52 protein-coding genes (1 of these 52 running past the window's edge) are annotated in these 57,671 nt (G+C 63.6%); 24 read left to right on the forward strand and 28 right to left on the reverse strand.

What is annotated here, in order from left to right; translation table 11 throughout:
* The 9 genes from SX1_RS22640 to SX1_RS12290 form a co-directional block, all read left to right on the forward strand.
* Positions 1-289 (forward strand): asparagine synthase-related protein (locus SX1_RS22640; RefSeq protein WP_043145645.1); only part of this gene is annotated, 289 nt, incomplete at its 5' end.
* Positions 286-585, forward strand: a complete 300-nt coding sequence (locus SX1_RS24235; protein ID WP_157410195.1) for a hypothetical protein — start codon at positions 286-288, stop codon at positions 583-585. The genes SX1_RS22640 and SX1_RS24235, both read left to right, overlap by 4 nt.
* 81 nt (positions 586-666) lie before the next feature.
* Positions 667-1,998 carry a sugar transferase gene (locus SX1_RS12260; protein WP_174302235.1) on the forward strand — a complete coding sequence of 444 codons (1,332 nt, stop codon included), beginning with the start codon at positions 667-669 and terminating at the stop codon, positions 1,996-1,998.
* Positions 1,999-2,000: 2 nt separating this feature from the next.
* On the forward strand, positions 2,001-3,128 hold the full coding sequence (locus SX1_RS12265) for a glycosyltransferase family 2 protein (RefSeq protein WP_019053218.1): 1,128 nt from the start codon (positions 2,001-2,003) through the stop codon (positions 3,126-3,128).
* 62 nt (positions 3,129-3,190) lie between these two features.
* Positions 3,191-3,943, forward strand: a complete 753-nt coding sequence (locus SX1_RS12270; RefSeq protein ID WP_026149720.1) for a class I SAM-dependent methyltransferase — start codon at positions 3,191-3,193, stop codon at positions 3,941-3,943.
* A gap of 14 nt (positions 3,944-3,957) precedes the next feature.
* On the forward strand, positions 3,958-5,238 hold the full coding sequence (locus tag SX1_RS12275; protein WP_043145653.1) for a hypothetical protein: 1,281 nt from the start codon (positions 3,958-3,960) through the stop codon (positions 5,236-5,238).
* Complete coding sequence (locus tag SX1_RS12280) at positions 5,235-6,380, forward strand: glycosyltransferase family 4 protein (protein ID WP_019053221.1); 1,146 nt, start codon at positions 5,235-5,237, stop codon at positions 6,378-6,380. Before SX1_RS12275 ends, SX1_RS12280 begins: the two co-directional genes overlap by 4 nt.
* Positions 6,377-7,123, forward strand: coding sequence for an FkbM family methyltransferase (locus SX1_RS12285; RefSeq protein ID WP_019053222.1), 747 nt, complete (start codon positions 6,377-6,379; stop codon positions 7,121-7,123). The genes SX1_RS12280 and SX1_RS12285 overlap by 4 nt, the downstream gene beginning before the upstream one ends.
* 2 nt (positions 7,124-7,125) lie before the next feature.
* A complete protein-coding gene (locus SX1_RS12290; RefSeq protein ID WP_019053223.1) occupies positions 7,126-8,868 on the forward strand; it encodes a hypothetical protein in 1,743 nt (580 codons plus the stop codon).
* Positions 8,869-8,873: 5 nt separating this feature from the next.
* Here SX1_RS12290 and SX1_RS12295 read toward each other — a convergent pair whose 3' ends face one another.
* On the reverse strand, positions 8,874-10,595 hold the full coding sequence (locus SX1_RS12295; protein ID WP_052310911.1) for an amidohydrolase: 1,722 nt from the start codon (positions 10,593-10,595) through the stop codon (positions 8,874-8,876).
* Between the two features lie 14 nt (positions 10,596-10,609).
* Positions 10,610-11,479, reverse strand: coding sequence for an NAD(P)-dependent oxidoreductase (locus SX1_RS12300; RefSeq protein ID WP_026149721.1), 870 nt, complete (start codon positions 11,477-11,479; stop codon positions 10,610-10,612).
* Between the two features lie 96 nt (positions 11,480-11,575).
* On the opposite strand from SX1_RS12300, the gene SX1_RS12305 reads away from it, so the two are divergent.
* The 3 genes from SX1_RS12305 (at position 11,576) to SX1_RS12315 (ending at position 16,402) form a co-directional block, all read left to right on the forward strand.
* Positions 11,576-12,823 carry a threonine ammonia-lyase gene (locus tag SX1_RS12305; RefSeq protein ID WP_017182542.1) on the forward strand — a complete coding sequence of 416 codons (1,248 nt, stop codon included), beginning with the start codon at positions 11,576-11,578 and terminating at the stop codon, positions 12,821-12,823.
* Positions 12,824-12,937: 114 nt separating this feature from the next.
* Complete coding sequence (locus tag SX1_RS12310; protein WP_026149722.1) at positions 12,938-13,756, forward strand: arginyltransferase; 819 nt, start codon at positions 12,938-12,940, stop codon at positions 13,754-13,756.
* A gap of 147 nt (positions 13,757-13,903) precedes the next feature.
* Positions 13,904-16,402, forward strand: coding sequence for a sensor domain-containing protein (locus SX1_RS12315; protein ID WP_019053227.1), 2,499 nt, complete (start codon positions 13,904-13,906; stop codon positions 16,400-16,402).
* Positions 16,403-16,453: 51 nt separating this feature from the next.
* On the opposite strand, the gene SX1_RS12320 is transcribed toward SX1_RS12315, so the two are convergent.
* Both SX1_RS12320 and msrC read right to left on the reverse strand, forming a co-directional pair.
* Positions 16,454-17,545, reverse strand: a complete 1,092-nt coding sequence (locus SX1_RS12320; protein ID WP_019053228.1) for an RcnB family protein — start codon at positions 17,543-17,545, stop codon at positions 16,454-16,456.
* Between the two features lie 165 nt (positions 17,546-17,710).
* Entirely contained in the window at positions 17,711-18,196 is a 486-nt protein-coding gene (msrC, locus tag SX1_RS12325) for a free L-methionine (R)-S-oxide reductase MsrC (RefSeq protein WP_017182538.1), read from the reverse strand.
* A 100-nt stretch (positions 18,197-18,296) separates the two neighbouring features.
* Between msrC and SX1_RS24835 the strand changes: the two genes are divergently transcribed.
* Positions 18,297-19,262 (forward strand): phosphatase PAP2 family protein, encoded by a 966-nt coding sequence (locus tag SX1_RS24835; protein WP_255209749.1) that lies wholly within the window; start codon positions 18,297-18,299, stop codon positions 19,260-19,262.
* Here the strand turns inward: SX1_RS24835 and arfB are convergent.
* Together arfB and SX1_RS12340 are read right to left on the reverse strand one after the other, a co-directional pair.
* On the reverse strand, positions 19,259-19,684 hold the full coding sequence (gene arfB, locus SX1_RS12335; RefSeq protein ID WP_019053230.1) for an alternative ribosome rescue aminoacyl-tRNA hydrolase ArfB: 426 nt from the start codon (positions 19,682-19,684) through the stop codon (positions 19,259-19,261). The genes SX1_RS24835 and arfB overlap by 4 nt on opposite strands.
* A gap of 30 nt (positions 19,685-19,714) precedes the next feature.
* Complete coding sequence (locus SX1_RS12340) at positions 19,715-20,392, reverse strand: RluA family pseudouridine synthase (RefSeq protein ID WP_019053231.1); 678 nt, start codon at positions 20,390-20,392, stop codon at positions 19,715-19,717.
* A 73-nt stretch (positions 20,393-20,465) separates the two neighbouring features.
* On the opposite strand from SX1_RS12340, the gene SX1_RS12345 reads away from it, so the two are divergent.
* Positions 20,466-21,434 carry an acyltransferase family protein gene (locus tag SX1_RS12345; protein WP_019053232.1) on the forward strand — a complete coding sequence of 323 codons (969 nt, stop codon included), beginning with the start codon at positions 20,466-20,468 and terminating at the stop codon, positions 21,432-21,434.
* Positions 21,435-21,437: 3 nt separating this feature from the next.
* Here SX1_RS12345 and aguB read toward each other — a convergent pair whose 3' ends face one another.
* Both aguB and SX1_RS12355 read right to left on the reverse strand, forming a co-directional pair.
* The gene (gene aguB, locus SX1_RS12350) at positions 21,438-22,286 is read right to left on the reverse strand and encodes an N-carbamoylputrescine amidase (protein WP_019053233.1); all 849 of its coding nucleotides are present in this window, start codon (positions 22,284-22,286) and stop codon (positions 21,438-21,440) included.
* 117 nt (positions 22,287-22,403) lie between these two features.
* Positions 22,404-23,387 carry an agmatine deiminase family protein gene (locus tag SX1_RS12355; RefSeq protein WP_026149723.1) on the reverse strand — a complete coding sequence of 328 codons (984 nt, stop codon included), beginning with the start codon at positions 23,385-23,387 and terminating at the stop codon, positions 22,404-22,406.
* 116 nt (positions 23,388-23,503) lie between these two features.
* On the opposite strand from SX1_RS12355, the gene SX1_RS12360 reads away from it, so the two are divergent.
* The gene (locus SX1_RS12360; protein ID WP_017182531.1) at positions 23,504-23,938 is read left to right on the forward strand and encodes a DUF6265 family protein; all 435 of its coding nucleotides are present in this window, start codon (positions 23,504-23,506) and stop codon (positions 23,936-23,938) included.
* A gap of 97 nt (positions 23,939-24,035) precedes the next feature.
* On the opposite strand, the gene SX1_RS12365 is transcribed toward SX1_RS12360, so the two are convergent.
* Positions 24,036-25,724: a M28 family peptidase gene (locus tag SX1_RS12365; protein ID WP_019053235.1), complete on the reverse strand. Its 1,689-nt coding sequence runs from the start codon at positions 25,722-25,724 to the stop codon at positions 24,036-24,038.
* A 172-nt stretch (positions 25,725-25,896) separates the two neighbouring features.
* Between SX1_RS12365 and SX1_RS12370 the strand changes: the two genes are divergently transcribed.
* A complete protein-coding gene (locus SX1_RS12370) occupies positions 25,897-27,855 on the forward strand; it encodes a S9 family peptidase (protein ID WP_019053236.1) in 1,959 nt (652 codons plus the stop codon).
* Positions 27,856-27,978: 123 nt separating this feature from the next.
* Here SX1_RS12370 and wrbA read toward each other — a convergent pair whose 3' ends face one another.
* Together wrbA and SX1_RS12380 are read right to left on the reverse strand one after the other, a co-directional pair.
* Complete coding sequence (gene wrbA, locus SX1_RS12375) at positions 27,979-28,578, reverse strand: NAD(P)H:quinone oxidoreductase (protein WP_019053237.1); 600 nt, start codon at positions 28,576-28,578, stop codon at positions 27,979-27,981.
* Between the two features lie 108 nt (positions 28,579-28,686).
* Positions 28,687-29,406, reverse strand: a complete 720-nt coding sequence (locus SX1_RS12380; protein WP_019053238.1) for a pirin family protein — start codon at positions 29,404-29,406, stop codon at positions 28,687-28,689.
* A 105-nt stretch (positions 29,407-29,511) separates the two neighbouring features.
* Here SX1_RS12380 and SX1_RS12385 point away from each other — a divergent pair, with 105 nt between their 5' ends.
* The 3 genes from SX1_RS12385 to SX1_RS12395 all read left to right on the forward strand — a co-directional run bounded on the left by SX1_RS12385 (position 29,512) and on the right by SX1_RS12395 (position 32,407).
* Positions 29,512-30,405, forward strand: a complete 894-nt coding sequence (locus SX1_RS12385; protein ID WP_026149725.1) for a LysR family transcriptional regulator — start codon at positions 29,512-29,514, stop codon at positions 30,403-30,405.
* A 208-nt stretch (positions 30,406-30,613) separates the two neighbouring features.
* Complete coding sequence (ctrA, locus tag SX1_RS12390) at positions 30,614-31,321, forward strand: response regulator transcription factor CtrA (RefSeq protein ID WP_017182525.1); 708 nt, start codon at positions 30,614-30,616, stop codon at positions 31,319-31,321.
* Between the two features lie 138 nt (positions 31,322-31,459).
* Positions 31,460-32,407, forward strand: coding sequence for an alpha/beta hydrolase (locus SX1_RS12395; protein WP_019053240.1), 948 nt, complete (start codon positions 31,460-31,462; stop codon positions 32,405-32,407).
* A gap of 106 nt (positions 32,408-32,513) precedes the next feature.
* Here the strand turns inward: SX1_RS12395 and SX1_RS12400 are convergent, their stop codons facing one another.
* Together SX1_RS12400 and SX1_RS12405 are read right to left on the reverse strand one after the other, a co-directional pair.
* Positions 32,514-33,143, reverse strand: a complete 630-nt coding sequence (locus SX1_RS12400; RefSeq protein WP_019053241.1) for a hypothetical protein — start codon at positions 33,141-33,143, stop codon at positions 32,514-32,516.
* Between the two features lie 99 nt (positions 33,144-33,242).
* Complete coding sequence (locus SX1_RS12405; RefSeq protein WP_019053242.1) at positions 33,243-34,526, reverse strand: S8 family serine peptidase; 1,284 nt, start codon at positions 34,524-34,526, stop codon at positions 33,243-33,245.
* Positions 34,527-34,614: 88 nt separating this feature from the next.
* Here SX1_RS12405 and SX1_RS12410 point away from each other — a divergent pair, with 88 nt between their 5' ends.
* Complete coding sequence (locus SX1_RS12410) at positions 34,615-35,103, forward strand: RNA polymerase sigma factor (RefSeq protein ID WP_019053243.1); 489 nt, start codon at positions 34,615-34,617, stop codon at positions 35,101-35,103.
* Positions 35,100-35,789 carry an anti-sigma factor family protein gene (locus SX1_RS12415; RefSeq protein ID WP_019053244.1) on the forward strand — a complete coding sequence of 230 codons (690 nt, stop codon included), beginning with the start codon at positions 35,100-35,102 and terminating at the stop codon, positions 35,787-35,789. Before SX1_RS12410 ends, SX1_RS12415 begins: the two co-directional genes overlap by 4 nt.
* 62 nt (positions 35,790-35,851) lie before the next feature.
* Here the strand turns inward: SX1_RS12415 and SX1_RS12420 are convergent, their stop codons facing one another.
* From SX1_RS12420 to SX1_RS12450, 7 genes are all read right to left on the reverse strand, one after another.
* On the reverse strand, positions 35,852-38,995 hold the full coding sequence (locus SX1_RS12420; protein ID WP_019053245.1) for an amidohydrolase family protein: 3,144 nt from the start codon (positions 38,993-38,995) through the stop codon (positions 35,852-35,854).
* A 2-nt stretch (positions 38,996-38,997) separates the two neighbouring features.
* Positions 38,998-41,754, reverse strand: coding sequence for a TonB-dependent receptor domain-containing protein (locus tag SX1_RS12425; protein ID WP_019053246.1), 2,757 nt, complete (start codon positions 41,752-41,754; stop codon positions 38,998-39,000).
* A 264-nt stretch (positions 41,755-42,018) separates the two neighbouring features.
* Positions 42,019-42,789: a metallophosphoesterase gene (locus tag SX1_RS12430; protein WP_019053247.1), complete on the reverse strand. Its 771-nt coding sequence runs from the start codon at positions 42,787-42,789 to the stop codon at positions 42,019-42,021.
* Between the two features lie 21 nt (positions 42,790-42,810).
* Positions 42,811-43,365, reverse strand: coding sequence for a dCTP deaminase (gene dcd, locus SX1_RS12435; protein WP_017182516.1), 555 nt, complete (start codon positions 43,363-43,365; stop codon positions 42,811-42,813).
* A 7-nt stretch (positions 43,366-43,372) separates the two neighbouring features.
* Complete coding sequence (locus tag SX1_RS12440) at positions 43,373-43,831, reverse strand: cytidine deaminase (RefSeq protein WP_019053248.1); 459 nt, start codon at positions 43,829-43,831, stop codon at positions 43,373-43,375.
* Positions 43,828-44,496 (reverse strand): GH25 family lysozyme, encoded by a 669-nt coding sequence (locus tag SX1_RS12445; RefSeq protein ID WP_019053249.1) that lies wholly within the window; start codon positions 44,494-44,496, stop codon positions 43,828-43,830. Before SX1_RS12445 ends, SX1_RS12440 begins: the two co-directional genes overlap by 4 nt.
* A gap of 29 nt (positions 44,497-44,525) precedes the next feature.
* A complete protein-coding gene (locus SX1_RS12450) occupies positions 44,526-45,008 on the reverse strand; it encodes a UPF0262 family protein (RefSeq protein WP_026002280.1) in 483 nt (160 codons plus the stop codon).
* A 169-nt stretch (positions 45,009-45,177) separates the two neighbouring features.
* Here SX1_RS12450 and SX1_RS12455 point away from each other — a divergent pair, with 169 nt between their 5' ends.
* Positions 45,178-46,665 carry a replicative DNA helicase gene (locus SX1_RS12455; protein ID WP_017182512.1) on the forward strand — a complete coding sequence of 496 codons (1,488 nt, stop codon included), beginning with the start codon at positions 45,178-45,180 and terminating at the stop codon, positions 46,663-46,665.
* A 131-nt stretch (positions 46,666-46,796) separates the two neighbouring features.
* On the opposite strand, the gene SX1_RS12460 is transcribed toward SX1_RS12455, so the two are convergent.
* The 8 genes from SX1_RS12460 to SX1_RS12495 form a co-directional block, all read right to left on the reverse strand.
* Entirely contained in the window at positions 46,797-48,593 is a 1,797-nt protein-coding gene (locus SX1_RS12460; protein WP_019053251.1) for a DUF885 domain-containing protein, read from the reverse strand.
* A 111-nt stretch (positions 48,594-48,704) separates the two neighbouring features.
* Positions 48,705-49,490: a phosphoadenylyl-sulfate reductase gene (locus SX1_RS12465; RefSeq protein WP_017182510.1), complete on the reverse strand. Its 786-nt coding sequence runs from the start codon at positions 49,488-49,490 to the stop codon at positions 48,705-48,707.
* The gene (locus SX1_RS12470; RefSeq protein ID WP_019053252.1) at positions 49,483-49,923 is read right to left on the reverse strand and encodes a DUF934 domain-containing protein; all 441 of its coding nucleotides are present in this window, start codon (positions 49,921-49,923) and stop codon (positions 49,483-49,485) included. The genes SX1_RS12465 and SX1_RS12470 overlap by 8 nt, the downstream gene beginning before the upstream one ends.
* Positions 49,924-50,024: 101 nt before the next feature.
* The gene (locus tag SX1_RS12475) at positions 50,025-51,656 is read right to left on the reverse strand and encodes a nitrite/sulfite reductase (RefSeq protein ID WP_019053253.1); all 1,632 of its coding nucleotides are present in this window, start codon (positions 51,654-51,656) and stop codon (positions 50,025-50,027) included.
* Between the two features lie 3 nt (positions 51,657-51,659).
* Positions 51,660-51,956: a DUF2849 domain-containing protein gene (locus SX1_RS12480; protein ID WP_017182507.1), complete on the reverse strand. Its 297-nt coding sequence runs from the start codon at positions 51,954-51,956 to the stop codon at positions 51,660-51,662.
* Positions 51,953-52,765: a uroporphyrinogen-III C-methyltransferase gene (gene cobA / locus SX1_RS12485; RefSeq protein WP_019053254.1), complete on the reverse strand. Its 813-nt coding sequence runs from the start codon at positions 52,763-52,765 to the stop codon at positions 51,953-51,955. The genes SX1_RS12480 and cobA overlap by 4 nt, the downstream gene beginning before the upstream one ends.
* A gap of 72 nt (positions 52,766-52,837) precedes the next feature.
* Positions 52,838-54,271: a succinylglutamate-semialdehyde dehydrogenase gene (gene astD, locus SX1_RS12490; protein WP_019053255.1), complete on the reverse strand. Its 1,434-nt coding sequence runs from the start codon at positions 54,269-54,271 to the stop codon at positions 52,838-52,840.
* Positions 54,272-54,316: 45 nt separating this feature from the next.
* Positions 54,317-55,741 carry a protein adenylyltransferase SelO family protein gene (locus SX1_RS12495; RefSeq protein WP_019053256.1) on the reverse strand — a complete coding sequence of 475 codons (1,425 nt, stop codon included), beginning with the start codon at positions 55,739-55,741 and terminating at the stop codon, positions 54,317-54,319.
* Between the two features lie 37 nt (positions 55,742-55,778).
* On the opposite strand from SX1_RS12495, the gene SX1_RS12500 reads away from it, so the two are divergent.
* Both SX1_RS12500 and SX1_RS12505 read left to right on the forward strand, forming a co-directional pair.
* The gene (locus SX1_RS12500; RefSeq protein ID WP_019053257.1) at positions 55,779-56,648 is read left to right on the forward strand and encodes an alpha/beta fold hydrolase; all 870 of its coding nucleotides are present in this window, start codon (positions 55,779-55,781) and stop codon (positions 56,646-56,648) included.
* Positions 56,641-57,671, forward strand: the 5' portion of a protein-coding gene (locus SX1_RS12505; RefSeq protein ID WP_019053258.1) for a glycosyltransferase family 4 protein. It continues 103 nt past the right edge of the window; only the first 1,031 of its 1,134 coding nucleotides appear in the window; the start codon lies at positions 56,641-56,643; its stop codon lies off the right edge, out of view. Before SX1_RS12500 ends, SX1_RS12505 begins: the two co-directional genes overlap by 8 nt.

The raw sequence follows: 57,671 nt of genomic DNA on the forward strand, positions 1-57,671 counted from the left end.
GCCCAAATATCTGCTGAAAAAGGCGATGGAACCCTATTTGCCACAGGACATACTCTATCGCCAGAAAATGGGCTTCGTCACCCCCATCAGCGCCTGGTTCCGTGGCGCGCTGGCGGGCGAGGCGACGGCGATCGCAGGCGGATCGTCGCTGGCGCGCACGGGATGGTTCGATCCCAAGGCATTGGCCAAAATCGCGGCTGACCATAAATCCGGCATGGCCGATCATGGCCGGCTGCTGTGGCAATTGCTGATGCTCGACAAGTCGCTGGAACGGCTGTTCGGGATATGAGCAACGCGTTGCGCAATTCGCTGGGGTTCGGCGTAATGTTAGTCGCACCTTGGTTGATCTGGCTGGCGTTTGCGCATTTTGTTCGACCTTGGTGGCATGGAGAAGTTGCGACTCTGATCACTGCTTCGCTTTCGGTCGCCTTAGGAATGAGCGGATTCTGGCTTCTCGGATCGCCATTCGTGCGCTGGCACGAGAAGTATTTGCTAGCGCTACTGGCAACTTACGCAGTGTTGACCGTAATGGCTCAACCTTTCATTGGCCTGTTGTCTGTATGCACGACCGGCGATTGCATCTAGCGCCCCTTGCAACCGATCGCGCCCGGTGCCAACGGGGCACATGGCGATAAGCAGGGCGCATCAGTGACAGTCTCCAAGGAAATGGTCCGGCTGCGGCTCTATGCCCTGAGCCTGGCTGGCGACATGGCAGGGCTGGTGTGCGCGTTTCTGGCGGCCAACTGGTTCGTGCTGGGCGCGCTGTGGGGGGAACCGGGCAAGCCGCACGGCCTCGTCATGTTCGCGATGATCGCGCCGCTCTATGCGCTGCTTGGCGTGCAGGGCGGCGGCTATGGCATCCACAGCCTGGAAAATGTCCGGCGCGGCATTTCGCGCGCGCTGCTGGCGCTGGCGCAGGCGGCCTTGCTGATGCTGCTGATCGTCTATCTGGGCAAGATCGCCGAACAGCTTTCGCGCCTGACCTTCATTGTCGGGCTGGGATTGGGCGCAATAGCGGTCGTGCTGGTGCGGCTTCTGGTCGTGCGGCTTGCCAAGCGCCTGCTGGGCGAAGTGCCGCACCTCACCGCCGTCATCATGGACGGCGTTGCTGTGGAAACCGGCCCCCACATGCTGATCATCGAAGCGGCCGCCGCCGATCTGCGCCCTGAACGGCATGACGCCGACATGGCGGCGCGGCTGGCGCAGGCGGTCGGCATGGCCGAACGGGTCATCGTCGCCTGTCCGCTCGACCGGATGGATGGATGGTCTGCGGCGCTCAAATCCCTGTCGGCGCGCGGCGAAATCATCGTGCCCGAACTGCTCCGCTTCGCGCCTGCGCGGGTCGATGAATTTGACGGCCAGCCGACCATCATCGTCGCGGGCGGCCCGCTCCAGTTCCGCGACCGCCTGATCAAGCGCCTGTTCGATCTCATCGTCGCGGGCGCGGCGGCGATCATCCTGTCGCCAATTCTCATCGTCGCTGCGCTGGCGGTGAAGCTGACCAGCCCCGGCCCCGTCATCTTCCGCCAGCCGCGCATCGGCAAGGACGGGCGGTCCTTCCAGATCTACAAATTTCGCTCGATGCGCGCCGAGGCGAGCGACAGCAGGGCGGAGACTTTGACTGCGCGCGGCGATGACCGGGTCACCCGCGTCGGCGCCTTCCTGCGCAAATCCAGCATCGATGAACTTCCCCAGCTTTTCAATGTATTGAACGGCGATATGAGCATTGTCGGCCCGCGTCCTCACGCCGCAGCGGCGAAGGCAGGCGATACGCTCTATTGGGAAGTCGATGCCCGCTACTGGGCGCGCCATTGTATCAAGCCGGGCATGACTGGTCTCGCACAGGTGCGCGGCCATCGCGGATCGACCGATCATCATCAGGATCTGATCGACCGGCTGCAATCGGACCTTGAATATGTCACCGCCTGGTCGGTCTGGCGCGACCTGCGGATCATCGTCGCCACGCTGGGCGTGCTCTTCCATCACAAGGCCTATTGAGCATGACCGACCTCTGGCTGGGCGCGCTCCTTCTCGTCTCGTTGGTCGCTGTTCTGTGGCCGTTCCTCTTCTATCCGCTCGTGTTGCGCGCATTGCAGACACAGCCCGAACGGCCTGTCGCGGGACCGACGCCCAGCGCCTCGCTGCTGTTCTGCGCCTATAATGAGGCGGATGCGATGCCCGACAAGCTCGCCAACCTGGCCATGCTCAAACGCCAGCACCCCAGCCTGGAACTGCTGGCCTTCGATGACGGATCGTCCGACGGCACGGGCGATCTGATCGCGGCGCAGGGCGATCTCGTCACGCTGATCCGTGGCCCCGGTCGCAGCGGCAAGGCCCATGGCATGAAGCAGCTCGCGGCGCGCGCGCGCGGTGACATTTTGATCTTCACCGACGCCAACGTGCTGCTCGATTCCGAAGCGATCGACAATCTGCTCGCCCGCTATGCTGACCCGGATATTGGCGGCGTGCTGGGGTCGCTCCATTATGTTGGCCAGGATGAAAGTGCGACCGCTTCGGTCGGCTCGCTCTACTGGCGAATCGAGGAGCGGTTGAAGGATGAGGAATCGCGCACCGGCAATGTGATGGGCGCGGACGGCTCGATCTTCTCGATCCGCCGCAACCTCTATCCCGATTTCCCCGACAGCGTGCTCGACGACCTCACCGTCTCCATGGCGGTGGTGTTCGCGGGGAAACGGTTGGTGAAGGCAAAGGATGTGATCGCGCGCGAACGGCTGGTCACGGCTCGCAAGGACGAATATCGGCGCAAGGTGCGCATTGCAGCCCGCGCCTGGCACACGCACAGCCACCTTCGCCCGCAATTGCGCCGCATGGCCGCGATCGATCGCTTCAAATATGCCTCCCGTAAGATCGTGCGCTGGTTCGGCGGGCTGTTCATCCTGACCGGCGCGGTCGCGGCGGGCGCATTGGCGCTACGCATATCGCCGACGCTCTACCTGGTCGGCGCGCTGGTCGTCGCCTTGGTCATCTGGCGCGGCATCCGTGCCCGAAGCGGCCCCTTCGCCGCACTGGTCGACGTGCTGATCGCCTATGCCGCGACCCTGCAAGGCGTGGCCAAGGCGATGACCGGCCGCACCGTCACCATCTGGAATCCGGCCAAGTCGCGCTGACCCTCTCGTCAAAGCCGTGCGATCTTGTATAGCGCCAATGCTGTTCCCCATCGGAGAATGACGTGATTACTGTTCAGCGGGTGGCCAAGGCTGTCGGCAAGCATCTGACCCGAACCGCGCTGAAACTGCGCAAGGCGCTGGGCGCGCGGGCTAACCGCGGCTGTCCGGCCTGTGGCGCGACGGTCGTCGGTTTCTTTCGCTATGGCGACAATGGCGAATGGGGGTGCCCGGAATGCGGCGCATCGCCGCGTGAGCGGCTGATGAACTGGCTGATCGCCCAGGGGACGCTGACGGTGCCGACCGACGGCGCGATCCTGCACATGGCGCCCAATGAAGCCAGCCTTGTCCGCCGCTTTGCCGCCGCTGCCGATTATATCCCCGCTGATCTGGACCCGTCGCGCTACACTGTGCCGAACATGCATCGCGTCGACCTGATGGAACTTGCCGATACCGATCGCTACGACCTGTTCTACGCCAGCCATGTGATGGAGCATGTGCCTGACGACATGGCCGTGCTGCGTAACATTTTGCGCGCGCTGAAACCCGGCGGTGAAGCCTGGCTGATCGTGCCTTTGTGGGAAAAGCCGACCGAGGATGGCAGCTTCGCCATGCCCCCGCGCGAGCGGGAGCGCCGCTTTGGCCAGTGGGACCATGTCCGCCAATATGGCCCGGATTTTGCCGATCGCATCCGTGCGGCGGGTTTCGATCTGGAGGAAATCGACGCCGGCAGCATCGACGTCGCGACCCGCCATTTCTATGCGCTGGACGACCGGCTGTTTCGCGCCCGCAAACCCGGCGGGGCCGCCTCGCGGTGAGCAGCCTCGCGCGGATGGAGGCGTCCGCCCGTATCCTTGCGCTGGTGAAGCTTGCCAATGTCGGCCTGATCCTCATCTGGGGTTTCGCCGTCACCTTCGTGTTCGTGCGCGCCCTGCCGCTGGCCGAATTCCAGTCCTTCCTGCTGCTCGTCGCCTTCGGCAATTTTACCATTTCGGCCGAATTCGGGCTGACCAGCATCATCTACGCCCGGCTGCGACGGCACTGGCTGGGCGGCAGTGAAGGCGACATAGGCGCGTTCCGCCTGGAGGAAATGGGGGTGCTGTTCCTGTTCCTTGGCCTGATCGTCGCAGGCGGTACGATCATCCTGCTCGTCGCGCTGGCGGCGGGATGGATCGGCACGGCCATGCCCTTGCTGTTCATCCTCTTTTTCCTGTCCGCCTGCCTCAACCTGCCGGGTCTGCTGGCCAAGCGGGCGCTGGCGGCGGTGGACGGCAATTTCCTGTGGGAAGCGCTCGATTGCGGGCGGCGGGTCGTCACCATCGCGCTGCTGCTGTCGATCCTGGCCGGGCTGGACCCGCGCCTGTCGCTTGCCCTGCAACTCCTGGTCAGCCTCCTCGTCATTGGATGGGCCATCGCCCATGTTCACCATCGCCTTGGCATGCGGCCGCGCCACTGGATCGCCTTCCGCGTGGGCGGTGGCCATGTCCGCACTCATTATTTGCGCGACATAGGGGCGTCGGCGGCTTTCACCGTTTCCGACATCATCGCCTATAACGCCCCCTATTTCACGATTGCGCTGGCGACCGGCGATGCCCGGCCGATGCTGCTGTTCGATTTCTTCTTCAAGATGTCGAGGTCACTGTCGATGTTGGTCCGCGCGCTGGTGGAAGCCGCGCTCCCCCGCATCACCCGTGCCTATCATGCGGGCGACAAGGTACGGCTGCGCCAGTTGCTTGGCCGGGCGCTGGGGGCGGCGATGGTCTTTGCCCTGGCGCTGTCCGCCCTGCTGCTGGGCGCTGGCGACCGGCTGTTCGCCATATTGTTCGACGGTCGCGCCAGCATCGATCGCGCCGATCTCATCCTGATCGTCGTCGCGCTCCTCGCTCTCGCGCTGCTGTGCGTGTCGGTCTATGTGCAGGGCGCGCTGGGCCGCTTTTCGCATTTGCTCGCCCGTTCGCTTCCCTTCCTCGCCGGGTCGCTGCTCAGCGTGCCGCTCGCCCACCTGCTCTGGCCGGATCGTTTCGATCTCGCCTTCCTTGGTCTCTATGCACTGACGCTGCTGCTGGCCGCGGCCCTGCATGCTGTCTCGCTGCGCCGGTTGGTGCGGCGATGAAGGTCGCGATGCTTGATCCCTCGCTCTTTACCGGGCGCTATGACGACAGCCTCTGCGCGGCGCTGGCCGGGGCGGGGGCGGACGTGACCCTGCTTGCCCGCCCGATGCGCGCGACTGACGCGATCGATCCGCAGGGCTATCGCTATGCCCCGCATTTCTTCCGCCATAGTGAGGCGCTGCGCAAGCGGATCGGCGAAGGCCGCCCCTTCCGCGTCGCCAAGGCGATGGAATATGGGCTGTCCTGCGCGCTCGGCGACCTCAGGCAGCTTGCGCGGGCCGATGTCGTCCATGTCCAGTGGCTGCCGCTGGCGCCGGCCGACCGGCTGATGCTGCGCCGGTTGAAGGGCCGCACCGCGCTGGTCCACACCGTCCACAATGCCGACGCCTATCATGCCGATGCCGGGGTGCAGGGCAGGGGCTATCGTGCGTTGCTCGATCAGTTCGACGCGCTGGTCGTCCATGGCGACACCACGCGCGCCGCGCTGGTGGGGCAGGGGATCGATCCCGCGCATATCCATGTAACGCCGCACCCGCCGATGCAATTGATGACGGCCACTGCCGCAGACCTTGCCTCCGTCCCCGATCCAGCCGTGCCGCGCATCCTCTTCTTCGGGACGATCCGTCCCTATAAGGGCGTCGATCTGCTGATCGATGCCTGCCTTCAGCAATGGCAGGCGGGTCACGCCTTTGAACTGGTGCTGGCAGGCAAACCCTTCATGGATGTCGCGCCCTTGCTCCAGAAGGTCTGCGCCGCTGGCTTTGCCGATCGTCTGCTGACCGATTTCGGTTTCCTGACCGAAGGCCGTCTCGACGCGCATATGGTCAAGTCCGATGTCATCGCCTTCCCCTATCGCCATATCGATTCCAGCGGCGCGTTCCTGTCCGCGCTGCACCATGGCAAGGCGATGGTGACGTCGGACGCAGGCATGTTCGGCCAATTGCCCGAAGGCGTAGCGACCCGCTTTCCGGCGGGAAATGCATCGGCGCTCGCCCAAGCCCTCTTGCCGCTGGTACAAAGCGCCGCCATCAGGCAAAAACAGGGCGGCCAGGCGCGCGCCTATGGGACGATTATGGGGGATTGGAAGGACATGGCGGTGGCGACGATCGGCATCTACAACGCAGTGCTGGCCGCGCGCGCATGAACCGCTATGTTCGTGAGGCCGCCGATCGCCTGCTTGCGCTGCGTCTGGCGCTGGCCGGTCGCGTGCATCAATATCCCGAAATTCAGGCGTTGAAGCGCTTTCTGTCGGGGTTCAAGGTCGACTGCCTGTTCGACGTCGGCGCCAATCGCGGCCAATATGCGACGATGGCGCGCAAGGATGCGGGCTATCGCGGCCTGATCCTTTCCTTCGAGCCGAACCCGGCCGTGTTCGCCGAACTGCAAAGGCGCGCGGCTTCGGACCGCCACTGGCATGTGTTCAACATGGCGCTGTCGGATTTTGACGGCACCGCCGATTTCAACATCATGGTCGCCGATCAATTTTCCTCGCTCAAGGCCCCGTCCAGCGCACAGGATGATATTTTCGCGCACCGTAACAAGGTGACGCAGACAGTAGCGACGCCCTGTCGCCGGCTCGATACGCTGCTGCCGGAAATGCAGGCGCAGCATGGCTTTTCCCGACCGTTCCTGAAAATGGATACGCAGGGCCATGACCTGTCGGTTTGCGAAGGAGCGGGCGCGGCACTGGCGCAGATGACGGGCGTGCAGACCGAACTGGGGGTGCGACCCATTTATGAAGGCGGCACCGGTTATCGCGCGATGATCGAGTGGCTGGACGCGCGGGCCTTCATCCCTTCGGCCTTCTTCGCCAATAATAAGGGGCATTTCCCGCTACTCGTCGAAATGGACGGCATTTTCGTCAACCGGGCGCTGGTTCAGGATTGATCATGGAGTCGCCCGCGTCCTTTTTCAGCGCGCGCCGCCTGTTCCTGGCGGGGGCGATCGGCCTGACATTGTGGCTGGGCGCGACGTTCCTGTGGCACGTCACCTATCGTCAGGGGATCAGCCTGGCGGTCATCCTGTTTCTGGATCAGGATTTCCCCGCCCTGATCATGCCCTTGCTGCTGATGGCGCTCGCCGCACCCTTTGCCGAAGGGCGCGGGATCATCCTGCCGCGACCCACAGCGCGGATCGTCGTGCCGCTGATCGTGCTGATGGGGCTGGCGGCCTGGGCGGGCCATTACGCCCTGTTTCAGGATTACGCCATTTCCCGCGATGAGGAGGTCGCCCGTTTCGCCGCCGCCTATATGCGCGAAGGGCTGTTCGCCCGGCCGATCCCGATCGAATGGGAACCCTATCGCCGCGCGATCATGCCCGAATTCTTTTCCCCCTTCGGCGCGGCGGATTATTGGACGGCGGCCTATCTGCCGGTGAACAGCGCGATCCAGGCGCTATTCTGGCAATTGGGCGATCCCAACATGGCGGGCCCGGTATTGCTGATCACCGGCCTGTTCGCCCTCTGGCGCGTCGCGCTGCACCTGATGCCCGATCGGCCCGATGCGGTGTGGGTGACCGTCCTGCTGGGTTGTTCGTCCAGCCAGTTGTGGATCACGGCGATGACGCCCTATGCCATGACCGGGCATTTCGCGCTCAACATGGTGTGGCTGGCGCTGGTGCTGCGGGGCGGGGTGCTTGGCCATGTCAGCGCGGGCATCGTAGCGCTGGTCGCCGCCGGGCTGCACCAATGGCATTTTCCGCCCATCTTCATCGCGCCCTTCATCCTGTGGATGCTGCTTGCTCGTCGCTGGACCGTTGCGGCCTTCCATGCGCTGACCCTGGTGGCAATCGTCATCGTCTGGGCCAAGATCTGGCCGGCTTTCCTGCTCGATATGCTCGGCGCGCCAGCCGACGTCCGCCCCTCCGCCGGGGTCGCGGACAAGGTTGGCAGTCTGTTCCAGCGGCTTGGCGACCGCTGGCAGCCGCTGGTCAATCTCAGCCGCTTCGTCGCCTGGAATAATATTTTGATGGTGCCGCTGGCCGCGCTGGGCATCGCCGCAATGCGGTGGAAGCGGGCAATCAGGGGGCAGGAAATCGCGCTGCCGCTTGCGCTTGGCTGTCTGGCCGGATGCGCGTTGGCGCTGGCTCAGGGCTATGGCTGGGGCTTTCGTTATGCCCATGGCTATATCGGCCCCTTCTGCCTGCTGGCCGGGCTTGGCTGGGCGCGTTTCCGGCCGCGCGATGCGCTCAGGCCGCTGATCATCGGCCTGTTCATCACTGGCCTTGCCAGCATCTTTCTGGTCTGGCGCACCCATGCATTCGTCGCGCCCTACGCCGCCAGCCATCGGCTGATCGATTCCAGCCAGGCCGATGTCGTGCTGGTCGATCCGCGTGGCGGCCTTTACGTCACGGATCTTGTGCGCGGCCGCAATGGCGTGCCGGGCAAGCCGATGGTCATGAATCTGGGGATGCTGACGCTCGATCAGGTCGATGAGCTATGCCATAATTATGTCGTCGAACTGTTCGATCGCGCCGAATTCCGGCCCCTGGGCGTGCCGCTGGCGCGGTGGAATCTGGGCCGCATGGACGCCCTGCGCGCGCATATGAAGGAAGAAGGCTGCGACAAGCCGGTCCAGCCGCCGCTCCCCGAAACATTCGAGGATGCACTCGAAGCGGCCGACAACGCCATGTGACGGGACTATTGCCCCTTCACATAGACCCGCTTGCCGCCAATCCATGTTTCCAGCACTTGCGTCGCGCGAATGTCGGCCGGGCGGGCGGTGGCAATGTCCCGATCGATCAGCAGGAAATCCGCCCGCTGCCCCGGCACCAGACTGCCAAAGCGTTTTTCCGCGAAACCGGCATAGGCGGCCTGGCGGGTGAAGCCGTCCAGTGCCGCCTCGAAACTTATCTTTTGCTGCGGCAACCATCCGCCGACCGGTTCACCCTTGCCATCCTCGCGGCTCATCGCGATGGCGATGCCGACGAAGGGATTGGGGCTTTCGACCGGCACGTCGGAGCCAAAGGCCAGCGGCACCCGGTTATCCAGCATCGCCTTCCACGCATAGGCACCCGCCAGTCGCGCCTCGCCCAGCCGCGCGGTCGCCATGCGCCAGTCGGACGCTTCATGCACGGGTTGCATCGATGCGATGATACCGAACTGCGCGAAGCGCGGCAGGTCGGAAGGGCTGACAATCTGCGCATGTTCGATCCGCCAGCGCCGGTCGCCCTTATAGGTTTCCGACAATTCCTGGATCGCGTCCAATATCTCGCTGTTCGCCGCGTCGCCGATGGCATGGGTGGCGATCTGGAAATTGTCCATCGCCGCGCGGCTCATGATGTTGCGCAGTTGCGTGTCGGGGATCATCGGCAGACCGCGTTGCCCCGGCGCGTCCGCATAGTCCGCCTTCAGCCATGCGCCGCGTGATCCCAGCGCCCCGTCCAGCACCAGCTTGATCCCGCCCAGCCGCAGCCGGTCATCATATAGCCATGGCGTCGGTTCCGGCCCGGCGATCAGGGTCATATTGCCGATGCCCGCCGCATAGGCCATGATCCGCACGCGCAATGCGCCCCGGTCGGCGGATCGGCGGAATGCCTGCCAATCCTCTATGCTCGTCCCCATGTCGGCAATGCCGGTGATGCCGGTTGCCAGCAACGCGCGCTGCGCCTTTTCAAAGGCGATGTCGCGGTCCTTGGGCGCAGGGGCGGGGACGACCTTTGCGATCAGGTCCATCGCCTTGTCCACGAACACGCCAGCAGGCTTGCCCGCCGCCATTTCGATCCGGCCTCCGACAGGCGCCTTGGTCGCCGCCGTTACGCCCGCCGCACGGATCGCGGCGCTGTTGGCCCAGCCCGCATGGCCATCCACCCGCTCCAGCCATACCGGAATATCGCTGACCGCCGTGTCCAGATCCGCCGCTGTCGGGAATCGGCCCAGCCCCCATTGTTCCTGATTCCAGCCCGTGCCGATGATCCATTTGCGGCCAGCGCCATCCTGCGCATAGGCACTGATCTTGGCCTGCGCCTCCGCCAAAGACTTGGTATCTGACAGGTCCAGCGTGATCAGCGACAGGCCCAACCCCATGACATGACCGTGCGCGTCGATCAGGCCGGGGATCAGCGTCTTGCCCCCCGCATCCATCCGGAAGGACAGCCCCTTGGGCCGTTCGGGCCAGGGTTGACCCTTTTTGGGCTTTTTGGGCTTATATTCCGGCTCCTGATAGCGATCAGGCAGCAATTTTTCGACCTTGCCGTCATCGTCGATCAGCAGCGCGCGAAAATGCACGATCTTGCCATTGGGATCGACCGCCATGCCGTTGACGTTATCGATGACCCCGGACGCGAAGGCGGGAAGGGTGGAGGCCGCCAGAGCCGCGATCGTCAAGCAACCTGCGCGGGCCAATGAAGCAGCGCGAACCATAGGAATGTCAGCCTTCACGCCCGCGTAATCCTTCGCACCAGCGCGCTCGTATCCTGCCGGCTGCCGCCCAGCGCCTGCACGTCTGCGTAAAATTGATCGACCATCGCGGTCACCGGCAGGGTGGCGCCGTTCGCCCGCGCCTCTTCCAGTGCCAGCCCGAGATCCTTGCGCATCCAATCGACTGCGAAGCCGAAATCGAAACTGTCCTGCGCCATCGTTTTCCAGCGATTGTCCATTTGCCAGCTCTGCGCCGCACCGCCGGAGATCGCTTCGAACACCGCGTCCAGATCCAGTTCCGCCGCCTGCGCAAAGCGCAGCGCTTCGGCCAGCCCTTGCAACACGCCGCCGATGCAGATCTGGTTCACCATCTTGGTCGTCTGGCCAGCCCCCGCGCCGCCGACATGGACGATCCGCGCGGCATAGGCGTTCATCACGATCTTCGCGGCGGTGACCGCCGGTTCGCTGCCGCCGCACATGATCGACAGTCGGCCATTTTCCGCGCCTGCCTGACCGCCCGATACCGGCGCATCGACGCTGTGGATGCCCCGGCTTTCGCCTTCGACGAACAATTGCCGCGCGATTCGGGCCGATACCGTCGTATGGTCGATGAACAGCCCGCCCGGCTTCATCGTGCGAAATGCGCCCTCGCGCCCCAGCGTTACTTGGGCCAGATCGTCGTCATTTCCCACGCAACTGATGACGATGTCCGCTTCCTCGGCCGCCTTGGCCGGGCTGATCGCCACCGTGCCGCCATAGGCTTCCGCCCAGCTTTTCGCCTTGCCGATGGAACGGTTATAGACGGTGAGGCTGTGCCCCGCCTTTGCCAGATGACCTGCGATCGGGCCGCCCATGACGCCCAGGCCGATAAACGCGATATTAGCCATATGCCCCGTATATTTAGTGCGCCAGACCAAGCCATAGGGCCAGTTTTCCGATAGTGCCAGTTTCTTCACGCGCAATTTTCCGCTAGGGGGCGGGCCATGAACAGCTTAGCGAAGATAGAGAGCGCCTTGCCGCTGCCGATCACCGTCGATGACATTCTTGCCGCGCGGACCCGGATTGCCGGTTCGATCGTCAAGACGCCGACGCTGATCAGCCAGACTCTGTCGACGATGCTGGGCTGCAAGGTCTATCTGAAGTTCGAAAATCTTCAATTCACCGCAGCCTATAAGGAACGCGGCGCACTCAACCGTCTGTTGCAACTGGACGACGCGGCCAAGGCCAAGGGTGTCATAGCCGCGTCGGCGGGCAATCATGCGCAGGGGCTGGCCTATCATGGCAAGCGGCTGGGCGTGCCTGTCACCATCGTCATGCCGACGACGACGCCCACGGTGAAGGTCACCCAGACCCAGGGTCATGGCGCGACCGTGGTGCAATATGGCGAAAAGTTCGATGACGCCTATGCCCATGCGCGGCTGCTGGAGGTGGAGCAGGGGTTGACCTTCATCCATCCCTTTGACGAGCCGGACATCATGGCGGGGCAGGGGACGGTCGCGCTCGAAATGCTGGAGGATGCGCCGGAGATCGATACGCTGATCATTCCGATCGGCGGCGGCGGGCTGTTTTCCGGCATGGCGACGGCCGCACGGGCAATGAAGCCGGATATAAGGCTGGTCGGCGTGCAGGCCGAACTTTATCCGTCCATGTATGATTTCATCAAGGGCGCGGACCTTGCCTGTGACGGCGATACGCTGGCGGAGGGCATTGCTGTCAAGCAGCCGGGCGAATTGACGCGCCGCTTTGTCGAACGGTTGGCGGACGATGTGCTGCTGGTCGACGAACGACGGCTGGAGGAGGCGCTGAGCCTCTTGCTCCAGATTGAAAAGACCGTGGTGGAAGGGGCAGGGGCGGCGGGCCTTGCCGCGCTGCTGACCTATCGCGACCAATTTGTCGGCCGCAATGTCGGGCTGATCCTGACCGGCGGCAATATCGATACCCGGCTGCTGGCCAATGTTCTGCTGCGCGACCTGGCCCGGTCGGGCCGTCTGGCGCGGTTGCGGATCATCCTGCAGGACCGGCCGGGCGCGCTGTTTCATGTTGCCAAGATTTTCGATCAGGAAGCGGTCAACATATTGGAACTGGCGCATCAGCGTATTTTCACGAACCTGCCGGCCAAGGGGCTGAGCCTAGACGTGGAATGCGAGACGCGCGATCGTGCCCATCTCCAGCGGCTCATCGCGGCACTGGGCGAGGCTGGCTATGAGGTTGCGCCGATCGAGGTTGCGTGACGCGCGAACGATCTCTTAACATTTCGTGGTAAACGCTCTTTTCATAGGCGCGTCGCAACGGCATAGTCGCGGCATGATCCACCCGCGCCGCCGCCACGAAGGGGATATTGGAGCGTGACTGCACCTTTTCGTTTTCCCCGCTTCTTCGTGACCAATCCGTCGCCCTGCCCCTATCTGCCGGGGCGCAGCGAACGGAAGGTGTTTACCGAACTGAACGGGGACAACGCCGCCGAACTCAACGATGCACTGGGCCGCATCGGCTTTCGCCGCAGCCAGAATGTCGCCTATCGCCCCAGCTGCGCTGATTGTTCGGCCTGTGTTTCGGTGCGTGTCGTCACGGACGAATTTCGCCCCAACGCGACCCAGCGCAAGCTGATCCGCCGCAACAGCGACCTGACGGTCACCGCCTGCAAGCCATGGTCGACCGAAGAACAATATGCGCTGCTCCAGCGCTATCTGTCGGCACGTCATCCCGGCGGCGGCATGACCGAGATGGACGAGATGGATTTTGCCGACATGGTCGAACAGACCCCGGTCGACAGCCATGTCGTTGAATATCGCGAACCCGGCGTCGACGGGCGCGTCGGCAAGCTGGTCGGCGCTTGCCTGACGGACCGGCAGGGCGATGGTCTGTCGATGATTTACAGCTTCTTCGACACAGAGTTGGACAATCGGCCGGGGCTGGGCAATTTCATCATCATGGACCATATCCTGCGCGCTGCGGCAGCGGGCCTGCCCTATGTCTATCTGGGCTACTGGGTCGATGGTTCGGCGCGGATGCAATATAAGGTCCGCTATCGACCGCTCGAAAAGCTGAGCCGGGCCGGCTGGGTCCGGTTCGATCCCGATGAGCAGGATCAGGCTATTCGTCACGTTGCGCAGCGTGACGAGCCTCCGCTGCCAATCGAACTGGCGAGCATGTTTCGCAAATAGCGGCCCTATTCCATAGATTTGCTGTTATTTTCGCGCGCGCGGCAAGTAAATCCGACCAGAATGACAGAGTGTGAGGAGGTTGTTTAACTTTCTTGGCTAGTCCTGCCGTGATGAACGCAATGATGGCGACATGGGCGGAGGCTGGCGATGGATCGCTTTGCTGAACGCCGATTCGATGATTTCCGGCGAGCGCTGGATGACGGTCAGCGGATCGACATTTCATTACATGATCGAAATGAAATACTATTTTCGCCGGTCTTTGATCATTTGTCGCCTTCCTTGTCGCGTTGGATCGCCGATGCACGGGGCCAGATATTGGCCACTGACCAGGATGCTGGTTTGGCCGGCAAGACATGGCGCGCACTGCTCGACCGCGCGGACCGTCGCGTCCTGCTGAAGGCCGCGATCGCGGAGGAGCAGCCGCAGCCCCTGACCGTGCGATTGCCGGGCACGGACGGTCAGCGGCGGTGGTGCCTTGTTCGTATGCGGCGGATGACCAGCACGGATGGCCTGGTCCGCTATTATGGCACGTTGGAAGATGTGCATGATCGCCACGATAGCCAGGCGCGCGCGCTGGAAAGAGCGTTGGCCGAAAGTCGGGAGCATTATCGCTGGTCAGTCGAACTGAGCCCGCAGGTGCCGTGGACCGCTGCCCCCGATGGCGCGATTGAAGAAGTTGGACCGCGCTGGCTGAACCTGACCGGCATGGTCGCGAAGAAAGCGCTGGGAACCGGCTGGCTTGTCGCGCTCCACCCGGACGATCTGCCCCGGACTATCACCATTTGGACCAAGCATCTGGCATCCGGCGCGCCGATCGACATTGATTATCGTATCCGGCTGCGTGATGGCGGTTATCGCTGGATGCGTGCCCGCGCGGCGGCGCGCCGCGACGAGCAGGGGCAGATTGTCCGCTGGTATGGCACGCTGGAGGATGTGCACGCGCAAAAGCTCGCCCTGCGCGCGCTGGCGGACAGCGAGGAGCGCTCGCGTCTGGCGGTGCAGGCGGCACGGCTGGGCATTTGGGATTTCGACGTCGCGACTGGCGAACGCCGCTGGTCGGCTGAATTTCGCGCGATGCTGGGTCTGAGCGAGGATCAACCTGCGACCAGCGAACTGGCGCTGTCGATCGTCCATCCTGACGATCGTGAAACCCTGCGGGTCATGCTGGACGCCGTCGCTTCCGGCGCCGTTCCGCCCCATTTCGAGGCGACATTGCGGGTCCACCGCGCCAGCGATGGCGCCTTGCGCTGGATCAGGAGCAGCGGTTGGACCACACGATCTGAATCCGGACGGGCCCAGCGTGTCATCGTGACATTTCTGGACGTGACCGATCAGCGTGATGCCGAGGACCGCATCCGCTGGGCCGCAACGCATGATCCCATGACCCGCTTGCCAAACCGCGCCTTATGGCAGGCGACGCTCGACGATATGGCCGAACGACAGGGGCAAACCGGCAAACGCTTTGGCCTGCTTCTGCTCGATATTGACGATCTCAAGCGCACGAACGATTCGCTGGGCCATGATGCGGGCGATGCCTTGCTATGCGCCTTTGCCGGACGCCTTGCGGCGATTGCCCCGCCGGACGCGCTGCTGGGACGGCTGGGGGGTGACGAGTTCGGCCTGATCGCGCCGTCATTGACCGACGGCGCGGCACTGGAGGCGTGGAGCGCCAAGCTGATCGAAAGCCTGCGCACGCCCCACGTCCATAATGGCCGTTCGATCGATTGCGGGGTCAGCATCGGCGGCGCGGTGTTTGGCGATCATGGCGATCGGGCGGAGGATCTGCTCAAAGCGGCGGACCTGGCGCTCTATGCGTCGAAAGCCGCCGGCCGTGGTCGCCTGACCCTGTTCCATTCCGATCTGCGCGCGCAGGCACAGCAGCGCAGTTCAATGATCGGCATGGCCCGGAGCATCATCGCCGATCGGCTGGTGACACCCTATTATCAACCCAAGGTTGATCTGCGTAATGGCCAGGTACTGGGTTATGAAGCGCTGTTGCGCTGGCATCATCCGCGTTTGGGCCTGCAACTACCGGGCAGCATAGCGGCTGGTTTTGAACATGCCGAAATTGCCGTGGCGTTGACCGAACAGATGCTCGACAATGTCTTGCGCGATGTGGGCGGATGGTTGCAGACCGGTCATGATCCCGGTCGCGTCGCGATAAATGCGTCCGCCGCCGATTTTGCGCGGGGGGACTTTGCGGATCGGGTGCTGGAACAACTTGCGCTGTTTGCTGTGCCGCCGGAGCATCTGGAAATAGAGGTGACCGAGACTGTTTTCCTGGGCCGCGGCGCCGGGCAGGTGGAGCGGGCATTGCAGCATTTTTCAGAGGCGGGGGTGCGCGTCGCGCTGGACGATTTCGGCACCGGCTTTGCCTCGCTCAGCCACCTCAAACAATATCCGGTCGATATATTGAAGATCGATCGCAGCTTTGTCTCGAACATCGAAGAGGATGCCGGCGACGCGGCCATTGTCGACGCCATCGTCAAGCTGGGTGGCAGTTTCGGCATGGATGTCGTCGCCGAAGGGGTGGAGAGCGCAGCGCAAGCCGACCGGCTTCTGGCCCATGGCTGTATCATCGGCCAGGGCTTTCATCTAGGCCGTCCGCAGCCCTGTGCCGCCATCACGCCACCTCTGGCAACATGACACGGCCGCGCCCGTCGCAAGGCGCGACCCTGATGTGCTGCCCCCAAATGCTTATTTGCAGCGACACGCCCGGCGCGCTGGCTTGCGATGGCCCACGCGCTGGGTGACATAGGTGGTTGTCGTTGTCGTCGTCACCTCCGGCTCGATCGTCACCGTGGTCACGATCGGTGCGGGGTAATAATAGCCCCCCGATATATAGCCGCCACCGCCCTGGGTCGTGACCTGCACCGGCCCCTGCGACCAATGCGGCTGGCCCATATAGGCTGGCGGATCATAATCGACGCCCGCGCCGCGCACTTCCCCCTCGAAGCGGCCTTCATATGTGCCGCTGGTCCGCTTGCCATCGGCCGTCGTCCAGGTGCCGGTCCAGCGCCCTTCATAGTCGTTCTGCGTGGTCACGCTGTCGTCGGCATAGCCATAGCCATAATCATAGCCAGCGCCCGGACGACGCGGCGGCGGCGCAGAGCCGCGACGGGGCGCATCCTCCGCCTTGTCGATTATCGCGCCAGCCACTGCGCCGACGCCAGCGCCGATCAGCGTGCCAGTGGTGCGGTTGCCGCGTCCGGCGATGCGGTTGCCCGCCACGCCGCCGACTACTGCGCCGATCGCTGCGCCGCCAAGGCCATTATCGGGACGACGATACCCATCGCGATCGTCATAATAGCCATCGTCGCCATAGCCGCCCTCATAACGGTCCCACGCGATGTTGCTGCGGCTGTCATAAACCCGGCCATAACGGTCGGTCATCACCGCATCGTCATAATAGCGCGACCAGCCATATCCGGCCGCCGGGGCGGGCAGGCCATAGGCGCCATAATTGCCGATATAATAAGCCGGGCTGATCCAGTAGCGCGGCAGGACATAGCCATAGACGGGGCGCTGATAGCCGTTCCAGCCACCCGGCGCGCGCCAGCCCGCATACCAGCGACCGTTCTGACGCGGACCCCAGCGATGCCCGCCATTCCAGGTCATGCCGGGTCGGGGCGCGTGGGTCATCGGTCGGCCGCCACCCTTCCATCCGCCGCCAGACCAGCCGCCTTTGGCACCATGGCTCATGCCGGGGCCGTTGCCTGCCAGTGCCGGGCTAGCCGCGCCCGCCAGCGCGATGCTCGCGCCCAGAAGGAGAAGGCCGGATGTCCGCATGGTTAACGCTCCCTGTTTTCCCACAGCGGAAAGGCGCCGCGCGGGTCAAATTGCTAACGCTCTGTTTAGCATGGTGATCCGGGGCTATCCATGCGTGCGAGGGTTAAATCCTGTCCCGAAACGGGGCGAAACAGGCGACCCTGGCGGGAAAGAGGGTTAACGCCTTCAGCAGATCCGGGCGGCAATCCGAGCGACCAGTGCTTGCAACCCGTGCGCGTCGTCCGAGTCGAAGCGCGCGGGACGCGGGCTGTCGAGATCCAGCACACCGATCACCGCGCCATCGCTGAGGATCGGCACGACGATTTCCGAGGCGCTGGCAGCGTCGCAGGCGATATGGCCGGGAAAGGCGTGGACGTCCGCCACAAGTTGCGTCTCGCCCGTCGCCGCCGCGGTGCCGCATACGCCGCGACCCAGTGGAATGCGGATGCAGGCAGGCTTGCCCTGAAACGGCCCCAGCACCAACTCGCCCTCCACCATGCGATAAAATCCCGCCCAGTTGAGGTCGGGCAAAAATTGCCAGAGCAGCGCGGCGACATTGGCCATGTTGGCAACATGGTCCGCCTCATCGCGCGTCAACGCATCGGCGGCGGAGAGCAGGTCAGCATAGAGCGTCGCCTTGTCGGCGGTATCGGTGGGTGCGAAGTCGAACATGGGGCGGATATAGGCTTGGTGATGGGGCAGGGCCAGAGGGGGAGTTCAGACATTGGTAACCTTGTTTTGCTAGCGCGTGATGAGCCAGCGGAGCAGCAGCATGAATATATTGAAATCCAACCTACCGCCGGAGATCAGTATTTCCCTATTGATGATCACGATGATGGTCGCTTTTGCTGCAATTTTTCAATTGCCGATAGTATATCCCACGGGTGAACGTGCTGCGTTTGTTGGCATACATTATCTATATCCGCTCATGGGTGTCGGGGTCTGGGGTGCATTTGCTTTTTACGGGCAAAGACGCGCGATAGCGCGAACCTTTCTGATCGCGCTTCCATGCTATGTTGTTGTTTTGTTTGTTTATTTTAACATAAAGCTATGGATACCGCATATCAATCCATATTTATTCGACGAATTTTATTGGGAAATAGATCAAAAATTTAGGCCATTGGTAGACATATGCATGGCCTTGCGCCGATCGATGACGATATTTATTCCCTATGAAGCCAATTTCTATATGATTGGCTATATTGCGATGTTCTATGGAAGCTTTTGCTATCATGCATTTCGCACGCCGGACAAATTTTCTGAATTGGTTATTGCCGCGCTGCTTCTGCAAGGCTTAGGAACATTAGCCTATCTTGTTGCGCCTGCGATCGGTCCATTCATCTATGAAGCCGGGTTGAATCCAATGGTGACGGCGGGCCAGCATAGCATGTTGGACTTCTACAATCAGTCGGTCGCGGAAGGGCCAACTTGGCTGGCGCGCAATGGCGGGAAAGCCTTCACTGTAGGCTTGGCCGCCATGCCATCGCTCCATTCCGCAGCGGCGTTTCTGTTTCTGAGCTTCGCCTGTAAGCACGGACGAATTCTGGTGCCGCTTTATGCCTTCATCACCTTCTTCATTTTTGTGACCGCTGTCGCTACCCGCTGGCATTATCTGATCGACGTGCCAATCGGTGTCTTGATTGCGTGGGTGAGCCTCAAGGGAGCGGAGCGCTTGTCGCGGACCCCCTCTATGGAAACCGCGACACTGTCTCGACCCTTGGCGGAACAACCCGCCTAATCCACCCGCACCTTGCCGCGTCCCTGTTTGATGGTCGCGCGCTTTACCTTGCCCTCTACCCTGCGTTTTTGCGAGGCTTTGGTGGGTTTGGTCGGGCGGCGTTTTTTGGGGACGATGGTCGCTTCGCGGATCAGCGCGATCAGCCGGTCGCGCACATCCTGACGGTTGACCAGTTGCGACCGCGCGCCTTCGCTGCGCAGGATCAATATGCCCTCGCGCGTCATGCGTGTTCCTGCAAGGTCCGCCAGACGATTTTTTACAGCGTCTGGCAGGCCGGGCGAATTGGCGACATCGAAGCGCACCACCACTGCGCTGTCGGTTGTGTTGACGTGCTGGCCGCCCGGACCCGATGCGCGGGTGTAGCTTTCGATAATCTCGTCGCTATCGATGGAAATCGAGCGTGTGATGGCGATGGCGACCATGGCGTGACTGTATCGGCTCGATCGTGCCCGTCAAAGCCCGGCTTGGTCCAGCAATTCCTGTCCGAACCCGGCCGTTGCAAAGGTGGCGGGCAAGGGGGCGGTCGCCTCCGCCGCTGGCTTGTCGCCGCGCGGGATGCTGAGGAAGCGGCTGTGGAGCAGCATCGGCACGCCGCCTGTCCCATAGACCGGGTCGCCCACGATGCCAAAGCCCAGGCCATGGAGCGCATGGACGCGAATCTGATGCGTGCGCCCGGTCTGCGGCGTGAAGGCGATGAGCGCGCGGCCGTCCTTTTCAGCAACCTTGCGCCAGTGGGTGACGGCGACCTTGCCTGCCTTAGCGGGGATCATGCGCCAGCCTTCGCTCGCGCTGCTGATCTTGGACAGGGACAGTTCGATCGTGCCGCCTTCTTCCGCAGGGATGCCGTCAACGACGGCGACATAGCGTTTGGCGACAGTCCCGGCCTCGAACGCGCCGGCGAAGCGCTTATGGGCCTTGGGATTGCGGGCCAGCAGCAGGCAGCCGCTGGTGTCGCGGTCCAGCCTGTGGACGGGCAGCGGCCAGCGGGCAAAGCCGAAGGTCAGCGACTGCAGATGGTTTTCGAGCGCGATGGACCCGTCGCGCGGCGCATCGACCGGCAGGCCCGCTGGCTTGTCTAGAATGATGGCCTCGCCATCGATGAAGAGGACATGGTCGGTAAGCAGGGCCAAGGAAAGGGTCCGATCGGGAAACAGGGCTGGGGCGCATTGACGCGCGCGTCCCGTCCTATAGGGCGTGGAGGCTATGGAGCATAGAGGGGAGAATGGCAGCGGCCACAAGGCCGCCGGAGATCGGCTCGATTGGGTCGATGTCGCGCGCGGCATTGGCATTGTCGCGGTCGTTGTCGGCCATGTCTGGACGCGCGGACCGTTGCGCGATGCGCTCTACAGTTTTCATATGCCGCTCTTCTTCCTGCTGTCCGGCATGCTGTCGCGGCCACAGCCGATCGGCGCTTTTACCCGCCGCCAACTGGCTAGCCAGATGCGGCCCTACGCCATCTTTCTGACGCTGCTGATCGTCGCGGATCAGATTATCGAGCCGCTAAAGGGTGGTCGTCCGATCTTTCACCAGTGGCCCGGCGATGTGTTGCCGATCCTGCTGGGCGGCTCCTGGCTGCGCGGGCCTTATACGATCTTCTGGTTCATTCCCTGCCTGATGGTTGCCCGCATCCTGTTCAACGTCGCGTTGACGCGCTGGCCCGATGCACTGGACCGGCGCTGGACGATGCTGCTGATCCCGATGACGGGTATGGCCTATGGGCTGGGCTGGGCGACGCAGGCGTCGCCGCTGGGACTGCTCAGCGTCCCGATGGCGCTTGTGTTGCTCTGGATCGGCGCTGCATGGGCGCGAGTGGGCTGGCGCAACGGCTTGATTGCGCCGCTGGCCATGCTGTCGATCGTGGGCCTGGCGGGCTGGTTCCCGACGCTGAACATGAAGATCGCCGATTATGGCTGGCCGCTGCTGTCGATCGGTTCGGCAATCGCCACATCACTGCTGATCGTCGCTATCGCCCGTCGGATCGCGCCCCATGCCGCGCCGCTGGCGTCGCTGGGCCGGGCGTCGCTGGTGATCATGTATCTGCATGTGGCGTTCATCCATTATCTCTCGCCCTATCTGGGCAAGCCATGGCTGACGGCGATAGCATTGCTGGTGCCGTTTGCGATGTTCTGGCTGATCCGCCGATCGCCGCGCGCGACCCGGTTCCTGCTTTAGCGGTCAGACGTCCTGCGCGATCCGCCCGTACAGGTCGGGCCGCCGGTCGCGAAAGAAGCCCATGCCCGCCCGATGCGTCCGCGCCTGCGCCAGATCGAGCGTCGCGACGAGCGCGCCCATATCCCTGGCATCGGCTTCGGCAGCGAAATCGCCCCACTGGTCTGTGATGAAGCTGTGGCCGTAAAAGCTCTGGCCATCCTCTTCGCCAATGCGGTTGGCGGCGATCACGGGCATGCAGTTGGATACGGCATGGCCGATCATCGCCCGCCGCCACATCCGGCTGGTGTCGAGGTCCGCATCATAGGGTTCGGAGCCGATCGCGGTCGGGTAGAACAGCATTTCCGCGCCCATCAGCGCCATGATCCGCGCGCATTCGGGATACCATTGGTCCCAGCAGATGCCGACGCCGATCGTGCCATATCTGGTCGGCCAGACCTTGAAGCCGCTATTGCCGGGGCGGAAATAATATTTCTCCTCATAACCCGGCCCGTCGGGAATATGGCTCTTGCGATAGACGCCCATGATGTCGCCCTGATCGTCGATCATCGCGAGCGAATTATAATGATGCTGCCCGTCGCGCTCGAAGAAACTGGTCGGGATATAGACGCCCAGATCCTTGGCCAGCTTGCGCATTTCCTGCACGGCGGGATGCTCGTCCACCGGCTGCGCCCTTGCGAACAGGGCCTCGTCCTCGACGCGGCAGAAATAGGGCCCTTCGAACAGTTCGGGCGGCAGGATGATCTTCGCCCCGCGCGCGGCGGCCTTGGCCACATGGGTCGCGACGCGGTCGATATTCTCGCTCATATCGTCTGTGAAGGCGAGCTGGAGCGCGGCAACGGTAACTTTGGTCATGCTGTTCGTTTCTCCGTTCGCCCTGAGCCTGTCGAAGGGCTCCATCGAGCGATTGCGAGGTGCCTTCGCTTGCGCTCGGGCGCGGGCTTCGACGTCGCTTGGCCCGAACGGTTGAGGTTAGACACTCGGCATTTGCTGGCTGCAACAATGAAAGCTGCCGCCGCCTGACAATATGGCATCGCTGCGCAGCCCGACAATATCCCGACCTGGAAAGAAGGGGCGCAGGGCATCGAGAGCGGCCTGATCATTGGGCTGGCCATAGATGGGCACGATGACGGCTGCGTTGCCGATATAGAAATTCATGTAGCTGGCGGGGATCGCTTCTCCATCCACGATCACCAGCCCCGGCGACGGGATGTCCACGACCTCTATGCCATGGGCCTTTGCCCGCGCGCGTGCATCGGCGTAGATCGCCGCATTGAGATCATCATCGGTCGTTGCGATCGGCAGCGCCAGCAGGCCATCGCCGACGAAGCGCGCCAGATTGTCGACATGGCCGTCGGTATGATCGTTCAGCAACCCGTCGCCCAGCCACAGCATGTCGGAGAGGCCAAGGCTTCCGGCAAGCAGAGTCTCGATCTTGCCGCGATCCAGATCAGGGTTGCGATTGGGGTTCAGCAGGCATTGCTCGGTCGTCACGAACAGGCCGCTGCCATCGGTATCCACCGCGCCCCCTTCGAATATCCAGTTCTGGGCCGAAGTCGGCAGACCGGTCGTGGCCGCCAGCCGCGCGCCAATATCCTCGTCGCCGGGCATCTGATATTTGCCGCCCCAGCCATTGAAGCCGAAATCGACGAGCGCCCGCGCCTTGCCGTTCAGCACCGCGATGGGCGCGGTGTCGCGCAGCCAGACGTCGCCCAGCCTGTGCTCGATGATCGTGACGCCCGGCGCGACCAATGCCCGCGCGGCCTCCGCATCTGCTGCATTGGCGGCGACCAGCCGAACCTCTTCCCCCTTGCCCCCGGCATGGAGTGCGCTGGCAAAGGCGGCGATTTGCGTTCGCGCGCCTTCGAAAGCGCCGGGCCATTCGGCCGGGTTCGTCGGAAAGCCGATCCAGGTCCAGTCGTGCGGCGCCCATTCGGCGGGCATACGGAATGTCATGATATGGTCCTTGCTCGGCAGCGGCGCCGATCCGTGATAGCGGGCGTTATGCGCGCTCCATAGCGTGCCGGATCGGGTCTGGACAGAGGGCGAAAGCCGTGAAGAGAAGAGTTTCGATGGTTGCCGCCGCCCTTTTGCTGGCATTGTCCGCAACAGCGCGTGCGGGCGAATTGCCTGACTGGCTGACGGGCGAATGGCTGCAAGTGCGGGACGATCGCTGGACCGAGGAGGTGTGGACACTCCCGCGCGGGGGCGTGATGATCGGCGTGGGGCGGACCGGGCGCGGTGGCGTGCTGCGATCCTGGGAAGTCATGCGGATCGTGCGGGCGGCTGACGGATCGCTCGCCTTCCACGGCGCACCCGAAGGCGGGACAGCGACGATATTCCCGGCCATTGCAGAAGGCGTGCGGGACATCAGCTTCGCCAATCCCGACCATGATTATCCGCAACGCATCCGCTATTGGCGGGAGGGGCGGCTGTTGATGGCCGAAACGGCGAAAATGGATGGCAGCCAGACACAAAGCTGGACATATGCGCCGATGGGCGAGTGACTGACCAATTGCCGCTCGCTTCGAGCATCGTCGAGAAGCCGCCTGCACAATGGCTGCGTTTCTCGACTTCGCTCGAAACGAACGGAGGCGGGACGGATTACTTCCCCGCCCGGTCCTTGTCCCGAATGGCGCGGAACTCGTCGCCCTCCACCCAATTGGGCCAGTCGCTGCCGGTCGCCAGATCGCGGCCGACGTTATAATAGAGTTTCAGGTCGGCCAGCACCCCGGTCCAGTCCCAATTGGGATCATATTCGTCCTTGGGCCCATGATAGCGGTTCTTGGTATAATCCTCCGCTGCGGCGTTACCCGCTGCCGTGCCGCCGTTGACCAGATCCTCGCCCCCCTCGAAATAGAGCATCGGCAAGCCATGCTTGGCAAAGCTGAAATGGTCCGATCGGTAATAATAGCCCTTTTCCGGGGTAGGCTCCAACGTGGCCACGCGATCCTGCGCAGCCAGCGCCCGGTCGAGATAGGCGTCGAGCTGCGACTTGCCCTTGCCGATCACTACGACATTCTTGGCGAGGCCCGCGACCGAGAGGGCGTCCATATTCACCCCGCCCACGGTCTGTGCGAAGGGGAACACCGGGTTGCTGCCATAATAGGCCGATCCAAGCAGCCCCGATTCCTCCGCCGTCACCGCCAGAAACACCTGGCTGCGGTCGGTCGGTCCGGCCTTCACATTGGCTTCCGCCAGGGCCACCAGCGCCGCCGTGCCGGTCGCATTGTCGACGGCGCCGTTGCAGATATCGTCGCCGTCCGGCGCAGCCTGGCAATGGCCCAGATGGTCCCAATGGGCGCTGTAAAGCACATACTCGTCGGGTCGCGTCTTGCCGGGCAGCAGCGCCACGACATTTTTGGACATATGTTTGCGCAGGTCATTGTCGAACGACACCGACGCCTTGACCGCGCCCAGCGGCACGGCCTTGAAGCCCGGCTTCCTGGCCGCTGCCATTTGCGCATCAAGGTCCATCCCCGCGCTGGCGAACAGGGCCTTCGCCTTGTCCTTCTGGATCCAGCCGATCGCGGCGGAAAGGCCGGCATTGCCGTCCGCACTGTCGGCTACATGCTGCGCGCCGGTCCAGCTCGACTGCACCACATTCCAGCCATAGGCGGCAGGCACCGTGTCGTGCACGATGATCGCGGCGGCTGCGCCCTGCCGGGCCGCTTCCTCATATTTATAGGTCCAGCGGCCATAATAGGTCATCGCCCGGCCATTGAACGGCCCGGTCAGTCCCGGCGTTTCATAATCGGGATCATTGACCAGGATGATCACCGTTTTGCCCTTCACATCCACGCCGGCATAGTCGTTCCACCCTTTTTCAGGGGCGTTGATGCCATAGCCGACAAACACGACCGGGCTGTCCTTGACCGCGATTTTAGGCTGCGTGGTGCGATAGGTGCCGATCACCATTTCCGGGCCATAGGTCGTGCTGACCGGGTTCTTGCCGCCCGTGAAACTGAGCGGCGACACATTTTTCGCGGTAATCTCGACCAGCGGGACATCCTGAAACCAGCTGCCCTTGTTACCGGGTTTCAGGCCCAGCTTGCCGAATTCTGCCGCGAGCAGGGCCAGCGTCTTTTCCTCGCCAGCCGAACCGGGCGCGCGGCCTTCATAGGCGTCGGAGGAAAGCTCCTGCACCAGCCGTTTCATCGTGTCGATCGACGGTTCGACCGCAGCCGGAGTCGTCGCCGATGCCGAAGCGGGCGGCGCGTCGGTACCGTCGCTGGAACAAGCGGCGAGCGGGAGGGCGAGGGCGGCCGCAAGGGCCAGCAGCGACGTTCGCATCAGGGCATATCCCCTATCTGAGAGTTGTTATTATACGATTGTAATGCCCCGTGATGCCATTGTGAGAGAGCAAGGGCAAGCAAGGCAGTTGCGCGCGACATCCGCTTCGCTTAGCCCCTGAACCAACAGGAAAATTTGGGGGAATTCGGGCATGGTCCGTTTCGGTAAGGCAATGATGTTGGCGCTGCTGGCGGCGGGGACAGCGCAGGGCGCGCTCGCCCAGACGCAACCCGACGCGCTGGCCAAAGCCTTTGGCGCGCGCGAGACAGTGATTTCCGCCAGCCTCTCGCCGGACGGCTCGAAAATCGCGCTGGTTTCCGCCGGGCCGGGGCGAAGAAGTCGCGCTTATGTGCTTGAGGCCAGGGAAGGCGCTGAACTGGTTGCGGCCGCGACGACGTCCGGCAATCCGGATTATATGTCCCGCTGCGACTGGGTCGCTGCCGCCCGACTCGCTTGCCAGATTTATAGTGAAACGCGCTACGCTGACGATGTATATGGATCCAGCAATGTGTTCGCGGTCGATGCGTCAGGCGGCAATACCAAACTGCTGAGCCAGCGGCGCGGCCAGAACGCGCTATCCTACGACTTTCGCGGTGGTGACATCGTGGATCTGCTGCCGGGAGAGGACGGCGCGATCCTGATGACCCGTTCCTATGTTCCGGAAGCCAAAATCGGCAGTCTTATCGAAAAACGCCTGGAGGGCCTGGGGGTCGACCGGATCGACACGCGCAGCGGCAGCGGGAAGCGGGTCGAGACGCCGGCCAAATTGGCGATCGATTATATCTCCGATGGCGTCGGTAACGTTCGCGTCATGGGGATGCAGGAGATCAAGGGAACGGGCTATTCCAAGGGGACCTATAAATTCCTCTATCGGCCGCAGGGAAAGTCGGGCTGGAGCGATCTGTCCACTTACGACGTGCGCGACAATAGCGGCTTCTATCCGCTCGCTGTCGATCCGCAGAAGAACATCGTCTATGGCTTTGAAAAGACTGACGGGCGCGATGCGCTGGTGTCGATTTCGCTGGACCCGGCGCTTGAAAAGAAGGTCGTTTTTGCCCATCCGCAGGTGGATGTGACCGGGCTGATCCGCGTCGGGCGTGACCGGCGGGTTGTCGGCGCGAGCTATGCGCTCGACCATCGCGAAGCCATCTATTTTGACCCGACGGTGTCGTCGCTGGTCACATCGCTGGGCAAGGCGCTGGGCGGCAAGTCCATCCATATCGGCGACATGAGCAGCGACGGCCAAAAAGTGTTGGTGTGGGCGGGTAGCGACATCGATCCGGGCCAATATTATCTGTTCGACCGCACGGCGCGCAAATTGTCGCCGCTAATGCCTGATCGTCCCGAATTGGCCGATCGCCAGTTGGCGAAAATGCAGTCCGTCAGTTTCAAGGCGGGCGATGGCGTCACGATCCCGGCCTATCTGACGCTGCCGCCCGGCAAGGAAACGGCCAAGGGGTTGCCAGCAATCGTGATGCCGCATGGCGGCCCGGAGGCGCGCGACGAATGGGGCTTTGACTGGATGGTGCAATATTATGCCGCGCGCGGCTTTGCCGTCATCCAGCCGCAATTTCGCGGGTCGGCTGGCTTTGGTGAGCAATGGCTGATGCGCAACGGCTATCGCTCGTGGCGCAAGGCGATCAACGACGTTGTCGATGCCGGACGCTGGCTTGTCGCGCAGGGCATTGCCGATCCCGCCAGACTGACGATCGCTGGCTGGTCCTATGGGGGCTATGCGGCGCTACAGGCGCAGGTAATCGATCCCGATCTCTTCAAGGCTGTCGTCGCGATTGCCCCCGTGACCGATTTTGGCGATCGGCTGCGGCGCGCCCAGTTTGACAGCAGCTATCTGGTGCAGCAGCAGCGCATGGGCACGGGAACGGAAGCCGAGGAAGCGTCCCCCTCCAGCCACGCGGCGCAGTTCCGCGCGCCGGTGCTGATGTTCCATGGCACCGCCGACGGCAATGTCGACATCACCCAGGCGAAGATCATGCAGGGCAAGCTGGAAGGGGCGGGCAAGCGCAGCCGTCTCGTCATTTATGAGGGGCTTGCGCATGGCCTGAACGATAGTGATGCCCGCGCCGACATGCTGCAACAGAGCGCTGACTTCCTGCTCGCCGCCGGGAAATAGGCGATGGAAAAGGAGGCTGGCGCACAGTCCTTACGCACCAGCCTCCGCGGCTTGCCTTCACCCTGGTACGACCCGGAGGCTCGGCAGCTGCAACTTACAGACGATGTGATCGGCCAATAACCGTCAGCCGTGCAGTTTGATCGCGGTTTCCGCGATCCGGCGGCCCTGATAGCGCGCGCCGTCCAGTTCCTCTTCGGACGGCTGGCGGCTGCCGTCGCTGTCGGCCAGCGTCGTCGCGCCATAGGGCGATCCGCCGCGCACCTTGTCCACGCCCATCTGGCCCTGGAAGCCATAGTCCAGACCCACGATGGTCATGCCGAAATGCAGCAGGTTGGTGATGATCGAAAACAGCGTGGTTTCCTGTCCGCCATGCTGGCTGGCGGTCGAGGTGAACGCCCCGCCGACCTTGCCATTGAGCGCGCCGCGCGCCCACAGCCCGCCGGCCTGGTCCAGGAAGGCCGCCATCTGGCTGGATATGCGGCCAAAACGGGTGCCGGTGCCGACGATGATCGCGTCATAGCCCGCCAACTCTTCCACGCTCGCGACCGGGGCGTCCTGATCCAGTTTGAAATGCGCGTTCTTGGCGACTTCGAGCGGTGCGGTTTCGGGTACGCGCTTGATGTCGACCTGCGCGCCCGTGGCGGCAGCGCCTTCGGCGACTGCCTTGGCCATCGTTTCGACATGCCCATAGGAGGAATAATAGAGAACCAGAACCTTAGCCATGATGTGCTCCTTGGTTGAAGGGGAGAAGGGGTGCCGCCCGCGCAAGGGGAGGGGGAGAATGCGCGGGCGGCGGCCAGCCCGTCCGGGGGGAAGGACGGGCCGGAAAGCCTAGATGCTGTCGACCAGGACGATTTCGGCATCCTCGATCGCGGTGATGGTGATGGGCGCGCCGCCAATGATCGCCGCGCCATCGCGTGCTTCGAACGTCTCGCCATCGATAGTGATCCGTCCCGTCGCGGGCACGAGATAGAGATGGCGTCCTTCAGCGCTGTCATAGGTCACGCTCTCACCCGCACGGATGGTGCCGCCCAGCAGGCGCGCGTCGGCGCGGATACGCAGGGCTTCGGCGTCCTCGTCATAGCCGCTGGCCAGCACGACCAGCTTGCCCGACCGCTCGCCACGCGGAAACGGCTTGGCGCCCCAGCTTGGGCTGCCGCCGCGTGCGCGCGGGATGACCCAGATCTGGAACAGGGTGGTCGTTACGTCCTCCAGATTATATTCGGCGTGCCGGATGCCGGTGCCGGCCGACATGACCTGAACATCGCCCGCCTGCGTGCGGCCCTGATTGCCCAGGCTGTCCTTGTGCGTGATCGCGCCGGTGCGGACATAGGTGATGATTTCCATGTCGGCATGGGGGTGGGGCGGAAAGCCCGAACGCGGGCCGATCTCGTCATCATTCCATACCCGGATCGCACCCCAGTGCATGCGATCGTCGTCATGATAATCGGCGAATGAAAAATGGTGGCGGGCGTTCAGCCAGCCATGATCGGCATGACCCAGCGACGCGAAGGGGCGGCGCTCGATACGGTTTGCGGTATGCGTGTTCATATCCTTGCCTTTCCAAATATCGACCGGACTTCCGGCTTGCTTTCCGCCAATCTAGTGATCAGGATCGTTTCCGAAACACGCAGCATCGAAACGGATTGTTTCCCCATGCGACTACCTGATTTTGAGGCCTGGGCGATGTTCGCCGCCGTGGTCGAACATCGCAGCTTCACCGACGCGGCCAGGGCGCTAAGCGTGTCGAAAGCCACCGTGTCCAAGGCCGTGACCCGGCTGGAAGAGCATCTGGATACCAGCCTGTTCAACCGCACCAGCCGCCGTCTGGCGCTGACCGAAAGCGGCAAGAGGCTGGCCGACCATGCCCATCGCATATTGGCCGAAGGGCAGGCGGCGGAGGAAGCCGCGCGCGAGGAAACCGCCGACCTGTCGGGTGTCGTCCGGCTTGGCGCGCCGATGAGCTTTGGCCTGTTGCGCATCGCCCCGCTGATCGCCCGCTTCACGCAGGAACATCCGCTGGTCGATATCGACCTGCATCTGTCCGACGCGCATATCGACCTTGTCGAAATGGGACTGGATGCGACCATCCGCATCGCCGACATGCCCGACAGTTCGCTCCGCGCCCGCCGTCTGGCCGACGTGGATATTCATGTCGTCGCGTCACCCGCCTATCTGGCGGCGCGAGGACGGCCCATGCATCCGTCCGATCTGAGCGGTCATGACTGCTTCTGCTATTCCAACGTCACCACGCCGGACGTGTGGCGCTTTGCCGGACCGGGGCAACAAAATGTGGTGGTGCAGGTCCGATCGCGCCTGACCGTCAATAGCGGCGACGCGATGTTGCCGGCCCTGCGCGCCGGCGTCGGCATCGCCCGGCTGCCCGATTTCATCGTGGGTGAAGCGCTGGCCAGCGGCGAATTGGAGGAGGTGCTGGTCGATTGGCGCGCGCCGCCCTTTGGCCTCCATCTCGTCACGCCGCCGTCGCGATTGCGCCCCGCCCGCGTCGATGCGCTGCTGGATTTCATCACCCGCCACCATGGCTGCTGATGCTCGTTTCGCAGGTGAATCATTCTTGACTCGCGGAGAATCGTTTCGGCCTCAACTCTTTGTAAATAGATTCGTTTTTTGGCGACTCGTGGATTTCTGCGGGTTAGCGAAAAATTAACCTTTGTCCTTCAGAAGTTTTTTGGTTAATGAATTGGAGTAGATGCCGTTCTGGTGGGGTGAACGGACCTGCGACGCAAAGGGGCTTCACATGCGCGTGCTGCTGATTGAGGATGAACCGACCACCGCCAAGGCGATTGAGCTTATGCTCACGACCGAAGGTTTCAATGTCTACACAACCGATCTGGGCGAGGAAGGTCTCGATCTCGGCAAGCTGTATGATTACGACATCATCTGCCTGGATCTCAACCTGCCCGACATGCACGGCTATGACGTGCTGAAGAAGCTCCGCGCTGCCAAGGTGCAGACGCCGGTGCTGATCCTGTCGGGTATTGCCGAAATGGACAGCAAGGTCCGCTCCTTCGGCTTTGGCGCCGACGATTATGTGACCAAGCCCTTCCATCGCGAAGAGCTTATCGCCCGCATCCACGCCGTGGTGCGCCGGTCGAAGGGCCATTCGCAATCGGTCATCCGTACCGGCAAGCTGGCCGTCAACCTGGACGCCAAGACGGTGGAAGTGGACGGTAACCGCGTTCACCTGACCGGCAAGGAATATGCCATGCTGGAGCTGCTCTCGCTCCGCAAGGGCACGACCCTGACCAAGGAAATGTTCCTCAACCATCTTTATGGCGGGATGGACGAGCCGGAACTCAAGATCATCGACGTGTTCATCTGCAAGCTGCGCAAGAAACTGGCGCTGGCCTGCAACGGCGACAATTATATCGAAACCGTCTGGGGCCGTGGCTATGTGCTGCGCGATCCGGAAGAGGCGCTGGAAGAACAGGCCAAGGTCGCCTGACGCTTTCGCGCGTCATGCGCTAAACGGGGGGGTGTAAAGGCCGGTGATCCGACAGGATCATCGGCCTTTTCCGTTGTGACGGGGCCGGGCCTGCCATAGGAGAATGTCCGCCAAGGATATAATTTCCCAGGAGAGGCCATGACGACCCGCCATCTGATTGATCCAGAAATCGTCCCCGTGCTCGATTTTCTGCCAGATCTGGACTTGAGCCACGATGCGCTGCCGATCATGCGGGCGGGCATGGCTGCGATGGAACGGCCTGGGCCGGTGGCAATTCCCGACATTCGCATGATCCCCGGTCGCGATGGCGCGCCGGATGTGCCGCTTCATATCTTCAATGCCGATCCTGCCGGTCGGCCCCGTCCAGCCATATTGCACATCCATGGCGGTGGAATGGTGATGGGGACGGCTGATGCGGCGAGCCGCTCGATCGGGCCGATGGCAGAGGCCATGGGGTTCGTCGCCGCCTCCGTCGATTATCGACTGGCGCCCGAAACAGCCTTTCCGGGGCCACAGGAGGATTGCTACGCCGCGATCGAGTGGATGGTGGCACAGGCCGATACGCTTGGCATCGATCCGCAGCGCATCGTCGTGTTGGGGGAAAGCGCCGGTGGCGGGCTGGCGGCGGCGCTTGCGCTGATGGTGCGGGACCGGGGCGACATGGCGCTGGCGGGACAAATCCTCATCTATCCCATGCTGGACCATCGCACCGGCGGAGCGGAATGTCGCTGGCAATCGGCAGGCACCGGCGAATTCATCTGGACACGCGCTTCCAACCAGTTTTGCTGGGACGCATTGCGCGGCGATTATGGCTGCGACGATGCGCGCAAGGGCTGGTTCTCTCCGGCGCTGGCGGATGATCTGGCTGGATTGCCGCCGACCTATGTGGCGGTCGGGGCGCTCGATCTGTTTCTCGACGAGGATCTGGATTTCGTACGGCGTCTGGCCGGGGCAGAGGTGCCGGTGGAATGTCATGTCTATCCGGGCGCGATCCATGCTTTCGACATCGTGGCGACCGCGCGCGTCGCGCAGCAATCGCGCAATGACCTGACCGGCGCAATCCGCCGGATGCTTGCCCTCGATTGACGCAAAAATGGGCCGACGATCCGGTCTGGATCGTCGGCCCGGTCAGGCGACGGGGCGGGATATGACGGCTTGGAACTTGGCCGCCATCCCCCTTTCCCCTGCGGGGTCAATCTTCCGCCTGACTTTCAGGAGCGGCGCTGGTCGAACCAGCAGTTTGTCCACCCCCTGAAACCTGGCCGCTGGCGTCGATCGATGCAGCGCCGTTCACAGCGCCGGTTGCGTTGCCAACGGTCGATCCTGCCCGATCACGAACCGCGCCAACGGCCTGTCCAGCCCGGTCCTTGGTTGTACTGACGGCACCGTTCGCACGATCCCGTACTGCCCCGACGCCATTCGCGGCCCGATCACGCACATTGCCCACGGCGTTACGCGCATCGCTGGTACCCAGCGTGTCGACCGCCAGGCTGCCGCCCGCCGATCCGCTGGCCGAACCCGACGCGCTGCCGCTGCGGCTCTTGTCCCGGCGGGTCAGCGAACCGCTGGCATTGCCATCGGCCCGGCCATTGCCCGATCCGCTCGCGCCGACCCGGCCATTGTTTAGGTCGATGCTGCGGTCGAGGCCGATGCCACCGCTGCCCGACCCGCCCAGCGTGCCGCCCAAGCTGCTGCCTACGCCGCCGATCGACCCGCCCAGCAGACCGCCACCGCCGCCGCCGCCGCCCAGCAACTGGGCCGATGCGGGAACCGCGGTCAGCGTTGCGATACAGGCCGCCGCGATCATGAACTTGCTCTTCATCGCTTGTCTCCTTGTTGACTGTCGATGCAATGCAGGGACAACGGGAGGAGACAGGCGTTTAATCCCGCGCTGGCGGAAAAAATCGTAACCGATTAAAAATCAGTCATTATTTCTGCATGTGGCGCAGATGATGCCCTTGCCGAAGCCGCGCGCCTTGCCCTTTGGCGCCTCCGCTTCAGCCAGCAGCGCATTCAGGCTGCCCCGCACCAGCAGCCGCCCCGCGACCAGCGGCGCGGCAAAGCTGGTGCCGCGCACCGCGCCCTTGCCGCCGTCACTGCGCGCTGCGTTCAGGTCCGCACCCGGTGCGGCAAAATCGACATGGGCGGCGCGGCCTGCTTCGGGCAACAGGCGTCCGCGTCCGTCAATGCCGGTGACGGCGACCACATCCGCATAGGAAGCGGGGTAGGCGGGCGGTGCTGCCGGGCCGTCATTACCCACCGCTGCGACCACTGTGACGCCCTTGTCGCGCGCCAGCCGGATCGCCCCTGCCAATAGCGGATTGTCCGGTCCGACCAGACTGACCGTGACGACCGGCACGCCGCGCGCCGCCATCCATCCCAGCGCGCGCACGATCGCAAAGGCGCCGCCGCCTGCGGGATCATCGCCATAGACGTCCGCGACCAGCAGGGGCGCACCCGGCGCTGCGCCGCGCACGCTGCCTGTCCCGCTGATCAGCGAAGCGACCGCCGTGCCATGGGCGCTTGCGCGCGGCGCACCACGCGCGAAGCCATGCTGTTCGACCGGCCCGGTCAGCGCCGGATGGCGCGCGACGCCGCCGTCGATCAGTCCCGCTGCGCCGCGCCCGACCGTACCGCCTCTAGCCAGTAGCCCCGCAGCCGCGCCATTGGCCGACCCGCCGAGGAAGTAGAGATTGTCGGCGCTCGCCTGCGCCCTGGGCGCGATCCTGCGCACATCCTTCAGCGCCCGCGCCAGACTGCGGCCCTGCGGCACTTGCAATCGTGCAATGGTCAAGTCCAGCCCGTCCACGGCCTCGTTCTCCACGCCAAAACCCGCGGCTTTGAGCGCGTCGAGACTGGCGGCATCCGCGCCGGTCAGCAATATCACTCCCCGCCGCGCCGGTTCGCGCCGGTCGTCCAGTTCGACCCTGTCGCCATGCCGCTGCAGCAGATCGCCCGCCCGTGTCGCGCGCGCCGCCACCAGCCGGTCGGCCAGCCGCGCCGGGGACAGGCGCTCCAGTCCGCTGCCCTCGACCAGCCCGTCGACCCGGTTCAGCACATCGGGCACCATCTGACCCACAGGCCCGCTGCCGCCCAGCAGTTGTGCCTGTGCGCCCGGCGCAATCAGGATCAGCCCGGCGATCATCCAGGGGCGGGTCAATTTCATGGCGTCGTCACCGGTCCTTTCGGGTGCATAATGATCCATCGCACGAATATTTCCGTTTTTTCCTCGGCTGTGGGATGAAACGACCGGGCAGGCTCGTTTCATCCCAGGAACATTGTACGGAGGCCCGATGTCGTTCGAGCATGATTTGCTGGCGATCCTGCCCAGGTTGCGGCGCTTTGCCGCCAGCCTGTCGCGCGATCGTGCCGATGGCGACGATCTGTGTCAGGCTGCGCTGGAGCGGGCGCTCAAGGCGCGCGACCAATGGCAGCCGGGCACGCGCCTCGACAGCTGGATATATCGGATCATGCGCAACCTGTGGATCGACGAAGCCCGCGCGCGCCAGCGGGCGGCCAGGACATTCGCGCCGGAAGAAGCGGGCGAGCATGTCGGTCATGCCGGCGATCATGACATCGAAACGCATATGCACCTGTCCGACGTGGATCGGGCGATGCAGGCGCTGCCGGATGAACAGCGCGAAGCCATTGCGCTCGTGCTGGTGGAGGGCCTGTCCTACAAGGAGGCCGCCGCCGTGCTGGGGGTGCCGATGGGGACGCTGACATCGCGGCTGGTGCGCGGACGCGGGGCGCTCATTGAACTGATGGGGGAAGCGGCATGACCGATATTGACGAAGCCATGCTGATCGCACTGGTCGATGGCGAACTGGATGATGTGACCCGCCGCCGCGTCGAACGCGCCATGGCGGAAGACCCTGCGCTGGCCGAGCGCGTGGCGATGCACCGCCGGTTGCGGGAGCGGCTGGCGGGCCATTATGCGCCGATCGCGCAGGAACCGCTGCCTGAGGCAATGCGCGCTCTGGTGGAAGATAGCGCCAGGGTCGTGCCTCTGACGCGCCCCGCGCCCCGTTGGCGGGGATGGGCAACGGGCGGCGCGATCGCCGCAAGCCTTGTGCTGGGCCTTGGCCTTGGTCGCCTGAGCGGTGGGGAAGGCGGACCGATCGGCGTGCAGAATGGCGTCATGATTGCGCAGGGCGGGCTGGCGCAGGCGCTCGACGCGCAACTGGCCTCGGCACAGGGGGACGATCCGATCCGCATCGGCCTGACCTTCCAGCGCAAGGGTGGCGGCTGGTGCCGCAGCTTCGACGGGACACTCGCGGGCGTCGCTTGTCGTGAGGGCGATGGCTGGCAGGTGCAACAGGCGCTGCCCGGCGCGGGGCAGGCGCACGGCTATCGTCAGGCGTCGTCAGCGGACGTGCGGGTCATGGCCACGGTCGACGCGCTGATCGAGGGCGCGCCCGTTGACGCGGCGGGGGAGAAGGCCGCGAGGGCGAAGGGCTGGCGTTAGGGACCACCGCCCGTTCGCTCTTCGCGTCGCTATTCCTGATGGCGTATCAGTCCGCCGTCAGCCTAGACATGTTCCACCGCATGGCCCGCACAACATGCGGCCCGGCTCGATTCCACATATTCGGCATCGTGCCACCAGAAATGCTGGTGTGCGTCGGCCAGCATCGGTAGCACCGGCGTCAGGTCCGCTTGCGGCTTGGCACCCACGAACGGGGCCATCAGAGCATCGGGTGTATGGACCACGCCGTTGGCCACCACCTGCCGCACATTGGCGACGGCGCTGACATCCCTCAACGGATCGCCCTCCACCAGGATCAGGTCCGCCAACATGCCGCGTTCGATCCGGCCGATCGGCTCGTTCAGAAATTCACCCGACCAGCGCGTCGTCATCATCAGCGCGTCGAGCGGAGACACGCCATATTTCACCATGCCCCGCAGGTTGAGGTGCAGGCTGATCGCGGTCAGATCAATCGGTGCGTCGGTGCCGGACAGGGGGTGCCATCCCGCCGCCAGCATCTGCTTGATCTGCGCCACCTGCCGCTCCAGCGACGCCAGCATCACCGCGCCGCCTTCGCCCGACATCGCCTTGACCCGTCCGGTCAGCTTGGCGAACTCCCAGTCGGGATAGAGGGTGGTGATCCGGGGATCGCGCGTGAAGCTGTCGTCCAGCCCCAGCAGCGCGGTCGCGGCGAACAATGTTGGCGTCCGTCCGGCCCTGGCGGCAGAGAACAGATCATTGACGTCATGATAGCCACCGCCCAGCCCCGTGACGGTGCGTGAATAGCCATAGCGGTTGGTCGCGCCGATATGCTCCATGCAGTCCATGCCGCTGTGAAGCGCGGGGTAATGATAATGGGATGACAAGGGCATCCCCATCCGGTGCGATGCGTCGACCACTTCCTTCTGCGTGTCGTGGCGCAGGCGGACATAGGTTTTGACCATGTCATAATCGAGCAGGCGCGCCCGCTCCAGTTCCAGCGTCATCTGCCCCGGCTCGGTCACTGGTCGCATGAAATTGTAGAAGATGCGCCCGCCATCGATTGCTTCGCCCGTGGCGTAATGGCGCGCGGCGATGCGCTTGCCGCTCTGGATCGCCTCGCGATCCTCGACCATGTGATAGGCCGGACAGCCCGGTGATCGCGTCGCGGTGATACCCATGGCGAGCCAGAGACGCCCCATCCGGTCGCCATAGCCATAGCCCGCCATCTGCCGGTGGGTGTGCATGTCGATAAGGCCCGGCATCAGCGTAAGGTCCGGCGCGTCGATGAAGCGGGCATTGGCGTCGGACGGCGCGCCGCCATCATGTGGCGTGACCGCGGTGATGACGTTGCCGTCGATCACCACGTCGACGCCGCTCTTGTAGGCCGGGGACAGCGCGTCCCAGACCTTGCCAGCCCTGATGACGGTGCGACCCGAAGGCTTGGCATTGGCCCATGTTAGGCGGCAAGGCACGGTCTGCGGCTTGCCGCCAGAGACCGGCACAAGCCGCAATTTTCCGCCGCTCAGATACAGGAGTGACCGGGAATCCCCGCTCCAGCTTGGCGCATCGGCGAGTTCGGTGCTGACCTGGCGCGGCGCGCCGGTGAAGCTGCCGTCCGGTGCGACGGGCGCGACCCAAAGCGTGCTGGCGAAGACGAAGGCCATTGCCTTGCCATCGGGCGACCAGACCGGCCCGTCATGGCCGCGCGTGCCGAGCGACTTGCCGTCGAACACCGGGCGATAGGTGCCTTTGCCGGTCGCCAGATCGATCGATAATATCTGGCTCGCCCCTTCGCGATAGCGGCCCGTCACCGGCTTGAAGGCGGCATAGGCGATGGTCTGGCCATCGGGACCGAAACTGGGCCGCCCCGGTTCCCAGATCGCATCGAAGCGCTTGCGCACCGTGCCGGTTGCCACCTCGACGGTATGGAGCGCGCCTTCCTGATCCAGAAAGGCGATCAGCTTTCCGTCCTGCGACCAGCTGCCCCAGGCGACGGCCTTGTCCGGGATGTTGGTCAGTTGCCGATCCTTGCCGGTGCTGACGTCATGCAGCCACAAGTCCAGCGTGCCGCCCCGGTCGCAACTATAGGCGATGGTCCGGCCGTCTGGCGACCAGGCCGGATCGCATTTGTGGAAGGAGTCGCCAACGATGATGCGGGGTGTCCCGCCGACCGGCATCAGATAAAGATCATTGAGCGCGGCAAAGACGATCTGCTTGCCATCAGGCGATAGCATCGGTGCGGCAATGCCGACCACGGGTTTTGGCGTCGTGGAGGTGAAATCGCGCGCCTTCTTGCTGTAATCGGGCGTCGTCACCGGAACTTGCGTGGTGAAGGGCACGACGCTCGCCTTACCGCCCTGCCAGCGCCGCAACTTGCCGCCGGAGCCATAGAGGATCGCACCATCCGCCGTGAAAGCGGGGCGGAAGGGGTAGAGATCTTCGCCCGCAACCACATCCTTGCCGTCCACGACCAGCGTTACGGAACCGGGCTGGACGCGCGTATAGGCGATACGGCCGTCCGGCGTGAAGGTCGGGGCCATGATGGCCGACGGATTGAAGCGATCGGGGGAGGGGGGCACTGATGCCGCCTCGCTGACCGCGCCGGTCGCGACATCGGCGATAACCAGCTTCGTACCGCCCGCCACAAAGGCGATCCGCTGACCATCGGGCGACCAGCACGGTTCGCTGTCATTGCTCGTTCCGCTGGACAGCGGCGTCACCCGGCCTGACGCCACATCCAGCAGATAGATGGCGTAGCGCCCGTCCGCCCGATCGCTGGAAAAGGCGATGGTCCGTCCATCGGGCGACCAGCGCGGTTCACGATCGTCCAGTAGCCCGTCCGTATGCTGGCGCATGTCGCTGCCATCGGCCGCGACCGACCAGATGTGGAAATTGCCGCTGCGATAGGATTGGAACGCAATGCGCTTGCCATCGGGCGACCAGTCGGGCTGGGCCAGATCGTCAAAATCGCCGGTCAGCCGTTTCAGCGGTCCGCCCGCGACCGGCATCGTCCACAAGATGCCGAGCAGGTCGAAGGCGATCCGGCGGCCATCGGGCGACAAGGAGAGTGCGACATTGGTGGCGTCCTCGACACGCACCATCGTTTCCTTGCCTGCCCCCGGCGCGCCGTCCGATTGCGCGACCGATGCAACGCTGCCCGCCGCCAGCAAGCCGATCCCGCCCGCCGCAATCGCCTCGCGCCGGCTCACGCCCGGTTCGTTCTTCATGCCTAGAACTCCAGATTCAGGCGGCCATAATAAAAGCCCCCGCTAATGCCATAGGGGGCATAGCTGTTGTAGAGAAAGCCGACGAACTGGTTTACCGGCTTCAACTTGTTGGGATAGGTATTCAGCAGATTGTTCGCGCCAACCGAAAGCTTGATCCCCTTGGTCAATTTATACCCGATCTCCAGATCGACGATGACCTTAGGCTTCAATTCTTCGTCCACAAAATCGCGGAAGCAGACAGGGCTCACGACATTGACTGCGCACGCGGTAAAGTCGGCCGTGTGAAAGGCGGTGGCATTCGCGCGCTGCGTGATCTTGCCAAAGCGCGTGGCACGCAGGTTCATGTTGAAATCATCCTTTTCCCAAAGGATGTTGGCGATGAACTTGTTGCGCGGCGTGCCTTCGGTCAGGTCGCCCTGCTTGGTTCGGCCGATCAGCGCCAGGCCGGATGCGGCAATCGGTCCGGGGACCGGATCGATATGGGTGAAAATGGTCTTGTTGAAATTGGCCGACAGGCTGATCGTCGCCAGGCCCATGTCACCAAGCCCCGCCCGATAGGTGCCGACAATGTCCAGGCCGCGCGTCCGCGTGTCGGCGGCATTGGAGAAGAGCAGTCCGCCCGCGATCCCGTAAATGCCGGCCGCTTCCAGCGCATTGATGACTACCGGGCCGCTCAGCGTTTCGCTCAACAGGATGCGGTCCTTGATCTTGATCTGATAGGCATCGACCGTGATGTTCAGGTTCGGCGCGGGCGTCAGAACGACGCCTGCGGAAAAGTTGACCGACTTTTCAGGCTTGAGCGGCACCGCGCCCAAAGCCTTGGCCGCCGCACCCTCGACCGGCAATGCCTGAACCGGCAACAGGACGCTGACGCCGTTCTGGATCACGCCGATGGTGGAGGATGACGCGTAATGCTGCTGTTGCAGGGTGGGTGCGCGAAAGCCGGTGCTGGCCGTGCCACGGATGGCGAAGCCGCGCATCGGCTCGATGCGCAGTGACGCCTTGCCGGTGTCGGTGGTGCCAAAGTCGGTATAATCCTCGTGCCGCCCGGCGAGGCCAAACTCCAGCCCTTCGACGATCGTGCCTTCCAGGTTGAGATAGGCGCTCCAGTTGCTGCGGCTCCAGCTTCCCGTGCCTTCGGGAACGAAACCCGTGACGCCCTGTGCGCCGACGCCGGTACGTTGCCGACCTGCGAGCCAGGCACCCGGCGGCGACACATATTTGCCGTCGATATAGGATTCCGGATCGCCAGCGCCGATCATGAACTTGTTTTTCTTATATTCCGCCCCGACCGCGACAGATAGCGGCCCGGCCAGTCCGACCTCCAATTCCTTGCTGAAATCCAGATTGTTGGTCCATTCGTCGAACCGGATTTTGCCCAGATAGAAGTTCGTCGGACTCGCCGTGCCCATGGACGGGTTGAGCGACGTCGTCTGCTTATATTTCACCTCATTCTGCGAATAGGTGGAACTCAGGTCGAAATGCACGCCGCCGCCGATTTCCCCGCGCACGCCCAGCGCATATTGGAAATCCTCGTCATAGACATGGATGCGCGGGATATAGCCTTCGGGATAGATTTCGATGATATTGTTGAGCGCGGCGGGCGTGCGATAGGTCAGCCAGCCAGCGGCGTGGCGCTTGGAATATGTGCCAAAGCTATAGGCTTCCACGCTGCCACCGATCGGCAGCATGGCGTCATAGCTGACATTGCCGCCGATGACTTCGGGCTGGCCGGCCTTGCCGCGGTAGCGATCCAGATCGGGATTGTTGTTCCGCGGATCGCCGGTCGGATAATAGTCACCGGCGATCGGCGACCCTTTAACAATTGTCCCGGCCTGTAGAACGCCATCGGCCGCAAGGTGAATATAGCCGCCGTCTGGACCGATCGCGAAGCCATTGTCCAACTGCCAACGCCCCTGTTCGCCGCCATTGTCCATCGTGGTGCCCAGCGTCAGCGCCGCACCCCCGGCCGTATCGTTTTTCAGGATGATGTTGACCACGCCGGCAATGGCGTCAGAACCATATTGCGCCGATGCGCCATCGCGCAGCACCTCGATCCGCTGGATCGCATTGCCGGGGATCAGGTCCAGGTCCGGCGGCGACTGGCCATTCTGCACTGACCCGTTGATGAACAACGTCGCCGAATTATGCCGCCGCTTGCCGTTTACCAGTACCAGCAACTGGTCCCCGCCAAGGCCGCGCAGCGACAGGGTACGCACCGCCCAACTGGCGCCCGCACCATTGTTCGACACGTTGATGGACGGAACCAGCGTGCCCAGCAGATCGCGAACCGACTGCTTGCCGCTCGCTTCCAGATCCTTGGTGCCCAGAACGTCGATCGGCGCCAGGCTGTCGGCGACAGTGCGGTTGGTCGCGCGCGTGCCGGTGACGATGATCGGCGTTGAATCCTCGATCGGTTCGGGGGCGGGGGCGAGCGCGGCCGGGGCGACGCTGCCCGCTGTCCCAGCCTGCGCGAACTGGAGCGAAAGCGGACTGCGACGGGCCGCGCTGCGATTGGCCGGGGCGGCCAGCGCGATCACGCCCGCGCCCGCCTGTTCCATTTTCAGGTCAGTGCCCGCCAGCAGACGCCCCAGCGCCTCCTGCGTCGACAGCCAGCCCTGGATACGGCGACTGCGGATCGCGGCAACCTCGTCATAGGGGAACAGGATACGCACGCCCGATTGCATGGAAAGCTGGCGCAGCGCGCTGCTGAGCGGCTGGACATGAATGTCGAACTTGTGACGCTGAGTGAGCGCCAAGTCCTGTTTTGCAGCTGCGAAGGCTTGAGATGAAGGCACGAGGCATGAGGCCAGGCAAAGCCCGGTTAACGCATGAATAGCACGCATGATCTGTTCCCCTGGATGGCAGCATCTGGGCCGCTCTGTCCTTTAGAAACGAAGCAAAGGTAGCAATCCGCTATGGATTTTCCTGGCCGCGAATCGGCGCCCGACTTTCAACAGCTTATGGCCGCCAACGCAGTATCATCGGCATGCTGCGACGCAAAAAATAACGAGTGAAGCCAGTCAGTCGTTGGTCTGAAGAAACCAGCGCTCCGTACCTTGCAGGCCGATCGCCGTCAGCCGCCCCGAATAATAGGCGCCCGTGTCGATGCCGATCCGGTTGGGGTGAAGATCGACATCGTCAGTGATACTATGGCCATGCACGACCATCTTGGGATGCGCGCCTTCATGATCCAGAAATTCGCGTCTTATCCAGCGCAGATCGGCCCCGTTCTGCGCGTCGATCGCCACGCCCGGCCGGATACCGGCATGAACGAACAGATAATCGTCCATTTCGACCTGATCGGGCAGGGCGTCGAGAAAATCGACATGCTCACGCGGAACATTGTTCAGCATCCATGCCACGACCTCTTCATCGGTCATGACGCCAAACAATAATGGGTCAAGCCCGTAACTGGCCAGAGTCGCAGCACCCTCCATCCGGCGGAAAACAGGCACCGCGCGGACTTCGCCTCGCGCCGCCAGGACGAAAATCTCCTCATGATTGCCTTTCAGGCAGCGCACGTCGCCGCCTGATGCGACCATGGCCATCACCCGGTCGATCACCTGCCGGGATGATGGGCCACGATCGACCAGATCGCCCAGCAGGATGATGTGCGGGGGCATCGCGCCCCGTTGGGCGTCATCCTGCGCGATCAATATCAGCAGCGCGTCGAGCAGGCTGGCGCGGCCATGCACATCGCCAATCGCGTAAACGCGGCGGTCGCCTATGCTCGGCGGGGGCAATGCTTCAGTCGGCGTTCCGCGTGCCAGCCATGTCCGCAACCATTTCATGAGCCATAGTCTGGCACGTCGTCACAGGCGCGGCAACGTCACGCCCTGCTGCCCCATATATTTACCTGCCCGGTCGGCATAGCTGACCTCGCACGGTTCATTGCCCTTCAGGAACAGGAACTGGCATGCGCCTTCATTCGCGTAGATCTTGGCGGGCAGGGGCGTCGTGTTGGAAAATTCCAGCGTCACATGCCCCTCCCAGCCCGGTTCCAGCGGGGTGACGTTGACGATGATGCCGCAGCGGGCATAGGTCGATTTGCCCAGGCAAATCACCAGCACGTCGCGCGGTACGCGGAAATATTCGACCGTGCGGGCCAGCGCGAAGCTGTTGGGCGGGATGATGCAGCAGTCGGTCTTGCGATCGACAAAGCTGTTGGTGTCGAAATTCTTCGGATCGACGATGGTGCTGTCGATATTGGTGAAAATCTTGAACTCGTCCGCCACCCGCGCGTCATAGCCATAGGAGGACAGGCCATAGCTGATGCAATTGTCGCGCCGCTGGCTCTCCACGAACGGCTCGATCATGGCGTTGCTCAGTGCCTGCTCGCGAATCCATTTATCCGACAATATCGACATGGGCAGTTCAGTTCTTCCTGACAGGAGTGATGCCCAGGTCCGCCGGACCAAAGGCATGGGGCAGCAATGCCGCGACGCTATGTTCGACTATCTGTCCGCCATCGGGCGTCGCGCAATAGATGGCCAGCGGGCGTCCGGCCATCTGTTCGGCTTCGTTCATGACCTGGCGGCAGCGGCCGCATGGGGTGACGATCGCCTGACCAGCGCCATCCATGGCGCCGCCGACCACGGCGATGGCGGCGACATCGGCGAACCGGCCCTGCGCATTGACCGTCGCCAGCGCGACCGTTTCGGCGCAGAGCGACAGGCCATAGCTTGCATTTTCGAAATTGCAGCCGGTGACGATGCTGCCATCGGTCAGCCGCACCGCAGCGCCCACGGCAAAGCGGCTATAGGGTGCATGGGCGTTGGCCATCGCCGCGCGCGCAGCCGCCACCAGTTCCGCAATTTCCGCCTCGCGCGTCATGGCGCCACCACATCCCATCTGACCGGACCGTCGATCCCGTCGATATGCCGCATGTCGCTGGCTGTCCACATCACCCAGCGCCTGGTGGCGTAATCGGGCGGGAAGAAATTGCCGTCCAGCCACAGCGTGCGGTTGATGCCAGAGCCGATGTCATAGCTTTTGTCGAAATCCTCGGTCACGTTGAGCAAGACCGTCTTGCCCGCATGGCTTTCGACCAGATTGACCAGCGTATTGAGTTCCGACAGCAACAGGTCGCGCCCCGGTCGCGCGGTGCAGGTGGGGTCGAACGCCAGGCGGATAACCGGGGGCAGGGCGGCATTGTCGCGCGGCACCGTGGTCATGAAGCGGGTCGCCTGATCGCTGGCCAGCCGACACAGGCTGAATTCCAGCATCGCGCCATAACGCATCCCGGCGGTGCGCGCGCCGCGCCAGTTGACGGCAAAGTCCGGGTCGCGCCAGTCTGCGCCCTTGGCCGCACGGATATAGGCGAAATCCGCCCCCTGCGCCGCCAGCGTCCCCCAGTCGATCGGGCCATTGTCGGAACTGACGGTCAGCCCCTGCACGGGATAATCGTCCCGGCTCGGCGCCCAGTTGCGCGCATAGAAGAACAGCGCCAGCGCCAGCACGGCAACCAGCGTGAGCGCCAGCGCGACACGGACCAGCAATCCCCCCAGAGTCAGTCGCCCGATTGTCCCTACCCCTTGATATGCAGCACGCAGATCAGCGTGAATAAGCGACGCGCCGTATCGAAATCGACCTCGATCTTGCCCTCCAGCCGCTCACGCAGCATTTCCGCCGCGTCATTGTGAATGCCGCGCCGGGCCATGTCGACCGTTTCGATCTGCGCGGGCGAGGCATTGCTGATCGCCTGATAATAGCTGTCGCATATGGCGAAATATTCGCGAATCGGTCGCCGGAACCGGCCCAGCCCCAGGATGACGGCTTCGAGCGGGCTGTCATCGTCGCGGTTGATCTCTATCACCAACCGGCCTTCCTCGACCCGTAGCACGACCTTGTAAGGCCCGGCATAGCCGTCGGGATGCACGCGCTGGGGCGCGAACATATTATCCTCCAGCAGGTCGAAGATCGCGATGCGCCGTTCCTGTTCGACGTCGGCATTGCGCCACAGGATCGTCCGCTCGTCGAGCTTGATGTCTATGATGCGCGGGTCGGCCATATTGCGATCAGCCTCAGTGCGGCGACGGCCCGCGAAATGCAAGCAGGACTTGGCGATCATGCGCAAATGCGCGGTGGGCATCGCAGGGGCGGGCACTTATCCACAGCTAGCCATCGTCGTTTCAACCTTGGGCCTTGCACGGGGGCGGCGGGGGGAGGAATAGAGGGGCATGGTCGAACTCGTGAAAATGAACAACGCCGCCGAAACCGGCGCGCCTGAACTCCCCCGCAATGTGGAGGCGGAAGCAGCCCTGCTCGGCGCGCTGATGATCGACAACCGGCTGGCGGAGGATGTTCAGCTCAAGATCAAGGCAGAGCATTTTTTCGAGCCGATGCATGGCCGCATCTATGACGCGATCATGAAGCTGCTGGACCGCGACATGGTCGCCAATCCAGTGACGCTGAAACCCATGCTGGATCAAGACCCGGCGCTCAGGGAACTGGGCGGGGCGGGCTATCTGGCGCAGCTGACCGGCAATGGCGCTGCGCTGATCGGTGCGCGCGATTTCGCATCGCAGATCTACGACCTGGCCCTGCTGCGACAGCTTGTCAGCGTTGGCCGGGAACTGGTTGAAAATGCAATGGATACGAGCGAGGATGTCAATCCCCGCGAACAGATAGAGGCGGCCGAAGTCGCGCTCTATAAAGTATCCGAAGGGGAAGGCGAGGGCGGATCGGTCAAGAGCTTTCTGGCCGCCTCTACCGCCGCCGTGCAGGTTGCCGAACGCGCGCTCAACAGTGGCGGCCATGTGTCGGGCATCACGACCGGCATCAACAGCCTGAACGCGAAAATCGGCGGTCTGCACAATTCGGACTTGATGATTCTGGCCGGACGCCCCGGCATGGGCAAGACCTCGCTCGCCACCAACATCGCCTATAATGCCGCGTCCCGCTGGCTGCGCGACAATGCGGACGGCATCCCGCCTGAAAAGAATATGGGGGCCAAGACTGCCTTCTTCTCGCTGGAAATGTCCGCCGATCAGCTGGCGACCCGCGTGTTGGCGGAGCAATCGGGGATCAGCGGCGAAGCGCTGCGCATGGGCAAGATCAGCCGCGCCGATTTCCAGAACCTGTCCCGCGCCGCGCGCGAGTTGCAGGAACTGCCTTTGTTCATCGACGATACGCCGGGCCTGACCATCGCGGCCCTGCGCACCCGCGCCCGCCGGTTGAAGCGCCGCCACGATGTCGGCTTCATCGTCGTCGATTATCTTCAGCTGTTGCAGGGCACGGGGCGCGGCAACGAGAATCGCGTCAACGAAATTTCCGAAATTTCCCGTGGTCTCAAGACCTTGGCGAAGGAACTTCATGTGCCGGTGCTGGCCCTGTCGCAGCTCAGCCGCGCGGTCGAACAGCGCGAGGACAAGCGACCGCAACTGTCCGACCTGCGCGAATCCGGGTCGATCGAACAGGATGCGGACATGGTCTGGTTCGTGTTCCGCGAAGATTATTATGAAGCGGCCAAGGAACCGAAGGTCGAGGATGAAGCGGCCTATGCCGTCTGGCGCGAGAATATGGACCGCATCTACGGCCTGGCCGAAGTCATCGTCGCCAAGCAGCGCCACGGTTCGACCGGCCGCATCCGCATGAAGTTCGACGCGCGCATCACGCGCTTTTCCGACATCGCGGACGATAGCTATCAGGATCTGGACTACGAGTAATTCCTCCCCGGCACGGGGAGGGGGACCGTTTGCGTAGCAAATGGTGGAGGGGTGTCGCCCTATCGTTGGGGTGACACCCCTCCGTCTGACCTTTGGTCAGCCACCTCCCCTTGCAGGGGAGGATTTAGAAGTTATCCCATCTTCGCCCGCGCCGCGACGCGCGCTTCCAGCATCGACAGCGGCATCGCACCTTCCTCAAGGATGGCGTGGAACTGCTTGATATCGAAGCGGTCGCCCATGGCCGCCTGCGCCGCGGCGCGCGCTTTGGTCCATACGCCATGACCAACCTTGTAGCTGGTCGCCTGGCCCGGCTGGGTGCAGTAACGTTCGACCTCTCGCTGGCAACGCGCCTGGGTGAAGCCTGTCTTTTCAACCATATAGGCGGTGGCCTTTTCACGGCTCCATTGCTTCGAATGAATGCCGGTGTCGACCACCAGCCGCGCTGCGCGGAACAGGAAGGATTGCAGATAGCCTGCCCGGTCGAGCGGGGTGGCGTAGCCTTTCAACTCGTCCGACAATTGCTCGGCATAGAGCGCCCAGCCTTCGCTATAGGCGCTCATGAAGGCGGTCTTGCGCAGCATGGGAATGTCGCCTGCCGTCTGCGCGGTCGAAATCTGCAGGTGATGCCCCGGCACCCCTTCATGATAGTTGAGCGCGGGCAGGGTATATTTGGGCCAGTCGCCAATCGCCTTCAGATTGATGAAGAAGATGGCCGGGCGTGACCCGTCCAGCGCCGCGCGGTTATAATAGCCGTTCGATGCGCCATCCTGAATTTCGACCGGCACTGCGCGGATTTCCAGCGGCGTGTCGGGGATCGTGGCAAAGGCCTGGGGCAATTTCGCCTGCATCAGCTTGGCTTCGGCATTGAGTGCGGCGATCAGGTCGCTGCGCCCCTGCGCGGTATCGGGATAGAGCTGCGACGGGTCGGCATTGAGCGCGGCCAGCCGTTCGCCGACGCTTCCCTTACTATAGCCCGCACCTTGCAGGATCGTGTCGAGCTGCGCGCTGATGTCGGCCACCTGTTCGATGCCCATCGCGTGAATCTCCGCCGCCGACAGGTCGGTCGTGGTCGCGCTCTTCAAGGCGGCGGCATAAATCTCCTCGCCGCGCGGGGTGCGCCATATCCCGTCGCCGGCCGCCGTCCTGGGCCGCAGCCCCTCGATCATCGCAATCTGTGCGTCGAGCGCGGGGTAGATGCTCTTTTCCACGATCGCCGCCGCCGGGCCCTGCCAGTCGCCGCTGATGCCCTTCGCCGCCGCGCGCTTGACCAGCGACTGGACCAGGCTGCTGCTCGCGGCAGGCTGGTCGCGCAGTTTCTTCATCTGCACCAGCGTCAGGTCGAGCGACCAGCCCGGCGCCAGATAGCCGCGTGCCGCCTCGTCCCTTTGCATCGCGCTGTCGGTGCGCAGGTTGCGGGCAAAGGCCTCCAGCCGCGCCAGATAGGCGTCGCAATCGGCGGCAGCGTTGATGGTGTGGGCCGTGTTCAGGAAATCGGGCGTCGAAAAATAGCTGCCGCCCTGCTGAAAGATGCGATAGGGGCGCACCGCGCTATTGAGGCCGAAGGTCGCGGGAGCAACCGTCTGCTGCCCCAGCGAATAGAGGATCACGTCCAGGTTAAGCTGCTGCGGGGCGGACAGATTGGCTGTCTTGAACCCCTCCAGTTCCTTGATCGCCGCCTGCGTCATCGCCAGCCGCTTCATCATCGCCGACTTGCTATTATCGTCCAACTGGCTCTTCGCCCCGGCCCGCGCACCCTTGTCCAGCCCCAGACTGGTCACGAAGGTGGGGGACAGGTCCAGTTGCCGATCGAAAATGGCGGTGAAGGCCGCCGATAGCCGCGCATCGTCGCTGCCTTGCGCAAGGGCGCGGGGGGCAGCGACGGCAATGGCGACGGCGCCGGAGGAGAGCAGAAAATCACGACGGTCCATGGCAGAGGCTCCCTTATCTTTGAATAGGGGAGACTCTTAAGCCGCAGATGCGATCCGTCCAGAGGCTTGTAATAAAGTTACGCAGCCACAATGGAAGATTACGCAGCGCCGTCAGAATACCGGCATATTGGCGGGGTCTTCCGGGTCCACGACCGGGATCGGCGTGACGGGGGAGTGGATGCCGCATTCCACCTTGTCCCAGCCACGCCAGCGCCCCGCGCGCGGATCTTCACCCGGCAGCACCTTCGACGTGCAGGGCTCACAGCCGATCGACAGATAGCCTTGGGCCTCCAGAGGGTGGCGGGGCAGGGCATGTTCGGCGAAATAGGCCTCCAGATCATCCTTGGTCCAGTCGCCCAGCGGATTGATCTTGAGCCGCCCGTCCTCGACCTCGAAACGGGGGAGATTCTGGCGGGTCACCGACTGGAACGCCTTGCGCCCGGAAATCCAGGCGTCCAGCCCATCCTTGGCGCGCTTCAACGGCTCCACCTTGCGGATGTCGCAGCAGCCATCGGGATCATAGGACCAGCGCAGGCCGGTCTCGTCCTTCTTCGCGATCACGTCGGCAATCGGCGTCACCGTGCGGCTGTCGGTAAAACCGAAAGCGTCGATCAGCGTATCGCGATAGGCCAAAGTTTCGGCAAACATCTTGAGCGTATCGACGAAAATGACCGGCACGCTCTTGTCCGCCTCCGCCACCAGATGCAGCAGCACCGCGCTTTCGGTGCCAAAGGAGGAAACGACCGCGACATTGCCCGCCAGTCCTTCGGCAAAGACGGATTTGAGCATGTCCAGCGTACCTACACCCTCAAACCGTGCATTGAGCGCGTCCGCATCGGCCTGCGTAAAGGCGGGGCGGGCGTCGATGATGTCGAGCGTGCGGGCGGCTTCAGCCATTGTGTGTCTCCGGGTGCCGCTTTGCCCAAATGGACGTGCGGCCATCGATCGCCTTTTGATAGACGTCGTCATAGCGGTTGAGGGCGCGATCGACGGCGGCATCGTCCAGCGCCTTGGCGGGATGAAAGCTGTCAAAGCCGCAGCGGCGCATGGCGACGATCTGGTCGACCAGCACATCGCCTACCGCGCGCAATTCGCCGGTATAGCCCGCTTCGCGCAGGATACGCGCCGCCGAATAGCCGCGCCCGTCGCCAAAGCCGGGGAAATTGACCTCTACCAGCGAGAGGCGGTCCAGATGCGGCAGCAATTCGCGCGCATCCTCGCCCGGTTCGATGCGGACGGCGGTGGCGTTGGACTGGCCGGTGAAGGATTCGACCGTCACGGCGGGTTCCTGCGTGGATTCGCCTTCGCGGAAGGAGAGAAATTCAACCATGCCACACACTCCGTTCGCCCTGAGCCTGTCGAAGGGCTGTACTTTTCGTCAAGAAGGACAAGGCTTCGACAAGCTCAGCCCGAACGGGAGGAAGAGAGGCATCAACCATAGATCGCCTCCTTGAAGGGCTTCATGCCGATGCGGCGATAGGTGTCGAGGAAGCGTTCGCCGCTTTCCCGCTCGGCCAGATAGATGTCGGTGACCTTCTCGATCGCATCGACCACGCCGTCCTCGGAAAAGCCCGGCCCAGTGATCTGGCCCAGCGAGGCATCCTCCGCGCCCGATCCGCCCAGCAGCAACTGGAAATTTTCCACGCCCCTGCGGTCCACGCCCAAAATGCCGATATGCCCGGCATGATGATGGCCGCAGGCATTGATGCAGCCGGAAATTTTGAGCTTCAATTCGCCAATCTCCGCCTGCCGCTCCGCCGCGGCGAAGCGGGACGCGATCTTCTGCGCCAGGGGAATCGACCGTGCATTGGCCAGCGCGCAATAGTCCAGGCCAGGGCAGGCGATGATGTCGGTGATCAGGTCCAGATTGGCCTCTGCCAGGCCCGCCGCGACCAGCTTCTGCCAGACGGCACGCAGGTCCGCCTTCCTCACATGCGGCAGCACCAGATTCTGCGCATGGGTGACGCGCAGTTCATCGAAGGAATATGTCTCGGCCAGATCGGCGACCAGCGCCATCTGCTCCGCCGACGCATCGCCGGGGATGCCGTCAATCGGCTTCAGGCTGATGTTGACGATGGCATAGCCGGGCGCCTTGTGGGCCGCGACCTGCCGGTCCACCCACAACGCGAACGCCCGGTCGCTCCGGTCGATCTCTTCGGACAGGCCGCTTTCATAAGCGGGCGCGGCAAAGAAGTCGCGGATGCGCGCCAGTTCCTCGACCGGCGGATTGAGGCCCAACGCGCGCATATGCGCAAATTCTTCCTCGACCTGCCGCTTATACTCCTCGACGCCGATTTCGTGGACCAGGATCTTGATCCGCGCCTTGTACTTGTTGTCGCGGCGGCCATAGCGATTATAGACGCGCAGGCAGGCTTCCAGATAAGAAATAATCTCATCTTCGGCCACGAAGTCCCTGATAAGCGGGGCAACCATTGGCGTGCGCCCCATGCCGCCGCCGGCATAGACTTCTGCGCCGACCACGCCATCGCGCTCGACCAGTTTCAGCCCGATGTCATGCAGCCGCATCGCCGCGCGATCATCGTCCGATGCGATCACCGCAATCTTGAACTTGCGCGGCAGATAGGTGAATTCCGGGTGGAAGCTGGACCATTGGCGCAGCAGTTCGGCCCAGGGGCGGGGGTCCGCGACTTCATCGGCGGAAACGCCCGCATACTGATCGGAACTGATATTGCGGATGCAATTGCCGCTGGTCTGGATGGCGTGCATCTCCACCATCGCCAGTTCGGCAAGGATGTCAGGCGCATCGGCCAGCTTGATCCAGTTATATTGCAGATTCTGGCGCGTGGTGAAGTGGCCGTAGCCCTTGTCATATTTGCCAGCAATCTCGCCCAGCTTGCGCATCTGCTTGCCCGACAGCGTGCCATAGGGGATGGCGACGCGCAGCATATAGGCGTGCAGCTGAAGATAGAGGCCGTTCATCAACCGAAGCGGCTTGAACTGATCCTCGGTCAGCGCGCCGGTCAGGCGGCGCTGCGTCTGGTCGCGAAATTCCTCGACGCGGGCGTCGACGATGGCCTGGTCATAGCTGTCATAACGATACATGGTTCAGATCACCCACTTGCCGATGTCGGCTTCGGTTGGTTGTTCGACAAGGTCGGGGCGCACGGTCGGCCCGAACGCGCGGATGCGGTCCTTGATATGCGCCGGGCGGACGCCATCCTCGTCACGCGTCGCATCGATCACATAGGCGCCCACGACGCGCAGCGCGGCCTCTTCCGCGCGCGCCAGTTCATCGCCATGCGTCCCGACATCGGTCGCATCGCTCACCTGCCGTGACCAGCCGTCGCCAGCCCACCAGATGACATCGCCCGACGCCAGATCATTACCCGTCAAAATCTTCACGAACGCGTCTCCGCCCCATATTCCTGTCTTTGCGCCCACCCCGCCAGCACATCGCGTGCCAGCGCATAGCGCGCCACTTCACCCACGACGATCAGCGCCGGGCTGACCACCGCTTCACGTTCCACCATGTCGCCAAGGTCGGCGAGCAAGGTGCGCAGCGTACGCATGTCTGCGCGCGTGCCATTTTCCAGCACTGCGACCGGCAAAGCCGGTGACACGCCATCGGCGATCAGCTTCTCGGCGATCTGCGCCGCTGTCGCCACGCCCATATAGATGACGAGCGTGCGGCCCTTGCCCGCCAGCCCGGACCAGTCCTGATCGCTCAGTCCCTTGCACTGGCCCGCCACGAAACTCACTGCGCTGGATGCATCGCGATGGGTCAGCGGCAGTTGCGCCTGCGCCGCGCTGCCGATCGCGGCGCTGACGCCCGGTACGATTTCCACCGGCACACCCGCCGCGCGGCATGCTTCCAATTCCTCGCCACCGCGTCCGAAGATGAACGGATCGCCGCCTTTCAACCGGACGACGCTTTCGCCCGCCAGCGCAGAACGCACCAGCAGCGCGTTAATCGCGTCCTGCGGCATCGAATGGCGGCTGCGCTGCTTGGCGACGCTGATCAGTTCCGCGTCAGGCGACGCCAGCGCCAGAATCTCGTCCGACACCAGCCCGTCATGCACGATCAGTCGCGCGTCGCGGATCAGCCGCACCGCCTTGATCGTCAGCAGTTCCGGGTCGCCCGGTCCCGCGCCTACCAGATGGACGGTGGCGGGGGTGGCAGGATCGGATGGTTGGTCAGCCATGGTCGCCATGTGGACAAGGCGCGGGCGAAGTTCAATTCAGAATGGGTATGCGGGGGACTAGGAAATCTTGTCGGGGCGGGGTCAATCGCCCATGGCGCTGACATCAATGTCCTTCAGCCCGACGCCGATCGAGGCGCGCGGCTGCTCTATTTCGGCCGACACGACCGGATAGGCGCAATAATCGGCGGCATAATAGGCGCTTGGCCGGTGATTGCCCGAAATGCCCACGCCCCCGAACGGGGCGGAGGAGGATGCCCCGTTGGTCGGGCGGTTCCAGTTGATGACGCCCGCGCGGACATTGGCCCAGAACTGGTTATATTGGTCGGGCGTCCCGCCGATCAGCGAGGCGGACAGGCCGTAGCGCGTATTGTTGGCCTCCGCGATGGCATCGCCAAATTCCGCGACGCGGATTACCTGGAGCAACGGCCCGAACAGTTCGACATCGGGCCGTTCCGTCATGGCGGTCACGTCGATGATCGCGGGACTGACAAAGGGCAGACCCTTTTTGGGCCGCACCATATGCTTGATCGGCTTGCCGCCATTGCTCATCAGCCACAGGAAACTCTCGGTCAGCCCGTCGGCGGTCGCATTGTCGATCACCGGACCCATATAGGGGGTGGGATCGGCATGGGGATGATCGACGATCAGCCGGTCGGCCAGCTTCTTGACCTCGGCGATGACGGCGTCGGCTATGCTTTCCTTCACGATCAGACGGCTGGCCGCCGTGCATCGCTGCCCGCCCGACAGAAAGGCCGACTGCACCACCAAGACGGCGGCAGCATTGATTTCCGGCGTATCCCACACGACGATAGGGTTGTTGCCGCCCATTTCGAGCGCCAGAATCTTGGATGGCTGCGCGGCAAATTGCCGGTTGATCGCAATCCCGGTCTGCGCGGACCCGGTGAATAATATGCCGCCCACATCAGGATGCGCCGCCAGCGCCTTGCCCGCGTCCGGCCCGCCCAGCAGCAGCCGCATGGCATCCACCGGCACGCCCGCCTCATGGTAGAGCTTCACCAGCATCTCGCCCACCGCAGGCGTTTTTTCCGACGGTTTGAACACGACAGCATTGCCCGCCAGCAGGGCCGGGACGATATGGCCGTTGGGCAGATGGGCAGGGAAATTATAGGGGCCAAGGACGGCCATGACGCCATGGGGCTTGTGCCGCACCGATTGCCGCGCACCCAGCGCCGCCTCCAGCCGCTTTTGCCCGGTGCGTTCGGAATAGGCCGCGACCGAAATATCCACCTTGCCCATCACGCCGGCGACTTCGGTGCGCGCGTCCCATAGCGGCTTGCCGGTTTCACGCGCAATCAGGTCGGCAAGCGCATCCTCGTTCCGCCGCACGACATTGACGAAGCGCCGCAGCGTCTCGATCCGGTAAGCGATCGGTTGCGCCGCCCAGCGCGGCCAGGCTCCTCGCGCCCGCGCAACCTCTGCCTCGACATCGCCCGCCTCGCCCTGCCAGAGCAGGACGCCGGTGGCGGGTTCATGGGATGTAAGCGGTGCGACCATTTGGTGTGAACCATGGCAGAAATTGGTTAAGGAAACAGCTATCAATCATGGTCGGCGCTCCAGTCCCGGCGATTCCGCCGATGACCGGAGCGAGCCATAGGCTTCGCCCATCCGCCGGATCGCCGCGACCTTGGCGTACAACGGCCCCCAATCGTCTCTTTCCGCAATTGCGGCCCAGATCGCCTCGACCTCATCAATATGCATGGAGCAGGGCGCTTCTTCGGCCCAATAGTCATGATCCCGCGCGCCCGGCAAAGGCGCGCATCCCACCAGCGCCTCGCGAAATGCGCCCCACGCGGCGTCTCTATAGTCCGCGCCTTCGCGCTGAACCCCGCCGCGCCAGTCATGGAAGAAGCGGTCGATCCCGGTGCCGCTCGTCACCATGCCGCGCACTGCCGCTTCGATCATCGCATTGACGCCGTCCCCCGGCACAACCCCCAGCCGCCAGCAAAAGCGGCGCGCCATCGCCTCGCCGTATAAAGCCGGAAACCGCTCCAGCTCTGCGATCAGCGGCTCCGCCTCGACCAGCGCACGCAGCGACACGGCCAATTGCGCCACGTCCCAATGGATCGCCTCGGCCTGTCGCCCGAAGGCATAGAGGCCCTGATGGTCGAAATAGGCGGCGGTAAAGCCCGCGTCCCACAAGGGCGTAAAACGCCACGGCCCATAATCGAAACTCTCGCCCGTCACGTTGATATTGTCGCTGTTCAACACCCCATGCACGAAACCGGCTACCATATAGCTAGCCGCCAGGTCCGCGGTTCGCTCGACCACCCGGCCCAGCAGTTGAGCGGGCGGATTGTCGCCCGGCTGTTCGTCGTAGAGCTGCGTCAGCGCATAGTCGGTCAGCCGCTCCAGCAGCGCCTTGTCTTCATGAAAGGCTGCCCGCTGAAAGCTGCCGATGCGGATGTGCGAATGGGACAGGCGCACCATCGCCGCGCCGCGCGTGGGTGATGGCTCGTCATTGCGCTCCAGCGCTTCGCCGGTTTCGATGATCGAGAAGGTGCGCGATGTGGGCACGCCCAGCGCCTCCAGCATCTCGGTCGCCAAAATCTCGCGCACCCCGCCTTTCAGCGTCAGCCGCCCATCGCCAAAGCGGCTGTAGGGCGTCTGGCCGGACCCCTTGGTGCCCAGATCCATCAAGCGCCCCGCGCCATCGCGCAATTGCGCGAACAGGAATCCGCGCCCGTCGCCAATGTCGGGATTATAGTGCCGGAACTGGTGACCATGATATTTCAGCGCCAGCGGGCGGGGCAGCGACCCCTCCAGTGGCGCAAACCGCCCGAAATGGGAGATCCATTGGTCATCGCTCAACCCGTCCAGGCCGACGCTTGCCGCCGCCCGATCATTGCGAAAGCGCAGGATTGTCTGCGGAAAATCCGCAGCGGTCACCGGATCGGCTATATCGGGCATCAGCAGGTCGATTTCGCGGACGGGGCTGAATTTGGCGGCTTGCGGGATATGGATCATAAGGCGATATGGGGGTGCGACACCTGAAGGATCAAGCTTGGTCGACTATAGCGACGGATATTGGTGGTCCCCCGACGGGCTGCGGCTACACTATCGGGATTATGCCGGGGGGCATGATGGCCGCCCGCCGCTGCTCTGCCTGCCGGGGCTGACGCGCAACGCCCGCGACTTCGAACCGCTCGCCGCGCGGCTTGCCGGGGACTGGCGGCTGATCTGCCCGGACATGCGGGGCCGGGCAGGGAGCGCTCAGGCCAAAGATCCCATGACCTATGTGCCGCTCACCTATTTGCAGGATATCAGCCGGCTGCTGGCGGACCTTGCCATCACCCGTTTCGTTGCGGTCGGCACGTCGCTGGGCGGACTCATCACCATGTTGGTCGCGGCCACGCATCGCGAATGGCTGGCGGGCGCGCTGCTCAACGATGTCGGACCGGAACTGGACGAGGCGGGACTGGCGCGCATCCGCACCTATGTCGGCGTCAATCAATCGCACCCCAGCTGGGTTCATGCCGCCCGCGCGCTGGAGGAAGCCAATCGCGACGTCTATCCCGCCTACGGCCTGGATCAATGGCTGGCCATGGCGAAGCGCCTCTATCGCCTGAACAGCGCCGGGCGGATCGTGCTGGACTATGACATGCGCATCGCCGAACCGATCCGGGCGATGGGCAGCGAGGCGGGCGTCGATATGTGGCCGGTCATGGCGGCCTTTCGCGATATTCCCACTTTGCTGCTGCGCGGCGAACGATCCGACCTGCTGAGCGCGCAAACGGCGCAGCGCATGGTGGCGGACATTGGCGCAAAGGCGGAACTGGCAACTATTCCCGACGTCGGCCATGCGCCCGCACTGGATGAGCCGGAAAGCATCGCGGCGATCGACCGGTTGCTGGCCCGCGTCCTGCATGGCTGACAATCAGCCGCACATTCTCCACGTCCATGGCAGCTTCACCCTGGGGGGCAAGGAAGCGCGCGCTATTCGGCTGATGAACATCTGGGGTGACAAAGCGCGCCACGCGATCGTCAGTGCCGATCGGGAAGCGCTGGGCGCCCGCGCGGCGATCGACCCGACGGTGCGGGTGGACTTCCCGGCATCCCCTCCCTTTGCCGGTCGTCCGGGGGTGGGGCGCTTTCGCGATATAGCTAACTTTTTGAAAAAATACGATTTAATCCTGACGTACAATTGGGGCGCGATGGACGCCGCGATGGCGCACAGAATGTTCAGCTCAGTGTCGACCATGCCGCCGCTCATCCATCATGAAGATGGTTTCAACGCTGATGAAGCCACCGGCCTCAAGCCGCAGCGCAACCTGTATCGCCGCGCCGCTCTGGGCCGCGCCGATGCACTTGTCGTCCCCTCCGTCCGACTGGAAAGCATTGCCCGGCAGGTCTGGAAACAGCCCGTGGCGAAGGTCCACCTGATCCGCAACGGCATAGATACTGCCCGCTATGCCGAACCGCCATCGCCTGATGCGATTCCGGGCCTGCGCCGGTCGCCCGGCAAGCTGCTGGTGGGGACTTTGGCGGGGCTGCGCCCGGTCAAGAATATCCCCCGCCTGGTCCGTGCCGTCGCCGCCCACCGCGACCGGCTGCAACTGGTCGTCGTGGGGGAAGGGCCGGAGCGCGACGCGATAGTGGCGCAAGCCGCTGCGCTTGGCCTCGACGATCTCCACATGGCCGGTTTCATGGACCAGCCGTGGCGCTTCGTCGGCCTGTTCGACATTTTCGCGCTTTCTTCCGATAGTGAGCAATTTCCGATCTCGCTGGTGGAGGCGATGGCGGCGGGCGTTCCGGTCGCGTCGGTGGATGTCGGCGATGTCATCAACATGGTGGCCCCGGAAAATCGCAGCTTCGTGGTGCCGGATGAGGCGGGCCTGGCGCAGGCGCTCGGCACGCTTGCAACCGATCCGGACTTGCGCGCCCGGCTGGGCGCGGC

Origin of the sequence: Sphingobium xenophagum NBRC 107872 (genome assembly GCF_000367345.1) — a bacterium.
Taxonomy (GTDB): Bacteria; Pseudomonadota; Alphaproteobacteria; order Sphingomonadales; family Sphingomonadaceae; genus Sphingobium; species Sphingobium xenophagum.

Bases quoted from the DNA above. Each gene is read 5' to 3' on its own strand.
- SX1_RS12305 (WP_017182542.1), top strand. From the start codon at position 11,576: ATGAACAGCTTAGCGAAGATAGAGAGCGCCTTGCCGCTGCCGATCACC.
- SX1_RS12370 (WP_019053236.1), top strand. From the start codon at position 25,897: ATGATGTTGGCGCTGCTGGCGGCGGGGACAGCGCAGGGCGCGCTCGCC.
- SX1_RS12415 (WP_019053244.1), top strand. From the start codon at position 35,100: ATGACCGATATTGACGAAGCCATGCTGATCGCACTGGTCGATGGCGAA.
- SX1_RS12410 (WP_019053243.1), top strand. From the start codon at position 34,615: ATGTCGTTCGAGCATGATTTGCTGGCGATCCTGCCCAGGTTGCGGCGC.
- SX1_RS12475 (WP_019053253.1), bottom strand. From the start codon at position 51,656: ATGTATCGTTATGACAGCTATGACCAGGCCATCGTCGACGCCCGCGTC.
- SX1_RS12300 (WP_026149721.1), bottom strand. From the start codon at position 11,479: ATGGCTAATATCGCGTTTATCGGCCTGGGCGTCATGGGCGGCCCGATC.
- SX1_RS12395 (WP_019053240.1), top strand. From the start codon at position 31,460: ATGACGACCCGCCATCTGATTGATCCAGAAATCGTCCCCGTGCTCGAT.
- aguB (WP_019053233.1), bottom strand. From the start codon at position 22,286: ATGACCAAAGTTACCGTTGCCGCGCTCCAGCTCGCCTTCACAGACGAT.
- arfB (WP_019053230.1), bottom strand. From the start codon at position 19,684: ATGGTCGCCATCGCCATCACACGCTCGATTTCCATCGATAGCGACGAG.
- SX1_RS12260 (WP_174302235.1), top strand. From the start codon at position 667: ATGGTCCGGCTGCGGCTCTATGCCCTGAGCCTGGCTGGCGACATGGCA.
- SX1_RS12470 (WP_019053252.1), bottom strand. From the start codon at position 49,923: ATGGTTGAATTTCTCTCCTTCCGCGAAGGCGAATCCACGCAGGAACCC.
- astD (WP_019053255.1), bottom strand. From the start codon at position 54,271: ATGGTCGCACCGCTTACATCCCATGAACCCGCCACCGGCGTCCTGCTC.
- SX1_RS12265 (WP_019053218.1), top strand. From the start codon at position 2,001: ATGACCGACCTCTGGCTGGGCGCGCTCCTTCTCGTCTCGTTGGTCGCT.
- SX1_RS12280 (WP_019053221.1), top strand. From the start codon at position 5,235: ATGAAGGTCGCGATGCTTGATCCCTCGCTCTTTACCGGGCGCTATGAC.
- dcd (WP_017182516.1), bottom strand. From the start codon at position 43,365: ATGTCGATATTGTCGGATAAATGGATTCGCGAGCAGGCACTGAGCAAC.
- SX1_RS12420 (WP_019053245.1), bottom strand. From the start codon at position 38,995: ATGAAGAACGAACCGGGCGTGAGCCGGCGCGAGGCGATTGCGGCGGGC.
- SX1_RS12295 (WP_052310911.1), bottom strand. From the start codon at position 10,595: ATGGTTCGCGCTGCTTCATTGGCCCGCGCAGGTTGCTTGACGATCGCG.
- SX1_RS12355 (WP_026149723.1), bottom strand. From the start codon at position 23,387: ATGACATTCCGTATGCCCGCCGAATGGGCGCCGCACGACTGGACCTGG.
- SX1_RS12365 (WP_019053235.1), bottom strand. From the start codon at position 25,724: ATGCGAACGTCGCTGCTGGCCCTTGCGGCCGCCCTCGCCCTCCCGCTC.
- SX1_RS12455 (WP_017182512.1), top strand. From the start codon at position 45,178: ATGGTCGAACTCGTGAAAATGAACAACGCCGCCGAAACCGGCGCGCCT.
- cobA (WP_019053254.1), bottom strand. From the start codon at position 52,765: ATGGCGACCATGGCTGACCAACCATCCGATCCTGCCACCCCCGCCACC.
- SX1_RS12290 (WP_019053223.1), top strand. From the start codon at position 7,126: ATGGAGTCGCCCGCGTCCTTTTTCAGCGCGCGCCGCCTGTTCCTGGCG.
- SX1_RS12400 (WP_019053241.1), bottom strand. From the start codon at position 33,143: ATGAAGAGCAAGTTCATGATCGCGGCGGCCTGTATCGCAACGCTGACC.
- SX1_RS12385 (WP_026149725.1), top strand. From the start codon at position 29,512: ATGCGACTACCTGATTTTGAGGCCTGGGCGATGTTCGCCGCCGTGGTC.
- SX1_RS12460 (WP_019053251.1), bottom strand. From the start codon at position 48,593: ATGGACCGTCGTGATTTTCTGCTCTCCTCCGGCGCCGTCGCCATTGCC.
- SX1_RS12495 (WP_019053256.1), bottom strand. From the start codon at position 55,741: ATGATCCATATCCCGCAAGCCGCCAAATTCAGCCCCGTCCGCGAAATC.
- SX1_RS12450 (WP_026002280.1), bottom strand. From the start codon at position 45,008: ATGGCCGACCCGCGCATCATAGACATCAAGCTCGACGAGCGGACGATC.
- SX1_RS12285 (WP_019053222.1), top strand. From the start codon at position 6,377: ATGAACCGCTATGTTCGTGAGGCCGCCGATCGCCTGCTTGCGCTGCGT.
- SX1_RS24235 (WP_157410195.1), top strand. From the start codon at position 286: ATGAGCAACGCGTTGCGCAATTCGCTGGGGTTCGGCGTAATGTTAGTC.
- wrbA (WP_019053237.1), bottom strand. From the start codon at position 28,578: ATGGCTAAGGTTCTGGTTCTCTATTATTCCTCCTATGGGCATGTCGAA.
- SX1_RS12465 (WP_017182510.1), bottom strand. From the start codon at position 49,490: ATGGCTGAAGCCGCCCGCACGCTCGACATCATCGACGCCCGCCCCGCC.
- SX1_RS12360 (WP_017182531.1), top strand. From the start codon at position 23,504: ATGGTTGCCGCCGCCCTTTTGCTGGCATTGTCCGCAACAGCGCGTGCG.
- SX1_RS24835 (WP_255209749.1), top strand. From the start codon at position 18,297: ATGAATATATTGAAATCCAACCTACCGCCGGAGATCAGTATTTCCCTA.
- SX1_RS12320 (WP_019053228.1), bottom strand. From the start codon at position 17,545: ATGCGGACATCCGGCCTTCTCCTTCTGGGCGCGAGCATCGCGCTGGCG.
- SX1_RS12315 (WP_019053227.1), top strand. From the start codon at position 13,904: ATGGATCGCTTTGCTGAACGCCGATTCGATGATTTCCGGCGAGCGCTG.
- SX1_RS12405 (WP_019053242.1), bottom strand. From the start codon at position 34,526: ATGGATCATTATGCACCCGAAAGGACCGGTGACGACGCCATGAAATTG.
- SX1_RS12380 (WP_019053238.1), bottom strand. From the start codon at position 29,406: ATGAACACGCATACCGCAAACCGTATCGAGCGCCGCCCCTTCGCGTCG.
- msrC (WP_017182538.1), bottom strand. From the start codon at position 18,196: ATGTTCGACTTCGCACCCACCGATACCGCCGACAAGGCGACGCTCTAT.
- SX1_RS12275 (WP_043145653.1), top strand. From the start codon at position 3,958: ATGGAGGCGTCCGCCCGTATCCTTGCGCTGGTGAAGCTTGCCAATGTC.
- SX1_RS12440 (WP_019053248.1), bottom strand. From the start codon at position 43,831: ATGACGCGCGAGGCGGAAATTGCGGAACTGGTGGCGGCTGCGCGCGCG.
- ctrA (WP_017182525.1), top strand. From the start codon at position 30,614: ATGCGCGTGCTGCTGATTGAGGATGAACCGACCACCGCCAAGGCGATT.
- SX1_RS12345 (WP_019053232.1), top strand. From the start codon at position 20,466: ATGGAGCATAGAGGGGAGAATGGCAGCGGCCACAAGGCCGCCGGAGAT.
- SX1_RS12430 (WP_019053247.1), bottom strand. From the start codon at position 42,789: ATGAAATGGTTGCGGACATGGCTGGCACGCGGAACGCCGACTGAAGCA.